This is a genomic window from Enterovibrio makurazakiensis (assembly GCF_050336585.1).
Classification (GTDB): domain Bacteria; phylum Pseudomonadota; class Gammaproteobacteria; order Enterobacterales; family Vibrionaceae; genus Enterovibrio; species Enterovibrio gelatinilyticus.
Genome location: NZ_JAKJSE010000014.1, coordinates 115,344 through 158,855, shown reverse-complemented (window position 1 = coordinate 158,855; position 43,512 = coordinate 115,344). Strand labels below are relative to the sequence as shown.

Below are 43,512 nucleotides of genomic sequence, written 5' to 3'. Positions count from 1 at the left end.
GATAAGCGCTGAAAGCATCTAAGCGCGAAGCGAGCCTCAAGATGAGTCATCCCTAGACCTTTAAGGTCTCTAAAGGGTTGTTGAAGACTACGACGTAGATAGGTCAGGTGTGTAAGCGCTGCGAGGCGTTGAGCTAACTGATACTAATTGCCCGTGAGGCTTAACCATACAACACCCAAGGGGTTTTAGCGGACTCAAAGTAAGAACATTGAATGTGTAAGAGAAGCTAGTCAGACATTTTCCCAGATTTAGTTTTTCGCGATGAGCGGGAAACACAACAAAATTTGCTTGGCGACCATAGCGTTATGGACCCACCTGACTCCATGCCGAACTCAGTAGTGAAACGTAACAGCGCCGATGGTAGTGTGGGGTCTCCCCATGTGAGAGTAGGACATCGCCAGGCTTCAAATTCGTTTTCGTCTTTTTAAGAAAAGATGAAGGCAAAAAGTTAGAAAAGCCCTGACCTTACGGTCAGGGCTTTTTTGCGTTTGCGTGAAAATAGATCACCATAAATGAATGGTTTGAATATCATGTATTCGCAAGGTCAATGCCACTAATTATTATTACTACTGTACTTCGTAAAGTTGCTTGCACTGTGATCATTCAGACAGTCTACTATTGAGTAGCGTGAAATGATATTGATGAAATTATTCTTGAGGGGGTTACATGAAGAAACTGTTTAGTATCTTGCTAGTTTCGCTTTTCGTAACTGCTTGCAGTTCATCACTACCACATCAGTATGCATGTGAAGGAGAGCAAACCTTTGATGCAATGGTGACGTCAGATTCGGCAGTTGTGCGTTTTAATGACGAAGAGTTATTTCTTCCGCGGATTCGATCTGCATCCGGTGCACAATGGGAGTCTGAAGATAAGCTGTTTGGGCTTTATACCAAAGCTGATGAAGCTATGTTGGTGTGGGGTGACAGTACGTTACGAGAGTGCGTATTGGTTAAATGAGTATTTTCATTAGCCCAAATAGTATTTTGGGGCGGTGAGCGGGAGTGATCACCGCGAAATATTAAACATTTAGAATGTATGCCTAGTTTTATTTTGGTTTAAAGCCCTAATCATATGACTAGGGCTTTATAAGCTCGATTGTTGCCTATTTGACCATCGATGCTCGGCTAGATCTTTCACCGGATACGGTGCGGATAAGCGCATTTGAGGTTGAAGGTGCTTGCGCAGCGTCATAAGCATGCCAGCTTTGACCATTGTCTACAGAGTATTCGATCGCAAGGCCAGGGAAGGCACTGTTTGCTTTCAGTACGCCAGCTTCAATGATCCCGCCAGGAACTGGCAGGTTAAAAGCAATGCCATTGGCTTCAAGGTTAGGCATGACGTTTTGAGCAACTAAGTTAGCAAACTTGTTATAGTCTGATGTTCGGGCTGCGTCATCAACTACCTTATCTCCTGTATCATGCGCTTCCCAAGATGCGGTGTGCCAAGCACGCTCAGCCAACGCAATAGCTCGTGGGAATGTCATTCCTTCAAATTGTGCTTCCGTTCGAATGGTTTCAGTCCATACCGAGCCTTGAAGGCCAAGTACGTTTTCAGGACGTTCTAGCGTTTTTACACCCGCGGCATTTAACACTTCTTCTTTGGTGATTGGCGCTCCTGCACGGGTAAAGTCTGCATTGGCGTACAGGTCATCAGGCATGAAGCCAAATGACTTACGTGTATCGGTAAAGCGGGGAGCCCAGTAGTAGCCACGCTCTTCTGGATCGGGCTCGTAAGGGTGGTCAAAGTAGAAATGCGTAGCTTGGTTGTAAATGACGCCATAGCCATTGTTCGCAAGGTTATAGGCTCGATCAGCTACGCCCCATTCCCAAATATTTTGCCACGCGTTGCCGCTGACTTTTGTATTGGCAACTTCGCCACGTGGGTAAACGACGTTGTTATGCATCAGGCCGTCTTCCCAGCCACCGAGGTCAAGGTTGTGATTGGCGGTGATGACAGAGATTCGCTCAACGAAGTACTGGCTGAGTTCATCGACCGTTTTAATACCGGCGCTATTGTTTGCTAGGAAAGCCTTACAAATCGGCGAGTCTGTCCATGCACCTGCAATTTCATCACCACCGAAATGAAATGTTTTTAGTGGCTGAATGTCTTGGTGTAGTTGAACCAGAGAGCTTACGACGGTATCAACAAAGTTGTAGGTTGAATCCATACAAACGTTCATTGCATTGTCCGTGAACATTTGCACTGACAGGTATTCTGTCGTGTCATCTGGATCGCTCAACAGGTATTCGTTGGCTGCAACCATATCGCCTTGTGCTGCGAGCTTTTCATATCGCGCTTCCATGGCTTTAATAGCGGCATGTGCATGACCGGGCATGTCCACTTCAGGGATCACTTCAATGTTCAGGGCATTTGCAGCTTCAAGAATCTCTTTGTAGTCAGCTTGGGTGTAGTAGCCGTTTGACTCAGTAGTGCCGTCAGGACCCGCACCGAGGAATGGTAATACACATGTTGTTTCGCTTAGATCATGACAACGCTGAGAGCCAATATCCGCCAATTCTGGCAAGGCCGGAATTTCGATACGCCATGCTTCATCGTCACTTAAGCGAAGGTGCAGTTTGTTGAGTTTGACGGTAGCCATTTGGTCAAGCAACTCAAGGATAGAGTCTTTCGTTCTGAAGTTTCTTGCTGCATCTATCGAAAGCCCACGATACGCAAAACGTGGTGCATCCGAGATGTTAACCTCAGGAATGACATTGCCGTCGGTTAGCTGAAGAAGCGATTGCGCAGCATACAAAGCACCGGCTGGGTCAGCGGCATTAATGTCTACTCTTTCTGCCGAAGGCGATACAGTCAGGCTGTATGCTTCGTCCCACTTTGGTTGACCATCAATGCTGACCTGTCCCCAACCTATATGAATGACTTTAGATTGGTTAGGCGCCCAAGGAACGGCAGTTAGCCCAAATTGGTTGGCGATAAACTCGGCCTGACTTTGGTAACCATTGTCAAAAACCACAACCCAAGATGAATCAATGGCAATGTCGCTGTCACCCAAGACAATAGAGGCTGGCGTAGGAATAACCCCCTTCGCGTTTGCTAATTCGCTTAAGTCGCTGTTTCTGGCATAGCGATCAGCTGCAGTAAACGGGTCATAAAAATCTGTAATACTACCGCCATAACGTTTCCATTTTAGCTCGCTGTCAAAATCTGCCACGAACGGGAGTTCTTCTCCGGGTTTTGTCGGCACTTTTCCATCGATGTTATTGCTAGTGCTCGCAATCAATGCAGTCTCACCTCTGTCAGACACTAGGTACCAGTTAGGCATGATGTCTGTTTTAGCGATTTGCCAGAACTCTGATTCGAACTCAATGGTCAGTGTCTTGCCTGGCTCCAGTGCGTTAAAGCTATCAGTAGGTTCAATTTTGAAGATATCTCCATTCACGTGAGAGACAGTCAGGCCGCTGTTTGTTAGTGGCTGCATCATGCGAATATGACTGAAGTAGATAGCCCACCCAGTGGCAGGTAATGCCGTTGAACTACCATTTTGAAGCGTGATTTCGCCTTTAAACGTTCGCCATTCATTTTGTTGGTTGTCTAAAACTGCGTACGTCAGATCGATTCCGTCACCCAACTGTGATAACGCTTGGGAGGAAATAGCATAGCTTGGTGACGCCAATGCACCTGAAATGGCTGTGGCGAGTAAAACGCGTTTTAACATCTGTAGCTCCTTAAATTCACTCTTCAAAATAAATCACTTGAAGCGTAGGATCTGAGGCTGCTGATAAGTTACGCATTGAAATATCGAGCTTAGTTAATGGGATGCAAATCTTGTGGGCTTGTGAAATCGTAGTGTTGTTAAGGCGATAACTTCGAGGTATCTATCGTTATTGGGTGCGTTGGTTTTGATGTGTAGGATGGATTAGGCTTACAAATCGCAGTGAAAAATTAATAAACAAAACTGAATGGATGCCTGAATAATTAGGCTGGTGACCACGGTGGATTTAATGCTTTTTGCTTGATTGTAGATACGTATCGCCGTTCTGGTTCTCATGCGGAATCTGATGACAAACAGTTCGAATTTTGTCGTCAATTCAATGAAGAGGTAGCTGGCCGAGAACAGATAACGAAAGTGCTTCTAGCCTAAACAAGTATTTGTCAGTAGCGGTCAATGAAAAAAGGGTAGCAACGCTACCCTTTTTGAACAGTAATGCCCAAATGGCTGAACTGTCATCTAATCCACTCTCATGGATTCAACTGTTCGATGTGATGGGTTATACGTATAGAAAATCTTTGATCTGTCTAACTAACGCTTCTGCGGTTTCTTTGTCTTCCCACTCTACGAAGATACGCAGGAGTGGTTCAGTGCCTGAGAATCGAGCTAGCGCCCAGCCACCGTTTTTAAAGTAGACTTTTAAGCCATCAGCGTAGCTTACTTTTTCTATTTCATAAGCAAACTCTGGTAACTCTTTGTCGACATAGATTCGGTTGTAAAGGCTATCGCGTTGAGATGCCTTGAACGTGCAATCACCCTCGGCGGTATAGGCATAGCCATATTTACCGTAGATCTCATCAAGCATTTCAGACAATTTCTTGCCAGTGACGCTGATCATCTCAACCAATAGGCTTGACGCGAATACGCCATCTTTGCCTTTGATATGACCGCGGATAGTTAGACCACCAGAGCTTTCACCGCCGATTAGAGAGTCATCTGCTTCCATCTGAGAACTGATGTGTTTGAAGCCAACAGGAACTTCAAAGCTATCCTCATCATGATCGGCAGCAACTTTATCAAGCAGGTGTGTAGTAGCGATGTTACGAACAACAGAGCCTTTTAAGCCCTTGTATTCCAACATGTAGTAATAGAGAAGCAGCAATACTTCGTTCGGATGAATGAAGTTGCCTTTTTCATCAATGATGCCCAGACGGTCAGCATCACCATCAGTACCGATACCGATGTCATAGCCTTCGTCAGCAACCATGTGCTTCAAGCGGTAAAGTGTTGCAGCATTTGGTGAAGGCATGGTGCCACCAAACCCTGGGTTTTCGCCATCGTTGATCACGTCAACATCGCAACGGCCAGAAATCAACACAGTTTGCAGAGCGTTTTTTGCAACACCGAACATTGGGTCGATCAGTACGCGAAGATTCGCTGCTTTAATCGCTTCCATATCAATGAAATCAATGATCGAATCTACGAATTCGTTCATAGGGTTGATGATTTTAACCAGCCCTTGATTTTGCGCGTCTTCGAAATCTATCGATTTCACATCAGTCGCTTTTAGCTTGCTGACTTGCTCTTCGATTTTTGCAGTAATGATCTCATCTGCGTCACGACCGCCTTGGATAAAGACTTTAATGCCGTTGTAATCCGCTGGGTTGTGGGAGGCAGTGATACACGCAGAGTAATGCGTTTCCATCTGCTTCGCTTTGAACATGACGATAGGCGTTGGCACGTATTTGTCGATGAAGCTGACGGTGATGCCATTTGCAGCTAGCACTTCTGCAAACCATGCAGCTGCTTTATCTGATAGAAAACGACGGTCGTAACCAATCACAAAGCCTGGCTCACAAGCGTTTTCGTTGATCATTATATTGGCAAGAGATTGTGCCACTAAGCGTACGTTGTCTTTGGTGAACTCTTCACCAATGAAGGCTCGCCATCCGCCAGTACCGAATTGAATCATGGTAGAGCTCCTTTCTAAACAGCAATAAAAAGGGAGGGCAAAGTGCCCTCCCTTTTTTTATTAACCCATTACAACGTTAACAACGTTCACTGAGCCTTCAGCTTGCGCTGGAATCGCACCAGTGATGACTTCACCGTTCAAGGTGATAGTTTTCACGCCTTTGCTTACGCTATTCGGGTTTTCTACCTTGATTTGGTAAGTCGCACCACGCCATTCGCGGTTCACTTCAAATCCTGGCCATTCAGTAGGAATACATGGGTTAACAGTCAGGCCATCGAAGCCCACTTGTACGCCTAGAATGAAGTTGGTTACTGCGAAGTAAGCCCAACCTGATGTACCTGTTAGCCAAGGGTGGTTTGCACGACCATGGTTTTCGTGGTCACGACCCATGATGAACTGAACGTATGAATAGGGTTCAGCGACACGCTTTTCGATCATGTCGTTTTGATTGTACGGGTTTAGTGCATCATAGAACTTCATTGCACGGTCACCGCGACCTAGTTTCGCTTCGGCAACCCAAGCCCATGGGTTTGGATGCGAGAAGATTGCGCCGTTTTCTTTCACGCCTTGGTAAACGCGGGTAACGAAACCGATGTCATCGTTTGGTGTTGAGAACGACGGCGAGTTTAGGTGCAATCCGTATTCAGAGAACAAGTTTTCATCAACTGCATCCATGGCTTTCTCGCCACGATCTTGCGATGCCATACCAGAAAGAACAGCCAGTGTGTTCGACTCAAGGTGAATACGACCTTCAGTTTGTTGAGCTGTACCGATCTTGTCGCCGTCTTTGGTTAGACCACGGATGTACCAGCCACCTTCGTCATCCCAAAGGTGTTTCTCACATGCTTCGCGTACGTTCGCTGCCATTTCAGTGTATGCCTGAACATCTGCATCTTGGCCTTTGTGCTTCGCTAGAGTAATGAATTCTTGCAGTGCCCAGAAGTGCAGGAATGAAACCATTGATGACTCACCGCCACCTAGGTTTAGACAGTCATTCCAGTCTGCGCGTAGACCTTTACAGATACCGGTTTGACCTACGTATTCTGCCGAGAAGTTCAATGCTGCTTTCATGTGCTCGTAAACGGTAGCGTTGCCGCCGTCAGCATATGGGATCACTTCATCGAGGAAGCTTTCTTCACCCGTTTCGGTCACATACTTGATGATGGTCGGCACGATCCATAGGTGATCATCTGAACAAGTGTCATCGATACCGTGGATTTTGTCTTCATCACTTGGCGTTGGAACAACGGTTGGCGATTTAGACGGTTTAACGTCAGCTTTAGCTGGATCAAACCAATCTGGATCGAATAGGTGTAGACCGTAACCCGCTTTCACTTGACCGCGCAGCAGGTCGACAAGACGTTTACGTGTCATTTCAGGGTTTGAGTGTGGAACAGAAATCGCATCTTGTGCCGTGTCACGGTAGCCAAGACCAGTACGACCACCCACTTCAATGAAAGAGGCAAAACGTGACCAAACCACACACGTTTCAGCTTGGTAAAGAGTCCAAGCATTGATCATGGTGTCTAGGCCTTCATTTGGTGACTTCACTTGGAACTTGTTACAACGCGATTCCCAGTGACCTTTGATGTCTGCAAATGCTGCATCAACGTTGGCGAAGTCTTGGTACTTAGTACGTAGGCGCTGACCTTCACCTTTACCGATACCTAGAATGAATACAAAGCGAACTTCTTCACCTGGTTGGATAACGAACTGTTTGTGCAAAGAACCACAATGGTTGTAGCAAGTTTGAACATGGTTAGAACAGCGACCCTTTTCAACAGCAATTGGGTTTGCTTCATCGCGGTACATACCAAGGAAGCTGTCGCGTTGACCATCAAAGCTATCAGGATCGAAGCTTGATGCCATGTAATAGAAACCTTCGTAATCATTGGTGTTGTAGTACAAGTCGTACTCAAGAACGCCATCATTGTATGATGTGCCCGCTGAGTAGAGGCTCATTTGGTGGTTCTGATTATCAGACTGAATATGGCTGAAAGAGAACTCAACGAACGAGAATGCACTGATGGTGCGAGGTTTGTCGCCATCGTTCTTTAGCTTCACATCCCAAACTTGGGCGTCTTCACCTTTTGGTACAAACAGTGTTTTCTCAGCAGTGATGCCATTGTACTCACACTTGAACTTAGAGTAAGACAGGCCATGACGAACTTCGTACGACGCTTCTTCAAGGCTTTTTGCCACAGGTTGCCAAGAGATTGACCAGTAATCACCTGTTTCATCGTCACGCAGATATACGTAGTGTCCAGGACGGTCAAATGTGCCGTTTGGACGGAATTTAGTGACACGATTGTATTCAGGACTGTTGTAGAACGAATAGCCACCTGCGTTATGTGAAATCACGGTACAGAATTTTTCTGTACCTAAGTAGTTCGTCCATGGCGCCGGTACGTCAGGGCGGGTAATGACATATTCTCGGTTATCATTATCAAAATAGCCGTATTTCATGGAATGTTTCCTCTACAAATCTCAAAAAATTAAAGTTATTACCGACGATAGTTGATACCTAGACGATCTAGGTATTGCAGTTGTCCGCTAAGACGGGCTTGAAAGTCTGCCCAATCTCTTTGTTCCTTGGCGCTCCAGCACACCTCTGCAATCGCTAGAAGGCGAGGGAAGATCATGTACTCAAAGCGGCTTTGGGTGTTGGTCACTTCGCACCAAAGTGCGCATTGAATGCCTTTGATTTTTTCAAACTCACTGGGAGTGACGTCTGAGTTTGCAAAGGGTTCGTAGTGATAGGCTTTTTCAAGTGGTACTTTGCACGCCCAATCTGTTCCCGGTTCATCCGTAGAAAAGTCTTGAGCCATATCGAGATACGTTTCTTGTCCTGGTTGTAGAACGACGTTGTAGCCATTGCGAATACATTCAATGCCTGACTGTTCACTAACCCAAGAGAAGATGACGGTGTCCTTGCTGACCTTGTCGCCAAATACCGCTTCTTCCCAACCAAACATTTGTTTCCCTTTGGTGCTTAAGAAGTTTTCGGCATGGCGCAATATGTGGCCTTGCAGTTCTTTGGTATCGGTGTAGCCACATGCTTTCATCAATGCTTGGCATGAAGGACTGTCCGTCCAGACATTTTCGGGAACTTCATCGGCACCGATATGAACAAATGGGCCAGGGAATAGCTCGCAAACTTCCGCTAATACGGTTTCTAGGAAGGTGTAAGTCCCTTTTAGCCCAGGGTTCAATACGTTATCTGTGTAGTTTTGAATACTGCGATAAGCTGAAGCATCTGCATCTTCTACCAACATATGAGGTAGCGATTTGATGGCAGCACGGCAGTGACCTGGAATATCGATTTCAGGGATCACTGTGATGCCACGCTGAGCGGCATACGCTACAACGTCTCGGATTTCATCTTTGGTGTAGAACCCACCATGGATTTTTGACAGCGATGTGTATTGCGGTTCCAATGTTTCAAAAGGTCCACGCCAAGCACCGATCTCCGTAAGCTCAGGAAATGCATCAATTTGGATACGCCAGCCTTCGTCATCGGTCAAGTGCCAATGGAAGTGGTTAAACTTGTAACGAGCCAATTGATTGATGAGATCTTTGACTCGGCGCACTGGGTGGAAGTGGCGAGCACAATCCAACATCATGCTGCGATAGCCAAAACGTGGGTGATCTTCAATCTCAACACACGGCAAGGTATAGGCCGCGTGGTGGCGATGGGACACTTGGGTTGGAATCAATTGCAGTACTGTTGCGACACCATGTGAAAAACCACACTCATCCGATGCACTGATAGTGATACCTTGTGGCTTCACACTTACTCTGTAGTGGGAGGGTGCTAGCTTTGTGTCCTGTTTAAGACGAATTTCCCCGTTCTTTTTCACGGTAACATCACTGCGTAAATGAGCAGAGAGCTCTTGAGCTAGCCATGTTGCGGCGAGCTGGCTGGCATCACTGTCACTAACAACAGCACACTCGTCGGTAAGCGCGAATTGTCCCTGCGTCACGACTAATGCTTTTGGCTGGGGGATCAAGTTGATCGCTTTTGGCTCTGGCAGTGTTAGCGGCGTGCGTTCTGGCGATTGCACCCCTAAGTTGATGAGTGTTGTTTCCACCGGTGTTGCTGTGATGCCTTGATCTGTGGTGATCATCAAACACGCGTCGCCAATCCCTTCATCGTGCATAGTAAAAGGTTTAGTGGTGTGGCTGAACTCGAGATACAAATGGTCATTCGCATTAAGTGGAGCGCCCGTTTCAAAGACGCATAGGCTACCCACCTGCTTCAATGTGCCATGAGAGACACTCGTAGGAATGACGTATCGGCTGACACTAAAAGTGAGTTGCCAATTTTCAATGTTATATTCAGACAAATTGTGCAGTACGAGAGCAAAGCGGCTCTCGTTTGGCTGAACGTCGATAACATTGAGATCTAAGCGAAAGTTCATGGCTTACCTCGGAAACGGATAAAGATTGTGGTCGCCGTAGGCCATCAAAATGGCTCCGGTCATGGCATCCGCCTTGGGTTGAACCAACAAAGCTTGGGTAGCAGGTGTTAACCAGGGAACGATACGTTCACCGATGCTGCCCATGAGTGCGACTTGTGAGGCGCCTTTTCGGTTTAGACCGAGAATCAAGCGTTCAACATCGTCGGCAGAGCCTTGCAGTAACTCCATGGCAAGTTCATCTCGCTGCATTGCCATTTCGAAAATGGTAGGGCAGAACTGTCCGTAGTCACGCGGTTTAGCTGTCTTAGACCAGCTAACAATGGCATCGAGATTGTGGTCAAAGTGAGCGAGCACATGCTGAGACAAAGCAGACGTTGGTCGCAGCCCATCATGCGCAAGCAATGTTTGTTGAATAAGGCGAAGACCCATGACGGCACCACCACCTTGATCGGAAATAGGAAACTCGCGGCCACCCAGAACATGCTGTTGACCGTTTTCAATATAGATTCCCACCGAGCCTGTACCAGCAATGACAATGGCACCGTTTTCACCGCTAAACGCACCCATACAAGCCCCGTAACCGTCAGTGTTCAGGGTCACGTGCTGATAAGGATGAGGGAGCGCCATAAAGGCCAGCCATGCAGACTTTTGCTCTGCAGCCGCCAACGCCATCCCAACTGATAGGGTTGATAAATCAGCAATGCCAGCTTGTTCAGCAGCCAAAGCTATCGCGGCTTGGATGTTTTCCATAGCAAGTTCAATACCCAAAAGGATGTTGGCAGAACCTGTTTTGGCCTCACCCAGAAGTTGACCATTTTCATCGACGATGCGGGCACGACAAGAAGTACCACCCCCATCGACACCACAGAAATACTTAGGCATCAACGAGGTCCTTCTTTTGCATAGCGATGGCGAGTAGGTACCAAGCGGCATGTGGGATCCACTGTTCTCCCCAACGCCAGTTTTGTAGCATGTCATCCTTTTGGCCTTGAGGATTGAACGCGATATCTCGCTCATTCTCGAAGCCTGCAGTAATGCCATTACAAACGCCGCCTTTTGCGTTGATGAAGCCAAGGTGAGGCAAATAGTCAGGGTTGTTTCGGCCGTGGCCATCAAGCATGCACATATCGTATGGGTTGAGACCCAAAATCCAGTTAAGTGCTTGCTGACCATACTGACGTAGTTGTTTTTTTAGTTCGGTATCAGAGACCACGTTAGTCGCCATATATGCCATGGTCGCAAGAGAGCCTAAACGGGCATTCTCTCCCTGCCACCAATAACCAGTTTCATTGCGCTGAGCGATGAAAAAGCTTGTTCGCTTATCAGCATCAATGTTCTTAATGTATTGGCGCGGATAGCCGAAAGGGTTGTTGACCTCATTGGTAATGCTTAATTCGAAATTAATTGCATTAACAAGCACTTGTTGAAATTTGTCTTTTAGAACGATATCCGACTCAATGGTCAAATATTGCATTAGCGCGATCGCAGGTAATCCGGCTTCTGCAGCATGAAAGTAAGGGCGAGAACCATCACCATTTGCAGACCAATAATTGGAAACTTGCTCATCACTCTGTTGCTGCTCGGATAGGCGAGCAGCCCAATAACGCGCTTCTTCAAGGTAGGTTGCGTTCTTGGTCAGCTTAAATAGCTCAGTCGCTGCGAGCAATGCGCAGTAGAAATCGATGGTGTTCTCACATCCATCATCCAAATAGGCTGCATTGTTTTCTTTAAGGTGCAGGTAACCTGCCTCTGCTGTTGATTGGTAGGTGGCAACATCAAAATCACCACTAATACCTAAACGTGCTGCTGCAGCTAGCGATGCGATAGCAACGCCCGCGCCTTGGCGAAAACCTGCTTGATACGCTGAAGTTTTGTTACCTAGCTGTGTTTCATAAGCGCAAATTTCGCGCTGTGCTGTGTCTTTGCTCCATTTGTCGAACACGGTGAGATAAAAATATCCGTCGGCATCGTGCATGCGAACAAGAAAATCTGCGCCGAATAAGGCTTCATCATGTAATCGTGTTTGAGTAAATGGGATTATTTCGGAAGACAATGTGTCGATAGATGTCAGCATATTCCAAACAACCATGGGAATTTGCTGCGGGTTTAGGTAGTTACCATATGAAAGGTGGCTGAAGTATTTACTGACGTCACCGGACGCATCATACCATCCGCCACGAACATCAACACGACGCTCAGAGCCTAAGATAGGAGCTTGACGATCGTATTGATCAAAAGTGCCTGTACAACGCTGGGATTTAAAGTAGTGGATCACATCGGAAAACGTACGATCGAAAAGAATACCGTCCGCGATCGTGAAGGCAGGAGATTGAGTATCTCCGACCTTGATGTGGAATTCACCGCTCTGTTCCAGAGCGGTAAAATCCAACTGATAAACGTCGCCGGTATGCCATTGGTCTACAGAACCACAAGCACAAACAGGCAGCTGCATCACGGATTGACCTGTTTGGTCATCCACAATATCGGCATGTGTCGTGATGACATCCTGCGTTGCAAGAATAAGCGCTACTTTATTGCCTAAGCGCTCATAGCCGATATGGTTGGTCAACAGCTGCATTTTACCTCCTAAAACGTGTACTCGAATAAATTATTCGTACAGATAACAGCGCACATAGTGGTTGTCTGCCAGCTTAGTAACGCTTGGCAATTTCTCACGGCATTTTTCTGTCGCATGTAGGCATCGACCTGCAAACGGACAGCCAGCGGAGTCAGGCGTCCAAAGTGGGATTTCCCCTTTGTTACCTTCCAGTTGCTGGTGGATCGACTTAGATGGATCTGGCACCGCTGAGACAAGAAGCCTTGTGTAAGGGTGTTGAGGACGGTGAATGATTTCTTCACAGTCGCCCCACTCAACCATGTGGCCCACGTACATAACAGCAAGATCTTCCGCGATGTAACGTGCGGTGGCGATGTCGTGTGTGATGTAAAGCAGTGCCATCTCTTTCTCGAACTTCATTTCTTCCATCAGGTTAAGTACACCTGCACGGATAGAAACGTCGAGCATGGAGGTTGGTTCGTCAGCCAATACCACTTCTGCGCCAACCGCTAGGTTACGTGCAAGGTTTACACGCTGACGCTGACCACCAGAAAGCTGGTGAGGGTATTTTTGTGCCGTTTCTTTTGGCGGTGTTAGACCAACTTGATTAAGCAGGTCATACACTTGTTCTTCTAGTTCTTTCGGATTGCTGCTCGCTTTTTTGTGGATCTTTAGCGGGCGTTCAATATGGTGAAAGATATTCTGCGTTGGGTTCAAAGAACCAAACGGGTCTTGCCAAACCATCTGGATGCCTTCGCGATAGGTCATCAGATCGCGGCTTTTTGTAATGGTGCTGATGTCGCGACCTTTGTACTCAATGCTTCCTGATGTTGGCGCATACATCTTCGCTATCATTTTTGCTGTGGTCGATTTACCGGAACCGGATTCACCAACCACAGATAGACCGCGGCTTTTATACAGTTTGAATGACACATCATTCAGTGCGCGCATCAAAGGCTTGTTTAGCGCGTTGCTGCTAATCGGGAAATCCTTTACAAGGTTTTTCCCTTCAACAATTGGTTGGCCTAATTCTTTAGTCATGCTCACTCCTACAAGTCGCAAATAGCCGAATTACTTACCTGTGAACAGGTGGCAGTTGGTGTAACGGGTCGGCTCGATTTGAGTCAAAGTGTTTGCTACGTTGAAACACTTGTCCGTCGCTTTGCTACAGCGAGCTTGGAAGCGACAACCTTGCGGTATTTCTAGCAGGTTCAATGGATTACCTGGAATACCTTTTAGGTGAGTTTTCGGACCGGTAAGTGCAGGGAAGGAGCTAGCCAGACCCTCGGTATATGGATGATATGGCGTTTTTAGGATCTCTTTTGACGGAGCCACTTCAATCAACTGACCGGCATACATGATGCCGATACGGTCGGTGAACTCGACCATCAATGATAAGTCATGCGTGATGAACAGAATCGAGAAGCCAAACTCTTCTTTCAGTGCGTGGATCTTTTGAAGGATCTCGCGCTGTACCACCACGTCTAGAGCTGTTGTTGGCTCATCCATGATGATCATTTTAGGGTTCAGTGCCAAAGCAATTGCTATAACCAAACGCTGGCGCATACCACCAGAGAATTGGTGTGGGTAATCGCTTAAACGGCTCGGGTGAATATCAACGATTTCCAGCAGACCCTCTGCGCGGTTTTTTGCTTGAGTGCGGGTCATGTTGGTGTGGCGCATAATCACGTCACAAAATTGCTCTTCCATTGTAAGAACAGGGTTCAAGGCATTCATTGCAGACTGGAACACCATTGATACTTCTTTCCAGCGGAAGCGGCTCATGCGCTCGTCGCTGTATTTCATGATGTCTTCGCCGTTGAAGTAGACCTGGCCACCGCTGATATAGGCAGGCGGCTTATGAAGGCGCATCAGAGAGAATGCTACGGTCGACTTACCACAGCCTGACTCACCAGCCAGACCAAATACTTCGCCTTTACCAATATCGAAACTTACATCGTTTACCGCGCGGACATCGCCCGCATCGGTAATATAGTCAACACAAAGGTTGCGGATTGATAGTTGTGCATCACTCATTATTTTTCTCCGCTCAATACTGCAGTTTGTGGAACAACGTCAGCCTGTTCGCGGGCTTTCTTTTCGTCTTCCTGCACTTTCTTCCAACGCTTCATGCCTTTTTGTGCACGTAGCTGTGGGTTGGCAATTTCATCAACCGCGAAGTTAACCAAAGCCAGTGACAATGAAAGTAGTGTTAGAGCAATACATGGTGCTAATACTTCCCACCAAATACCGAGCTGCATGGCTGATGAAGTACGTACGTTGTAGAGCATGCTGCCCCAGCTGACGGTACTAGCACTACCCATACCAATGAAAGACAGTACGGATTCGGCAAGGATTGCATACATCACTGAGCCGATGAAGCTTGCGCCTACAAGTGGAATCAGGTTTGGTAAAATCTCAACAAACAGGATACGTAGCTTGGATTCGCCAAGTACTTCTGCTGCTTTCACAAATTCTTTTTCACGAATGGCTAAGGTTTGGGAGCGGATTACCCTGGCGCCCCATGCCCAGGAGGTAAACGCGATGACCAAGGCGATGGTCAGTGGGCCTGCCTGTCCCACAAATGCTGCGATAACCATGATGACGGGGAGCTGTGGTACAACGAGCATGACGTTCATCGCACCTGACAAGATGTTGTCGACTCTGCCGCCAAAGTAGCCTGCCGAGATACCCATGATGGTTGCAACGACACAGACGAAAATACCTGCAGTGAAGCCAACCATTAGAGAAGTACGTGCACCATATGCAACTTGTGCCCAGATATCACGGCCTAAACGTGTAGTACCCAGTACGTGGTCCGCATCTTTTGAGATACGAAGACGACGTGCGTTGTCAGTGACGTTTTCAGCAATCCAGCCATCTGGGCTAGCTTGTGCCATTTTCACAAGCGCTGATGGATACTCATGCGGGTTACCTGTTCTTTTTTGAGGTTCATGTTTCGAAAGAACAGGAGCAAAGAGTGCCATTAGAATGAAAGTCACAATCAGGATGACACCAAAGAGTGCTTTCGTGTTTCCGCGAATAATTTTGAAGATATCTTTCATGATTATTTGCCTCCCTTACGCAGACGTGGGTCAAGCAAAACAATGAGAATGTCAGCCAAGAAGTTAAAGAACAGCATGACTAGGGTCAGGATGATCAATAGCCCTTGAAGAACTTGGTAGTCACGTCCGTTTACGGCATTTAGCATCGTTGTGCCAAGGCCTGGATACTGGAAAATCATTTCTACAACTAGCTGACCACCAACGGCCATACCTAGCGCCATTGAAAGTGCAGTAACGGTTGGCAGCATTGCGTTGCGAGCTGCGTAGTTGAAGACAACACGGTTTTCTGAGAGGCCTTTGCCTTTTGCCATAGTGATGTAGTCTTCACTTAGCAAGTTGATCATGTTGTTACGCATGTTGATAAGGAAACCACCGATTTGAGCGACGGTTGCACAAATCAATGGGAGCACGGCATGGTAAAGAATGCCGGTGTATGTATCCCAGCTTGTCCAATCTAGAATTGCGCCTTCTGGCATACCGTATGATGTTGGGAACCATTTAAGGCTGATACCAAAAATAAACAGAACCATCATACCGATAACTACAGGGGGGACTGCTTGGAGTGCCATGAACCCTGGAGATACGAATGAATCGAATCGGCTGCCACGTCGCCAAGCTGCAAAGATACCGAGCACTGAGCCGATACAGAAAGCAAGAACAACAGAACTACCTGCCAAAAAGAGTGTCCAACCAAGAGATTTGGCGATCAGCTCGTTGACTGTCATGGGATAGAACGTGGTAGAAATCCCTAGTTCCCATGTGAAGATACTTTTCACATAAGTCAGGAACTGTATGTACATTGGACCGTCAACAAAGCCCAGTAGTTCGCGCATTGCGGCAATACGCTCTGGTGTTACTTGGACGCTCGCATTTGCGAACATCATGGTCACTGGGTCGCCAGGCATCGCTCGCGGTAAAATAAAGTTCAGCGTAATTGCGATAAGCAATGCGCCAAAATAAAACATTAATCTATTAAGAAAAAATCCCATAACTCACACCTTAAGTGGCACGACAAAGCCGTGACCAAAGAAATAGAAACTCCGAGGTCAAAAGTACTGATAGCCTATCTTTGGAAAGAGGCGGTGCGAACGCACCGCCAGATTTTGAATGTTATTACTTAGTTTCTAGGTCAAGGATATGCAGCAGACGCTCAGGGATACCTTGCCAAACCATTGGACGACCTTTAGCGTTGTCCGCACTCCACCAACCAGTAAAGCGGGTTTCGTTGAACTGGTACATTGACGCTGCAGACAGAACTGGGATTACCACTTGATTGTCAGAAAGGATCTTTTCAATCTTGTGTGCAACTTCCAATTGCTCTGACTTGTCAGCCGTTGCGTAGAAGCTTTCTAGCAACTGGTCAACTTCAGCACTTTGGAAACGGTGCATCGCGAAACGTGGGTTACCTTGTTTACCCATGAAACGTGAGTGGAAACCAGTGTCCCAAGTTTGGTGTGGATCTGGACCAGTGAAGTAGTTCGTTAGAGCTACATCAAAAGTACCACCAGCCATTTGCTCGTTGTATACAGAGAAGTCTGGAGTAACAGCTTTCACTTTGATACCAGCATCAGCCAAGTTCTCTGCTGCTAGTTGTGCTGTGTTGTTCCAGTCAGTCCAACCAGAAGGAGTTTGAACTTCTAGCTCAAAGCTCTTACCTGATGGAGTCTCAACGAAGCCGTCGCCGTTGGTATCTTTAAAGCCAGCTTTTTTCAGCAATGCTTTTGATTTTTCAACGCTGTAAGTGTTGTAAACTTTAGCGTTAGCGAAAGTGTCAACATCTGACCAGCTTTGGTAAAGCGCAGCAATACCAGCCGCTGAATGGTTAGGGCTACCTGCACCATAGAACGCGATATCGATGATTGATTGACGGTCGATAGCAGCAGACATTGCACGACGGAAGTCGATGTTAGTCAGAGCTTCGTTTTTCGCTGCATCTGGGTGTTCAAAGTTAACCAAAAGGTTTACTGAACTACCTACTGGCGCAGGCCAGTATTTGTGGTTCTTGTTTACAGAAGCATAAACAGCGTCGATGTCAGGAATGAACGATGAAGTCCAATCTAGCTCTGAAGCAACAATTTTAGACAGAAGACCGTCATTGTTAGTGATCAGAGGCATACGTAGACAGTCAATTTCTAGGTTTGCTGCATCCCAGTAGTTAGGGTTTTGGCACTGCACGTACAAGTTGCTAGTGAACGTATCAACTTCAGTGAAAGGACCAGTACCTACAGGGTTTTCGTTTGCAAACGCTTCTGGCTTATCAATCTTGCTCCAGATGTGTTTAGCAACGATTGGCGTTTGAACCAGTTTGAAAGGAGCTGAAGAGTTAGCTTCATTCAACGTGATTGCTACGCTGTTGCCTTTAACTGCAACGTCAGCGATTAGTGCTGCGTTACCTGCAAGGTCAATTGCTGCGTTTTCACGGATAAGGTTGTAAGTAAATGCAACATCTTGAGCAGTGAAAGGCGTGCCGTCAGACCACTTAACACCTTCACGGATATCAAAAGTAACCGTTTTCAGGTCATCCGAAATGGAGTAGTCCTTCGCTAGACGCATCACTGGAGTGTTACCGTCTAATTGGTTAAAGATAACCAATGGCTCGTACACGAAATCAAGAGTGGTCTTCAAGTTGTTCTGTAGGAACGGGTTGAAGTTACGAGTAAGTTGTTGGTAGAAGTCAGGTACGATAGTCAGTTCCGTTCTGTCAGCAGCGCTGACAGTTGGTACTGTCAATACAGACGCTGCGGCCGCGACGATGGCAACTGCTAGATGTTTCTTCTTTAGATTGGCAAGCATAGCTGTTCCTTACTAGTTGCTTTGTTTCACTTTATTCTGACCCTTTCAGTGTGGTCAGGCCGGACCCCGCTATGAATAACCAAACAAGTGAACTTAGTTATTCACATGGCCGTGCAGGCTCAGTGCAACGTTAGGAAACTCCGGTTCCAGTTTTGGGTCAATCGCAATGCCCGTTAAAAACGTTAAAAGACAAAGGTGGCGCGTCAAAAACGTTAAAATTAACGTTTTTGACGGCGAGAATTTACGTTTGACGCAGGTCAATTAATATCCTTTCTGCCCCATTTTATTATTCAACTGTTAGTGTTTACCAACCATGTGTGGCTTGTTTAATAAGGGGTGTTCCGTCTGTTTGGATTGGCGTGATCCCGATCTCCATTTCTTTGGTAGGTTAATTTTTTGCTGAAATTTTCATTGCTTGGTTTGTTGTGATTATGTTCTCAGAAACAGAAATTACGTGGTTGCCTTTTTTGTTGCGACCGAATAATGACCACTTGCATGCGTCATTAATGGGGCGAGTGACAGATTTTTAAGTCCGTCATATTTGTGAATTTCGCGTCATGAAATAAGTAAATGAAGAGCATGTTGTAAGGTTATGGCGAAGGGAGGGAGTACCTAATCAACCTGAAAGGCGACTAACATGGGTATATCGACGTTTGATGTGAATAACGGTATTTGACTGCGATATTGGAGTGCAGTGACACTGGCTACAGAGCAGAGCAGAGCAGAGCAGAGCAGAGCAGAGCAGAGCAGAGCAGAGCAGAGCAGAGCAGAGCAGAGCAGAGCAGAGCAGAGCAGAGCAGAGCAGAGCAGAGCAGAGCAGACAAGGTATGAACGTCGGTCGAGAAGAAAGGTGTAAAGAGACTACTGAGACGGTGCCTTTACAGTATCCGGAGAAGGTACGATATAGCCATAGGACAAATGATGAAAAAAGCCTCGTTTCCGAGGCTTTCTTAGGGGTTAGCGCGTGATAAGTGATTGCAACCTATCTCGTAACTGTATGACCTCATGCCTTTCTTTTGTTTCATCACCACAGCGTTCAAGCACAAAGTCGATAGTATTAATTACCGTACGCCAACGTGGTGACTTGGGTACGGTTTCTGCGTGTAGATATTTGTCTAACGTTCGTGTTTGCAACGTGCTGCGGTCTAGATATACGCGCCAGAGTCCACTTTCTTCCGCAAGGTCAAATTTGGTTTTTCCTGTCACGTTGTTCCAGTAGTTGAGCGTGACAAGCATGACTTTCACTAACGTGTCACGCAGTACATCACTTTTGTCAGGTTTATCGCCAGAGAACTTGTCCGCCATTCTAGTGAACTCGCCACCTAATTCACGAAGCTGCTGTAATTGGTTTTGGTCGCCGTCAAAAGCATACTCAGACAAAGCTTCAACCGCACTTTCTAGCAATTGAACGCGATGAGAGGAGGCCTTCTCTCCCGAGTTCAAAATGAGCATCATTTGCAACCCAGATGTTTCGGGTAAGGTGAACACATCGGTATCAATGCTTACCAAATTGCCATCAATGTTAAACCGAAGCTGCCCACTGTAATGACCGCGACCTGTTTCAACGTCAGGTAACGCCATGGCTAGGAAATCGTCGAGATGGTGGCGCTCAAGTTGTTCCGCACTAAGTTTGAAAACGGAGCTGCAAGCATCATTGGCATAGCTAATCTTGCCGTTCTCTTGCACGCAAACAATGGCTTCTTGCGCAGAATCGAGCAAGCCTAACAAACGGTTTTGAACTTCACGTAACCCTGCTTCGACTTGCTCTCGGAAGTGGATTTCAGAGACCAACTTCCGATTGTTTTCACGCTCTTGCTCTGTGAGAGATGCGTTAATATAGGCACGGATACGCGCGCTGAGTTCGTCTTTGTTAAATGGTTTTGTTAGGTAGTCATTCGCACCTGCATCAAACCCCTTCACTTTGTCTTGAACCTGACCTAAGGCCGATAACATGATGATAGGAAGGTCTGCTCGTGAATAGCGTTCACGAAGGTGAGTACACACTTCGTAGCCACTGAGTTCGGGCATCATTACATCGAGTAGCATGAGAACAGGTTTTTCTTGTGTAACAGATTCAATGGCTTGACGCCCATTCTCGACAGCTTTAACGCGATACCCTTCAAGGCGTAGGAAGTTTTTTAATACCTGCAGGTTAACGGGTTCATCATCGACAACAAGTACCAATGGACCATTCGGGTTTTCGGGAGCTTGTGCCAACTCGTTGTGCACCAATTCCACGTTAGGTACTGCAAAATGGACGCTATTAGACAGGCGAGTCTTTGCTTTGTCTTCTTCTGTTGCAATTGGAAGTGTAAAGCTAAAGGTTGTACCTACCATTGGCTGGCTGCTGACGTAGAGTTGCCCACCCATAATGTCAATGAGCTGGCGGCTGATTGATAAGCCTAGGCCAGCACCTTGTCGATAGACAGCCGTTCCTGATCTCGCTTGTGTTAATGGTTCAAAGATATATTCCAGTTGATCTGAGGGGATACCTTGCCCGGTATCAACCACCTGGATGCGCAACTGTCCCTCTAAGACTGTTGCTGAGATGATGATTTTCCCTTCATCTGTATACTTGATGGCATTACCAATTAAGTTATATAGCACCTGCTCTAGGCGCTGCTCGTCTGCGCGAACCAATGGCAAGTCGATAGGTACCTGATTGATGATTCGCACGGGTTTACCGCCAAGAAGATGGCTTGAAAGTTCAATAACTAAACGCAGCGCGTTTGCGGTGTCAACTGCTTGAGGGGATATCTCAAGGCTGCCATAACGCATTTTGTGGTAGTCGAGAAGGTCGTCCACCAAATTTGAAAGACGTTCTCCACTGTTGATAATCATCTCGAGCTGATGCTTTTGGCGATCAGGGATAGGGCCTTCAGCACCTGCCAGCATTGATTCAGCAAGGCCAACCATTCCGTGAAGCGGCGTACGGAGCTCGTGAGATGTTGTAGCCAAAAAGTCATCTTTCATGCGATCGGCTTGTTGAAGCTCTTCGTTCTTTTGCTGAATCAACTTAATGTTTTGTTCTAATTCTTTGTTCTGCTCTCGAATCAGTGCCAACTTGTCACGGACAGATCGTTGCATTCGCGCGAAACTGACTGCAAGGCGCCCAATTTCGTCTTCGCGATCTGTGCTGTTTATCTTCTGATCTAAATCGCCGGCAGAAACTTGTTCTGCTGCCCAGGTAAGGCGCAGAAGCGGAGCTGTAATGGAGTTTGAGAGTAAATGTGAGGCGAGCACAACTAAGAGTATGGCCACGACCATCACTACGATGAATATCTTCTCTAGCTGATAAATGCGTGCGAATGCTTCCTCTTCAGGCAACTCTAAAATAATGGCCCAAGTTTTATCCTGAATATGAACGGGTGCGTATGCACCAAGGACGCGTTGTTGGCTTGTACCAATAAAGTTCCCTACATCTCGTGCACCAGAAAGCGCCGTTTCTATTGCTGGGCTATTAATTGCAATAAGCGGTTCGCTGGACTCAATATTACGTGCGATATGGTCTGGGCCAACGAGTAGGGTACTGATATATCCCTTCTCATTGGGCGCTTTGGTAAGCATATCGACCAAGGCTTTGTTAGGCAGCTTCATCAACACATAGCTATGTAAATAGCCTTGCTGGGTGATGGGAGCTGCAAACCATGCGGCGATTTCACCATTGGATTGCTGGCTAAAGTCGGTAAATACGACAGGGTTTTTGTCTGTGTCAGCGATGGATGCTGTGACCTGACTTTTGATGTCTGAAAACGTCTTCCCCACAGGTGTATCGTGCCAGTGCTCTTCGAGTAAGTTGGCGCCAAAGGCTTCATCTTTTAACGCGGAATAGACGACGTTTCCGTCAATATCGACAAGAAGCAGGTCGGAAAAATCTGATCGTTTAAGGTGTTCTTTGTAAGCCCAATCATAACGTTTATGGAGTAACCGGTAGCGCTCACTGCCCACAAAATTACTGTCATCAACGCCTGAGGATGAAGACTTGTCGAGGGTGTCGACGTAGCGCAGCCGTGCGGTTTCGCGCGCTTCCTCTTTGGTTTTCCCTAGCTGGTGGAATGCGGCGACTAAGCCGTAAAATCGTCCACCACTAGCGGTGGCAAGTTCGGACCGTGAGAAGGAGTTAACTTCAGAGTAACGTGCATCAAAGTAACTGATGATTTGCTCTTTCTTGTTATCTCTAAGAAACGAAAGGTGAGTTGTGCTTTGCTGTTCTAAATCGCTGCTGTGTGATTCAAGAAAGAACATCGCCAGTAGGGTGAGAGGCGTAATACTTAGCACAAGAAAAGCTAACATCAGCGTATGCTGAAGCCGCTTGAACTTCTGTTTTTTTTGCATGTCTCTGCCTGACAAAATAGAAAATCAAAAAATGCTATATGACCTCGGTTTTGTCGAAATTGACGTTGTTTCACCCGAGTGCATATTAGTAAGTTCTACTGTTAGCCCTTATACGGACTTAATTATCGTTGGCAAGTAAGTTATCAATGAAGTTCGTGTTAAGACACAAATTTAACGTTTTTAACGAGGGGTTGAGAGCCAACCCCTAACAGAATTAAGCGGTTTTGACAGCGTGGTAAATGGCGAATTTGTTGTTTTTTGCCGGCGTGTCACAGTGACCAAAAGCGGTCTCAATAAATGGGGGGTAACGTAAGAAACTATTCGCCACGACGGTCAATTGACCTTGGCGATTCAAAAACTCGGGTGCGCGTTGTAAGAAGGTTTCCGTCGCGGCATAGTGCGTTTTTAGCCCAGCATGAAATGGAGGGTTACTCACAATGTGGTCGAACTTGGATGTCACTTCGCTATAAACATCAGAGGCATATACATTCCCTTCTAACTGGTTAAAGCGCAACGTCTCTCGAGCTGAAGCAACTGCCAAGGCACTAATATCGACCATGGTGATGCTTGCTTTTGGATATAGAAGCTTAATTGCCGCACCAATAACCCCTGCGCCACAGCCAAAATCGAATATTTCGCCGTTTAGGGAGGGCAGTGTTTCTAATAACAACTTACTGCCAACATCTAGCTCACCATGGCTAAATACGCCGGGCAATGAGCGGATAGTCAGTGTGTGCTCACCAAGGTGTAGAGGGTAACTTTTGTACCAGTCATCGAGAGTAAATGGTGCGGGCTCGTTGATACATTGACCCCAGTAGAATCCGCATCTTCTTGCTGAATCAAACTTTGTCACTTTGCCATAAGGGGTAAACATCTTCTCGATGCTTCTAACACCGCTTCGGTTTTCGCCAACCACAACAATTTCAGTGCCTTGACCGAGTGAGGCCATGAGCATTGATAGTAAAAACTCAGCTTCTGCTTTGGCTTTTGGCCAGTACAGCAGAACCATGTCGACGTTAGGCATAGCAGTATAACTTTCGCCAAACTGCACTGTGATTGAGTCATAACGGCGCATTTGATTGGCGTAAGCAAGGTTTGTGGTAAAGATGCTGACGCTCTTAGCTGTGCCTAACAGTTCTGTTGCGAAGGTGTCTTCTAGCTCTCCAGCAAGCAAAATATGTTTGCCTTCGAAGTAGGCAAGTTGACGAGCCACTACTTGGCTTGGGGTGCTGTATGACATGGCAGCCTCAGGGGTTACAACAAAATAGAGCGCGGATTCTCCCACAAAGCGCGGCTCGTGAAAATAACCGCGCAATATGGTGATGTTTAAATGTCTTAAGCCTGTGCCTCATTGTGCCCAAATGAGTTGCAAACTAGGCGAGCAGGTGTCCACAACCATTGCATAGCCAAAGCTATGAGTTATCCTGCTTTTCGAGAAAATTGTGAAATTCTGCTTCGTACATGCGAAATAGTACCAATGTCAGAGAGAAAATGATTGGGCCATAAACAAGTCCCATTAAACCGTAAACTTGTAGACCACCGATGAGCGAGAAGAAGATGAGAAGGGTATTCATCCCAGAGTTACCTTGCATCAACAACGGTCGAAGTATGTTATCGACAGAGCCTACTACGATAACGCCCCAACCGACGAGAAATGCTGCCCACTCCCATTGCCCAATAATAAGCAGATAGCCGGCTGCGGGTAGCCATATCAGAGCGGTGCCTACCACCGGGATGAACGACGCAAAGCCCATCATTGTGCCCCAAAATAGACCCGCAAATCCGGCCATCCACATGGCAAAACCACCGACTAAGCCTTGCGCTAGTGCGGTGAGAAACGAGCCCATTACGGCAGACTTGGCCACTTTTTCGACTTCATCAAGCAAGGTGTCTTCTTGGCTACGAGAAAGAGGGCTGACATGGCGAAGCAATTGTATGATTTTGTCGTGGTCGCGTAATAAGAAAAACAGCACGAACAACATCAATAAGAAATTAACAAACATACCAGTAACATCGCCAAGAATTTGCGAGCTCATGCCAATCATCTCGGAACTCAACGTGGAGACGGTCGACGCGACACGAGAAATGATGTCTTGTGGGTCGATGGAATCAAACGGTAGCCATTTATCCACGGATTGCAGACTTGTTTGCACGATTGGCATTGAAAGTATGTCTTTTGCTCCGCCTGCACTTAGCCATTCATAGGCACCCGTAAAGAAGGTAATGCCTTGGCGTAAGATCGCGCCAATAACAAAGATCATTGGAATGATGATCATTACCGTAAGAATGGTGCAAGACAGCGCTGCTGAAAGGTTTGGGTAAGATTTGAGCTTGTGATCAATGCGGTCATGCAAGGGGAAAAAAAGAAGCGATACAATGAAGGCGAGAACGATTGAGCCAATATAAGGAGCGATGAGTACGTAACACGCATACGCGGCAAGAGCCAGTGCGCCAATGAGTGTCCAATGTCTAGGTTCTATCTTGAAAGATGATGCCACTTGTAGGCTCCTTTGTATCGCGCCAGTCTGTCTGGTGAACAGTGTAGTGTGAACCCTATGATACGTTGTGACTAATTAACGAAAAAGCGTTAAATATTAATTAGGCATATTGTTAAGATTTTTGCGATAAATCGGTGTTTTCGACGGGAATGAGTTGCAACGTTAAAATGCGTATATAGACGAAGAAAGGAGACGGTATGGGGTGCTGTGACCAGCAAAAACAATCAAAAAAGAAGCGAAAGGTTATTCTTCCTATGATTTGTTGTGTTTTGCTCGTGCTATTGGTCTTTGTGTATTGGCAATAAAAAAGCGAAGCACTGAAGCTTCGCTTTTGAGCGGTTAATTGCTTGGCTGATTATTCAGTGGCAAGTTTTGCAAACGCGCGATCTGCTGCTTCTAAAGTTGCTTCGAGCTCTTTCTCGCCATGTGCCAAAGAAGTAAAGCTAGCTTCAAATGCTGATGGTGCCAAATAGATACCTTCTTCTAGCATCAGATGGAAGAAGCGCTTAAATTTCTCAATATCACATTGCTGAACGTCAGCGAAACAAGTGATACTTTCCTGCTCAGTAAAGAAGAAACCGAACATACCACCGACTTGGTTGGTGGTAAGAGCAACACCATGTTTTTGTGCTGCTGCTTTGAAGCCTTCCGCTAGACGTTGAGTGACGTCAGCCAGTTGTGCTTCATTGCCTTCTTGGCGCAATGCTGACAATGCCGCTTCACCTGCGGCCATCGCCACTGGATTACCTGAAAGTGTACCTGCTTGATACACAGGGCCTGTTGGCGCTATGTATTCCATCACGTCACGACGACCACCGAATGCGCCCACTGGCATACCACCACCAATCACTTTACCTAGGGTTGTTAGGTCAGGTTTGATGTTGTAATGCGCTTGCGCACCGCCAAGTGCAACACGGAATCCTGTCATCACTTCATCAAAAATCAACAATGCGCCAAATTCATCACATAAAGTGCGAAGGCCTTCTAGGAAACCAGCTTGCGGCGGAATGCAGTTCATATTCCCAGCCACAGGCTCGACAATGATGCAGGAAATATCTTCAGGATATTGCTCGAACGCCGCGCGTACTGAGTCAAGATCGTTAAATGTACAAGTCAGTGTGTGTTTGGCGAAATCAGCTGGAACACCGGGTGATGTTGGCTCACCCAGTGTCAGTGCACCTGAGCCAGCTTTAACGAGTAAGCAGTCAGCATGGCCATGGTAGCAGCCTTCGAATTTGATGAATTTGTCACGACGGGTGAAACCGCGCGCTAGACGAATAGCGCTCATGGTGGCTTCAGTTCCCGAGCTCACCATACGCACCATTTCCATAGAAGGAACGAGTTGGCTGACCAGTTCAGCAAGCGTAATTTCTCGCGCTGTAGGGGCACCAAAACTCAGGCCGTATTGCGCCGCTTCAATCACAGCGTCGCGAATGGCAGGGTGGTTGTGGCCTAAGATCATAGGGCCCCATGAGCCGACATAATCGATATATGCTTTGCCATCAGCATCATAGATATACGCACCGTCAGCGCGTTCGATGAAAATGGGGTCACCGCCCACGCCTGCGAATGCGCGTACAGGTGAATTGACACCACCAGGAATGGTTTTACGTGCTTGTTGGAACAACTCGGCTGATTTGGTCATGGGTTCTTTCCTAGGCCATATGATCGTTTGGTTTTACTTGCGCCGTATTGTAAGGGATGTGTGAAAAACTGGCGAGCCTGATGATGAGGTAAGCATCACATACAGATTAAACTTGGTGTATATTGCTGCATATAGGTTATCGCTGCGACGAATACTTGAACGAATTAGTCAGGTATTAGATAATGCGTTCAATATAAAAGAAGTAATGTGAGGTCGAAATGAGCGATACCAATTTGCCGCTGCAATTTACTGACACAGCGGCGACTAAGGTAAAGACGCTGATTCAGGAAGAAGAAAACCCGAACCTGAAACTGCGTGTGTATATTACTGGCGGCGGTTGTAGCGGCTTCCAGTACGGTTTCACGTTTGATGAAAACGTCAATGATGGCGACATGACGATTGAAAAATGTGGCGTTACTTTGGTAGTTGATCCCATGAGTTTGCAATATCTTATTGGTGGAGAAGTCGATTACACAGAAGGGTTAGAGGGATCACGTTTCTTCATCAACAACCCGAATGCCACTACAACATGTGGTTGCGGTGCCTCGTTCAGTGTATAAACTATGAGACACTCTCAGGGCTCGGGTTCTACTTAGCTAGAGAGACGACAAATCATTAGTTCAAAGACAGCCTGCACTTCCAGGCTGTTTTTGTCTTCGGACCGGAAGGATCAGTGTCCGATTTCTTTTACTGCAGTAACCACGTCGGGAAGGACTATTATGGCGAATGCAGGCGTAAAAGCGTCTTACTTATCACAGCGACCTTGGATCATCTCTTTGGTTCTTCTTATCGCATTAGTGTTCTGGGTCGGCAGTGGCTCAAGCAGTGCGACTCCCTCTCCTGAACAAAGTGAACAACCCAAAGCGCCGCTGACTAAAGTGGCGGTAGATACGTATTATTCTGAGCCTGTTACCCGCTCGATTTCTTTGTACGGTCGCACTGCACCAGATCGCGATGCAACGATTTCGGCAGAAGCTGATGGTCGAGTGACCAAAGTGAACGTCAGAAAAGGCGCGGCGGTTAAGAAAGGTGATCTGCTTGTCTTTATTGATAAAGGCGATCGCGAAGCTCAGCTTAACCGTTCTAAGTCGTTGCTGCTTGTTCGTCAAAAAGAATTCAATGCGGCTAAATCACTGAAGAAAAAAGGCCTACAAGGCGAAGTCGCTTTTTCATTGGCAGAAGCCAATCTCGTTGAAGCAAAAGCCAATGTGGAAAATATTGAGTTGGCGCTATCACATACGCAAGTGAGAGCACCATTTGACGGCATTGTTGATGACGTCATGGTGGAAGTCGGGGATTATTTAGGGATTGGCGATCCAATGGCTACCCTGATTGATCTTGATCCGCTTATTGTCACTGCTGATGTGTCTGAAAAGCACATTAGCCATATTGATGCCTCTTTGCCAGCGAGTGTGTTGCTCGTCAATGGTGAAAAGAAAGAAGGAAGGCTGCGTTATCAATCTAGCCTCGCTTCTCCAACTACCAATACTTTCGCGATCGAACTAGAAATTTTAAACCCTCAACAAGCGCTTCCTGCAGGGATCAGTGCTGAGGTGGATCTTGCTTTGGACTTGCAGCGCGCAGTGAAACTGAGTCCATCTGTGTTGGCTTTGGATGAGCAAGGTAATCTTGGCGTCAAAACGCTTCAGGGTAACAAAGTGGCGTTCGTTGCCGCTCGCATTGTGAAAGCAGAAAAAGACGGTGTTTGGTTGTCTGGGCTCGGTGAGCAAGTGGATGTGATCACCAAAGGTCAAGGTTTTGTGCGTGACGGTGATGTGGTTGATGCTGTGCGTCAAACACAACCTCAATAAGGAGAGCGCCGCATGAAAACCTTGATTGATGCGTCGCTAGCGCGAACGCGTACCATGGTCACACTGCTACTTTTTCTCTTTGTAGCAGGTGTTTATACCTATCAAACGATTCCTAAAGAATCTGATCCTGACATCACCATACCTGTCATCTACGTGTCCGTCAGTCATGAAGGGATCTCGCCAGAAGATGCAGAGCGTCTTCTTGTTCGCCCAATAGAGCAAGAGTTACGCTCTATTGAAGGCATTAAAGAGATGACTGCAATTGCATCCGAAGGCCATGCGTCAGTGACGATGGAGTTCAATGTCGGTGTCGATCTTGATTTGGCAATGACGGATGTGCGTGAAGCGGTTGATTTGGTCAAACCTCGCTTGCCTGATGACAGTGATGAACCCACAGTGAACGAAGTCACGTTCGCTAATCAGCAACCTGTTTTATCTGTTGCCTTATATGGTGATGTCTCTGAACGTGCCATCGTTAAGATAGCGCGTGAATTGCAAGAAACGCTTGAAGGCTTTAAACAAGTCCTTGAAGTGGATGTGGCAGGCGATCGTGATGATGTGGTGGAGATCATCGTCGAACCTTTGCTGCTAGAAAGCTATGGTCTTGATCAGGCGGATATTTTCGACTTGGTTACTAAAAGTAACCGAGTGGTAGCGGCAGGCTATGTTGATGCGGGTTATGGACGTTTTTCGGTGAAAGTGCCGTCAGTCTTTGAATCGGTACAAGATGTGTTGCAACTCCCTATCAAGATTGATGGCTCTCAGGTGGTTACTGTCGCTGACGTCGCAACGGTACGTCGCAGTTTTAAAGACCCAGAAAGCTTTGCCCGTCTCGATGGCAAGCCCGCTGTTGTACTGGATGTCAAAAAGCGCGCTGGCGAGAACATTATTGAAACTGTGGAGCTGGTGAAAGCTGTGCTTGCTCAGGCACAAACCTCTTCTCAGTGGCCCGCTGCATTACAAGTCAAATATACATGGGACGGATCTGAAGATGTCCGTTCAATGCTTACCGACCTGCAAAATAACATCCTTTCTGCGGTTTTGCTGGTGGTGATTGTGATTATCGCCATTCTCGGTGCGCGTACCGCTTTCTTGGTAGGTGTCTCCATCCCTGGTTCGTTTTTGACTGGGCTAGTCGTGCTTGCTCTGAGTGGCTTGACCATCAACATTGTTGTGCTTTTTGCCTTGATTATGGCAGTTGGTTTATTGGTGGATGGTGCGATTGTTGTAACCGAATATGCCGATCGACGTATGCGTGAAGGCATTAGCCGCAAGCAAGCATATCGTGAAGCAGCTCATCGTATGGCATGGCCGATTATTGCATCAACAGCCACGACGTTGGCGGCGTTTGCACCTCTCTTATTCTGGCCGGGTATCACGGGCGAGTTTATGAAGTTCATGCCATTAACCTTGATTGCGACGCTATCCGCTTCGCTCGTGATGGCATTGCTGTTTGTTCCTGTTCTTGGCAGTTTGATGGGCAAACCGTTGCCTCTGACGACCGAACAGAAAGACAGAATGCAGTCACTCGAAAATGGTGACTTCTCGAAAGCGAGAGGGTTAACTCGTGCCTATATTTCCACGCTCTCTGTTGCTATTAAGCATCCGATAAAGATTTTATGTGCGGCATTTGTTGTCGCGTTTGCTGTTGGTTTTGCCTACAACAAGTCTGGACTCGGAACAGAATTCTTCCCTGATGTGGATCCTGCTTTCTTCAATATCAAAGTGCGGTCACACGGTGATTTGTCGATTTATGAGCAAGATGCGTTGATGAAAGAAGTCGAGCAACGCGTGCTTGGCATGGATGAAATAGACAGCGTCTACACTCGAACCGGTGGGCAAGACGAAATAGGCATCATTCAGATGAAGCCTGTGGAATGGCAAAACCGTCGCAAAGTAAAAGAGATCATTGAAGAGTTACGCGAGAAGACAGACGATTTGTCTGGCTTGGAGCTTGAGTTCAAAAAGCCAGACGCAGGGCCGCCGAGTGAACACGATCTTTCGATTGAGGTGACGGCCACTAACAGTGCTGATATCGAATCTGCAGCAAAGCAGGTTAGAGATTTACTGGCACAAAACACCGCGTTCACCAACTTTAGCGATACTCTGACGAAGCCAGGTATTGATTGGTCAATAGATATCAATCGAACGGATGCGGCGCGCTTTGGCGCAGATGCCACTGTGGTAGGGAACACGGTTCAGTTTGTTACTAATGGTTTGAAAATTGGTGATTATTTACCCGATGATTCGACCGATGAAGTGGATATATTGGTGCGCTACCCAGAAGACAAACGGGATATTGGCCGCTTCGATGAGCTAAGAGTTAAAACGCCGTATGGCTTAGTGCCTATTACTAACTTCGCAAGAATTACACCGGAGCAAAAGCAAGGCAATATCGATCGGGTGGATGGCAAGCGGGTGATTAAAGTGATGGCTGACATGGCTGAAGGTTATAACCTCAGTTTGGAATTGCCTGGTTTGACGGAACAACTCGATGCCATGACTTTGCCTGATGGTGTGAGCGTTTCATTGCGTGGACAAAACGAAGAGCAAGATGAAAGCCAAGCGTTTTTGATGATGGCGTTTCTCGCAGCGCTTGGCGCAATGGCCATTATTCTTATCACGCAGTTCAATAGCTTCTATCAAGCATTTTTGATTTTAAGTGCAGTGCTGTTTTCAACTGTCGGTGTTTTCCTTGGGTTGCTTATTTTCCAGCGACCGTTCGGCATTATTATGTCGGGTGTAGGGGTGATCACCTTGGCGGGTATTGTGGTGAACAACAATATTGTATTGATTGATACTTACAACGTCCTCCGTCGACGCGGGTTGGCGAAAGTGGATGCCATCTTACAAACGGGTGCGCAACGCTTACGTCCTGTCATGCTAACCACGGTGACGACCATTCTTGGCTTGATGCCGATGGTGTTAGAAATGAATGTGGACTTGGTGAATCAGGGTGTCGAGTTTGGGGCGCCGAGTACTCAGTGGTGGTCTCAATTGGCAACGGCTGTTGCTGGTGGCTTGGCGTTTTCGACCCTACTGACGTTGGTACTAACACCGTGCTTATTGATGTTGGCGCGTGAGCCGAAGGTGGCAAAGTTAGCGTTGGATTTTGATAATCAACTAGCTGAAGAGCAACAAAAGGAGGAAGCTACCCCCCTCCCAAAGCCACAATCTAGTGTTGAACCTCAATCTCTATATTGACGTTTTATCTCGCAAAGAAAAAGCAGCGCCTTGGCGCTGCTTTTTTTATGTCTCACAGACTGTGGTAGTGAACCACTAAGAGGCGTTATTGCGCTCCAGGGTACCTATTGATGCTAGCAGTTGGCTGAACTTGTTGAGTTGAGCTAATCGTTGCTGAGCCAGAGAAATAAACTCAGTCTTTGCTTTACCTGAGAGTGATTTCGCTTGTGGCAGTTTTACAGTACGTGGGTTTTTGTGTACGCCATGTACCAAAAATTCATAGTGCAGGTGCGGGCCCGTAACTCGACCAGTTCCGCCCAATGTACCTATGGTTTGCCCTTGTTTGACGCGTTGCCCTGTTTTGACCCTACGCTTTGTGAGGTGCAGATACTTGGTGATGTAAGTAGAGCTGTGCTTGATGAAGACATAGTTACCATTGAACTGGTTGTATGCCGACTTCATGACGATGCCATCACCAGCGGCCCATATTGGCGTACCCACGGGGGCAACGTAGTCGGTCCCTCGATGAGATTTTACTTTTCCTGTTACGGGGTGCAGACGACGCGGATTGAAATTAGAGCTGACGTAGCGGAAGTTTACTGGCGAGCGCAAGAATGCTTTTTTCATTGCGCGTCCTTTTTCGTCGTAGTACTTCCCAGTCTTCGAGCGAATGGCTGTGAATGTTTCACCGCGGTTGGTAAAGGTTGCCGCAAGAATGTCGCCACGGCCTATCATCTCACCTTCGACAAGCTGTTCTTCATACAACACAGAGAAGTGATCGCCTTGGCGAATATCTAACGCGAAGTCGATATCCCAGCCAAAAAGACCAGCAAGTTCCATGATTTGATTGGGAGTGAGTCCGCCGCTTACACCCGCATTCCAGAAACTGGATGTGATGGTTGCCGATGCATAATTGATTTGTGTGTCGATTTGCTTCGCTTCTACCTTGGAAACGAAATCATTTCCGATGCGATTAACGATAAGCGTTTCATTTGCATTTTTAGGCTGAACCAACTGTGTAAACAGGCCATTCTCATCAAAACCCAAGCGAATCTCATCCCCCACTTTGAGTGAGGCGAGGGACTTGGTGCCTTTGTCGCTGTTTATGAGTCGGTAAAGTGTGGTTGGGCTGATACCCACACGGTCAAAAATTCCTGCTAGGCTATCACCAGCCTGAACGCTGAATTTGTGCCATTCGAGTGGAACAAATGACAGGTTCGGTTGCGGTTCACCTTCAGGGGGTAATAAAGAGGAGGTTTCAAGAGGGATAGGATAGAGTTTACCCACCTCAAACTTGGCATCGGGATGTTGAGCCGGTGATTCTGAAGGAATCGCAACCAGTAGCACAATGAAGGCACTGAGAGCCATGATCAACAATTGATGAAACTTTGGTAACGCAGCAATTTTATTAACAGGCATTAAGAAACAATCATAAGAAAAAGGGATTTATTCGAATACACCATGTTTATGCCAAATCCCTTTGTGAATACAGAATGGCCAGTGAATCCGTTTTAGCGTGCTTTAAGTTTAACTGGTTTCAAAAACCATCGCTATTCAAGTAGTATGTCGGCTGACGAAAAAATGCCGATTCTGTGGGAGCGATAAAATATGGCGAGCATTGAAGCCGCGCTAGCCGAAATTAAGCGTGGTGTTGAGGAATTAATTCCTGAAGCGGAACTGATTGCGAAACTAAAAGAAAACCGTCCTCTTCGTATCAAGTTGGGTGCGGATCCAACGGCACCAGATATTCACCTTGGTCACACTGTGATCATGAATAAATTGCGTGCGTTTCAAGAGCTGGGCCATGAAGTTATCTTCTTGATCGGTGATTATACCGCGATGGTGGGTGATCCGAGTGGCAAGAATGCAACGCGTCCGCCGCTGACTCGTGAGCAAGTGCTTAGCAATGCTGAAACGTACAAAGAGCAGATCTTCAAAATTTTGGATCCAGCTAAAACTCGCATTGAGTTTAACTCAAGCTGGTTGAGTGAGCTGGGTACAGACGGAATGATCCGTTTGGCTGCAAGTTCGACCGTTGCGCGCATGCTTGAGCGTGATGATTTTAAAAAGCGTTACACCAACAACCAACCTATCGCTATCCATGAATTCATTTACCCGCTTCTGCAAGGTTATGACTCTGTAGCGCTTGAGGCGGATGTTGAGCTGGGTGGTACGGATCAGAAATTCAACCTGTTGATGGGTCGTGAGCTACAAAAGCAAAATGGTCAGTCTCAACAAGTTGTGATCACTATGCCTTTGCTAGTGGGTCTGGACGGCGTGAAGAAGATGTCAAAGTCTGCTCACAACTACATTGGTATCAGCGATGTGCCAAATGAGATGTTCGGCAAAATCATGTCTATCTCTGATGATTTGATGTGGAGCTACTTCGAATTGCTGTCATTCCGTCCATTGGAAGAAATTGCACAATTTAAAGCGGATATTGACGGCGGCAAGAACCCACGTGATGTGAAGATCTTGCTAGCAAAAGAAATTATTGCTCGCTTCCACTCTGAAGCGGATGCAGAATCTGCTGAAGCTGAATTCATCAATCGTTTCCAAAAAGGTGCGATGCCAGAAGAAATGGACGAATTTTCTTTTGAGCAAGGCGTAGCCATTGCGAATCTTTTAAAAGACGCTGACTTGGTAGGTTCTACCTCAGATGCTATGCGTATGATACGCCAAGGTGCAGTAAAGATTGACGGCGAAAAGGTCGAAGATACTAAACTGGTCCCTGCGGCTGGCACAGCGGTTTACCAAGTGGGTAAACGTAAATTCGCGCGTATCACGTTAGCGTAATTTATCTCTGAACTTTACCGATGAGTCATCCAAAATAAAAAGGCGCTGAAAAGCGCCTTTTTTACGTTCTCTGAACCAGTTCTGCCACACGAGTACCAAGACGCATCGCCGTTTTTATATCGATACCATCTAACTGCCCTTCGTCGTCTACCATGCCGATGACACCAAGCGATGAATTTAGGCGATTAAACGTTTTGGATGAGGTGCCCTCTGGCGCATCAATGCCAACCCACAGCATACTGTGCTGCGTGGCGAGTATGTAAAAGTTCTCGATTGTGCTTTGCACTTCACCGCACGGACTGCCGCCTACTGTAAACCCTGCCGCTAGTTTGTTGTGCCACAACTGCTTCGACCATGTCTCGCTACTCGCATCGACAAAGGCTTTAAACTGTGCCGCAGGGCCGCCCATATAGGTTGGTGATCCAAAGATAATGGCATCCATATTTTCGAGTTTTTCAAACAAGGCATCGTTTTTAAAGCGCCCTTCAATGATCTCTGTCCCGGCAATCGCATGGGTCAACACCTTTGCGCCGTGTTGTTTTGCTCCTTCAGCAATGGCCAGCGCCATGTTCTCTGTACTTCCTGTTTTGGAAAAATAGACGATAGCAATGTTTTTCATGATGAGGTCTCCAGTCGGTATTTTATGGCGGATATGGCTTCAGGGAGGCGCAGATGATCATATAGGCAAGCGCAGCTGTAAGTGAGTTTGATGGTGTGGTCATCTTCAGTTTCTAACGCGCGTTCGAACCAATATGACCAATCAAGAATATCTCTGGGTGCGTGTTCCTGAATTTGGTGCTGAAAGGGTTTTCGGTACGCAGCAGTACATGATGCAGCGACATATGCTTGCCAGAAATAGTGAAGCGCAAGATCGTGATTTTCAATAAAAGGAAAAAGAGAGACGAGCGCTTGGAAACCCGTGACACCGTGTAGCAAGGTAAAATCGTTGCTCGCGGAATATTGCGATAACACGATACGTGCAACCTCCTTTAGTGACAGCGAATCGGGCTGGCTAGCAATGGTTGAATAGGTCGGTAAAGTGATCAGTTCTTCGACATGATCGATGATGATCCCTTCGCGGTAAGTTTGATCATGAAATATCGAAAGCGCTTGGTTTAAATCCTCTTCCGTGCTGAGATTTTGTTGAAACGAAAGGTCGCCTAACGGCGTGTAGCCTGAAGACCAGTAGGCAAGCGCGTGACTAGTTTCGTCAATATCTCCTAGCTCAACGGCATAGGCGAGGCGGATGACACCATGAAAGGCGCCTGCAGAAATTCCTGGCAGCAAAGTGGGGAGTACTGTCTTTAGGGTTTGTTCCGTACCGATCTCACTTAGCATAGTGCGATAATATTCTACGAAATCAGCATTGTGTGCTTTTTCCCCTAGCATGGGATGCTCGATTCCCAATGCGTCTCCGAGAGGAGACAAGTGACCGGATGCCCGCAGATATTCTGCGTTTAATTGATCCGTGGACGCGCCCAGTCTTTGCATTGCCGACAGAGCCATCGGTAGATGGTTAGATAGACGCGCGCCAAAAGTAGGCCCGAAGCGATGACTTCTCTTTATCAGCTCAAAGCCTATTGATGTGAATGATTGGTACATGGCGGCATTCCTTTGCATTTGTCGTTACAAGACGTAGTCGTTTCTGCTTCCAAAATCTTCGGTGAGGTATTCAATGAATTCCCATTCAATACCATCGTTATCGTAGAAATAAGCGCGTTTTCGACTAGGGTGGCTTTTATCGAAAGAGACCTGTTCAAAGCCTGCGGTTTTCAGGTTCTCGGCTACTCGTGTCGCATCTTCAACGACAAAACCGATGTGATTAACGCCCAAATGATAATTCGGAATGCGTTCAATTGGCTTATCAATCCCCTCTTGCTGAAGTGCAATATAGGAGATGTCTGTTCCAATATGACACCAAGCTCTATCCTCGTCTTTTCCTTCGCCACGTACAGAAAAATCCGGCATTGCTGTTTGTAAGAAGGCGATGGTGCGACTGATATCATTGACCGTGATGTTGGCATGTTCGACATAGCTACTCATGATTTTCTCCTGCTGCTTCTTTCTTTAAGTAAAGTTATTTGTTTATATAATAGCTGGCAAGAGAGTTAAGTAAAGTTTTAACCTTACTTAATTGCGAGTGATGTAAAAAAACGCACGTCGGTTAACGTGCGTTTTTTGAACGTTTCTTTGTGTTTAGAGCGGATGATTTATTTGCTGATGGCGAACGTCGGCAGTGATAGGTGCCAGCGAATGGCGGCAAGGCGGATCAGTAACGTGGTCATCATGCCGGATATGGAGGCCACCTCAACATCGGCATTGGCGGCTAATGCGACGGTATGGATAAATCCGCCTGCAATACATGCGGTTGCGTAGACTTCAGTTCGCAACACCATGGGGACTTCTCTCGCTAATACGTCGCGGATAATGCCGCCACCACAACCTGTGATCACGCCCATGATCACGGCGACTAAAGGAGATGCACCGTAACTTAATGCTTTATCGACACCAATCGCGACAAAAACCGCAAGACCAATGGCATCGGCGACGGGTAAAAAATACCAAGGAAGACGACGAGGATGACGGATCAACAATAACGACAAAATACAGGTGACTAGGATGATCCAAAGATATTCGGGGCTATTGACCCAAAACACGGGTGTTGCGCCTAATGCCATGTCTCGAATGGTGCCACCACCAATGGCTGTCACCATGGCGAGTACCACCACGCCAAAGGGGTCCATTCGAAGCTTGCCTGCCAATAGTACGCCAGAAATCGCAAACACTGCGGTTCCAAACATGTCCAAGATATATAAAAGCATGGTACGCAGTTCCATTCCCAAAAAGAGGCACATCGCATTGCGCGATTTGCCTGTTATTTATGGCGTCTAGCCAACAAAGCGTGCGCGATTGTACGTGAAATCCGTTATCGAGCAATCCGATGTTTATAGGGCTTGGCAGCCATCTTTGAATTAGTGATCGAGATCGCTTCTTACTTTATCAAAGGCAGCGCAAATCTGTTTTACTGCTTTCAAAGCGCGTGGTGTTGGCCGATTTAGCCAATCGCCACTTATCGCAAAAATATCTTTGTTTTTAACCGCAGGAATAAACTCAGCCCACTTAGCCCATTCCTTGGACGGTGTCGCTTTTGTTGAAGGATAGAAGATAGCCTGAGGCGCTCTTACGATCACTTGCTCCATGCTCACTTGTGGATAGGGCGCGACACTATTAGAAAAAATATTTTCTCCCCCACACAATGAAAATAGCGGTTGAGGCCAATGTTCGCCGTTATTTGTCATCAGTGGTGATTCACTCAACTGATAGAAATAGGGGATTCGGTTTTTGCCATCTTGCGCCGTTTCAATGGCGGCTAACTCCTGACGAACTGCATCGGCGCGTGCTTTGGCTCTGGCGGGGTCGGCTGACCATTGGCCGAGCTTTTCGATGTTATCAGCAGCGTCATAGAGCGAGTGTGGGTTGGAATAAAATATCTCTATGCCTAAACGCTCAAGCTTTGCCAGTTCGCGATCGGGGTTGCCGCCTTTCCATGCAAGCACGAGATCGGGCTTTAGCGTGACAACACGTTCGATGTTAATGCCTCTAAAGTTCGCGACTTGTTCTAGTGCTAACGCTTCTGGCGGGTAGTCACTGTGCGCGCTGACGGCGATAAGATTGTCACCAAGGCCAGCTTCAAAGGCTAGCTCTGTGGTATGAGGCGACAGGCTGATAACACGAAGAGGCTCCGCAAGCACCATGCTTGGTAGGCAGACAAAAACAAGTAGGTGTAGATACTTCATAGTAATCCGTGTGCAAACCACATTAAGAAGCTTTGGATCAGGATCCAAAGTAAGGCTTTTTGCCGCAATTGTTGATTGAGTAGAGCGAGGTGCAAGGGTGATGGCGAAATTTCACCGCCAATACGTGGACGGGAGATTTTTCTATCATCGTAGAGGGCCGGGCCACCCAAAGCGAGTTGAAATTTAGCGCCTGACGCAGCGAGTATCCACCCTGCGCCGTTGAAAGACCACTCACGGCCTTGTTCCCTGATGGCACTAAGGGCGGGTTCAAAGCGGTGTCCAGTTGCGATAAGTAGGGCAAACAATCGCGAGGGTAGGGCGTCAACAATGCTCAATAGAACAGATGTGGGGCGGCCAAATTCTACGAACTCTTCACGCCGTGTTGGCCAGCAGCGCGACAGCTGAACAATAAGGGTGTAGAGGAAGGCTGCGATGCCACCACCAATCGCGTACCAGAAAAGAATGCTTATCAGACCGCGGGCATACCCTATTAAGAGTGTTTCGCATCCCGCTTTCGCTATGCCAACAGGCGAGAGGGAGTAAGTATCGCGATTGAGTGATTGTGCCAAAAGAGTTCGCGCTGCAGGTTTGTCTTCACGCAGTAAGAAAGCTTCTAGAGCCAGCATGCTTTGCGTTAGCGGTTTCCAGCTTAATGAGAACCAAAGCAGTAGAAGATCAAATAGCCAGGGAACCCAAACTATTTGGCTGAGAGCGATAAGCAATACGGCTAAAGTTAGCCACATAACGCTCAGTGCGAGGCCTCCAGCTAAACGTTGCTGGGAAGGTGCATCTTCCACATGATTGACTTTTTCTGCGATGGCGTAAGCGACTTGACGCCATAAGGAGAGCGGATTGAGCTCGCTTGGAATGGGGAAGAACCAGTGCAATAGCAAAGCCCCCCACATCGCGAGCAAGGTAGAATAGCCTAGCAATGCGTCTAGTGGTGTGAGGAGCTCGTTCATTATGCTTTCAGCAGTTCGACCATTTTCTCAACCATGGCGCTAGAGCTTTTTGCTGCCAGTGGAAGGAACTCGTCAAACGTCATCGGTGATTCTTTGTCTGCAACATCAGAGATGGCGCGAACAACAACGAATGGCACATTGAACTGATGGCATGCTTGAGCAATCGCAGCCGCTTCCATTTCTACTGCAATCACGTTCGGGAAATGTTCACGGATGTAGTTTTGGCGTTCAGCGGTACAAACAAATGCGTCACCGGTACAAATCAGACCGCGAACTGCATGAGGTGCAGGATCCATCGCTGCTAGCGCTTGCTCTGCAACATCCATCAGTTTTTCATTTGATGTAAAAGTTGCAGGCTGGCCTGCCATCTGGCCCATGGCGTAACCAAATGCCGTTACGTCAGCATCGTGGTATGCCACATCAGTAGAAATGATCACATCACCAAGGTTTAGCGAAGGGTCAAAACCGCCCGCAGAGCCAGTATTAATGACTTCAGTGACCTTAAAGCGATCAAGCAAGATAGATGTGCTCAGTGCTGCAGCCACTTTACCAATGCCTGATTGAAGAAGAACAACGTCAACACCGTTCATGTCGCCCGTGTAGAATTTGCTGCCTGCAATTTCTTGTAATTGGCAGTTATTGATCTTGTTTTTGAGCAGGGCAACTTCCTGCTCCATCGCACCGATAATACCGATTTTCATGTTAGTTCTCATACGATTTTCGTTAATGAAAATAAGTGTATCATGGTGGAAAATTCGAGCGAAAAAAAAGTGCCCTTGCGGGCACTTAATTTCGTGATGCTTGAAGTATGCAGAGTGGTTTACACCTCGAGGTAATCCATAATGCCTTCCGCCGCTTTTCGGCCTTCATCGATGGCGGTCACCACCAAGTCCGAGCCTCGTACCGCATCACCGCCGGCGAAGATTTTGGCATTGGTGGTTTGAAATGCGAACGCACCTTGTTCTGGCGCTTGGATGCGTCCCCATTGGTCCAAATCTACACCAAAGGGTTCAAGCCATGCCATTTGATGCGGTTGGAAACCAAAGGCCATGATCACGGCGTCTGCTGGCAAGACATGTTCACTGCCTTTGACGGGCTCAGGACGGCGACGACCCGCTTCGTCAGGTTCACCCAACTGGGTTTTCACCACAGTGACGCCTGTGACGTTGCCGTTGCTGTCTACTTCAAGGCCAAGAGGTTGAAGGTTGAACATGAAGTTCACGCCTTCCTCTTTGGCATTTTTTACCTCACGGCGAGAGCCTGGCATGTTGGCTTCATCGCGACGGTAAGCACACACAACGTTTTTCGCACTATGGCGAATCGAGGTGCGAACACAGTCCATCGCGGTATCACCACCGCCCAAGACAACAACTTGCTTGCCTGCCATATCGATAAACTCAGGGGCATCGCCTTCCAGTTCCATCACACGGTAGGTGTTGGCAATCAAAAACGGCAAGGCGTCGTAAACACCTGGCGAGTCTTCGTTATCAAGACCTGCACGCATGGACTTGTACGTGCCGACGCCAAGGAAGACAGCATCATAATCCTTGATAAGCGTTTCCAAGGTGATGTCTGAACCGACCTCTGTATTCAACTGGAATTCCACGCCCATCTCGGTAAAGACGCGCTGACGATTGCGCATGATGTCTTTTTCCAACTTGAAGGATGGAATACCAAAGGTCAGTAAGCCGCCAATTTCAGGGTAGCGATCGAACACAACGGGTTTAACGCCGTTGCGGACAAGCACGTCAGCGCAGGCGAGACCTGCAGGGCCTGCACCAATGATGGCGACTTTCTTATCGGTCCATTCCACGCCAGACATGTCTGGCTTCCAGCCCATTTCAAAGGCTTTGTCGGTGATGTATTTCTCGACATTACCAATGGTCACGGCGCCGAAATCTTCGTTTAGCGTGCATGACCCTTCGCAGAGGCGGTCTTGTGGGCAGACGCGACCACAGACTTCAGGCAGGCTGTTGGTTTGGTGAGAAAGCTCCACTGCTTCAATGATGCGCCCTTCATTCGCCAGCTTTAGCCACTGAGGAATATAGTTGTGAACGGGACATTTCCACTCACAGTAAGGGTTGCCACAGTCCAAGCAGCGATCAGATTGTGCAGATGCTTGCGTGCCCGTGAAGGGTTCGTAGATTTCAACGAACTCTGTTTTACGTGTTTTGATCGGCTTCTTACGTGGGTCGATACGTTGCACGTCGATAAATTGGTATACGTTCTGGCTCATAAGATCCTCCGTTACTGTGCCTGAACACGCAGCTCTGCTGCGCTTCGGCTTTGGTGACCAAGCAGAGAGCGAACGTCTGCGGCTTTAGGTTTCACCAGATAGAATTTACTGATCCATTGTTCAAAGTCGGCGAGGATTTCCTGCGCTCGGCTGGAACCTGTGAGTTCCAAATGTTGATCAATGAGACCACGGAGGTGTTCTTGATGAATCGTTAAGTTATCGAGTGACAGCGCTTCAACCAATTCAGGGTTTACACGACCCGCAAAATCGCCCGTTTCATCCAGCACGTACGCAAAACCACCGGTCATGCCTGCACCGAAGTTGACGCCGCAATGCCCGAGGATAGCCACAATACCGCCGGTCATGTATTCACACGCATTGTCGCCAGCGCCTTCCACCACGGCTAAAGAGCCTGAGTTACGTACGGCAAAGCGTTCACCTGCTGTACCAGCAGCAAACAATTTACCGCCGGTGGCACCATACAAACAGGTGTTACCGATGATGGTCGATTCGTGGGAGCGGAACGCAGAGCCGACAGGTGGCTTGATAATGATCTTGCCGCCCGCCATGCCTTTACCGACATAGTCATTGGCATCGCCGGTGAGCGTGATATGCACGCCACCCGCATTCCAAACGCCCAGAGATTGTCCTGCTGTACCTTGCAATTGGATATTGAGCGGTGTGCCCGCCATTCCTTGGTTGCCATAACGTTTCGCGATGGCACCCGACAAGGTCGCGCCGATAGAGCGGTCGGTGTTTTTCACGTTGAGGTAGGTGCTCGCTGGCTGACGCTTTTCGATGGAATCAGCAAACGTGCCCATGAGCGTTTGGTTCAGCAAGGCTTTATCAAACGGTGGGTTTGGCTCTGTCCAATACACGGATTTGCCTGCCACAGGTGTCGGGGATTCCAGGATGCTGCTCAAATCGAGTTTAAGCTGCTTGGCTGTGAACCCATCAACCGCTTCAAGCAAGTCTGTGCGACCAATCAAATCGGTGAGTTTCTCAACGCCAAGCTCTGCCATAAGCTCACGCACTTCTTCGGCAAGACCTTTAAAGAAGTTCATGACTTGCTCTGGCAAGCCTTTGAAGTAGTCGCGGCGCAGGGTGTCATCTTGCGTTGCAACACCGGTTGCGCAGTTGTTTAAGTGACAGATACGCAGGTATTTACAGCCCAGAGCGACCATTGGCGCAGTACCAAAGCCGAAGCTTTCAGCACCCAATATGGTGGCTTTAATAATATCTAAGCCGGTTTTCAACCCGCCATCCACTTGAAGGCGGATCTTATGACGAAGGCCGTTAGCCACCAAGGCTTGTTGGGTTTCTGCAAGGCCAAGTTCCCACGGGCTACCGGCGTATTTGACGGAGGTCAGTGGGCTTGCGCCTGTGCCGCCGTCATAACCGGAAATGGTGATGAGATCGGCATAGGCTTTCGCCACACCCACCGCGATGGTGCCAACGCCAGGTTCAGACACCAATTTTACAGATACCAGCGCCTCAGGGTTCACTTGTTTGAGATCGAAAATCAGCTGCGCCAAATCTTCAATCGAGTAAATGTCATGGTGTGGTGGCGGTGAAATCAGTGTTACGCCCTGTACTGAGTGACGAAGACGCGCAATTTCTGCCGTGACTTTGTGGCCTGGTAGTTGTCCACCTTCACCCGGTTTTGCACCTTGCGCCACTTTGATTTGCAACACATCAGCGTTGGTCAGGTAATGCGGCGTTACGCCAAATCGACCTGAAGCAATCTGCTTGATTCGCGAGTTGCGCTCAG

General features: G+C 47.4%; 30 protein-coding genes and 2 rRNA genes (1 of these 32 cut by a window edge). 7 read left to right on the top strand and 25 right to left on the bottom strand.

All coding sequences use genetic code 11. The features are described from left to right. The 3 genes from L4D06_RS12025 to L4D06_RS12015 all read left to right on the top strand — a co-directional run. A 23S ribosomal RNA gene (locus L4D06_RS12025) occupies positions 1-168 on the top strand; the annotation flags it as partial. Between the two features lie 119 nt (positions 169-287). Beyond that, positions 288-403 (top strand): 5S ribosomal RNA (gene rrf / locus L4D06_RS12020). Positions 404-666: 263 nt separating this feature from the next. Beyond that, positions 667-957 carry an MliC family protein gene (locus tag L4D06_RS12015; protein ID WP_274165030.1) on the top strand — a complete coding sequence of 97 codons (291 nt, stop codon included), beginning with the start codon at positions 667-669 and terminating at the stop codon, positions 955-957. A gap of 145 nt (positions 958-1,102) precedes the next feature. Here the strand turns inward: L4D06_RS12015 and L4D06_RS12010 are convergent, their stop codons facing one another. The 15 genes from L4D06_RS12010 to hemL all read right to left on the bottom strand — a co-directional run bounded on the left by L4D06_RS12010 (position 1,103) and on the right by hemL (position 26,956). Continuing rightward, positions 1,103-3,676 carry a beta-N-acetylhexosaminidase gene (locus L4D06_RS12010; protein ID WP_429739610.1) on the bottom strand — a complete coding sequence of 858 codons (2,574 nt, stop codon included), beginning with the start codon at positions 3,674-3,676 and terminating at the stop codon, positions 1,103-1,105. Positions 3,677-4,229: 553 nt separating this feature from the next. Beyond that, on the bottom strand, positions 4,230-5,642 hold the full coding sequence (locus L4D06_RS12005) for a phosphoglucomutase/phosphomannomutase family protein (RefSeq protein ID WP_274165028.1): 1,413 nt from the start codon (positions 5,640-5,642) through the stop codon (positions 4,230-4,232). Between the two features lie 60 nt (positions 5,643-5,702). After that, positions 5,703-8,108, bottom strand: coding sequence for a glycoside hydrolase family 94 protein (locus L4D06_RS12000; RefSeq protein ID WP_274165027.1), 2,406 nt, complete (start codon positions 8,106-8,108; stop codon positions 5,703-5,705). 38 nt (positions 8,109-8,146) lie between these two features. Then, positions 8,147-10,063 carry a beta-N-acetylhexosaminidase gene (locus tag L4D06_RS11995; RefSeq protein ID WP_274165026.1) on the bottom strand — a complete coding sequence of 639 codons (1,917 nt, stop codon included), beginning with the start codon at positions 10,061-10,063 and terminating at the stop codon, positions 8,147-8,149. Between the two features lie 3 nt (positions 10,064-10,066). Beyond that, positions 10,067-10,945: a glucosamine kinase nucleotide-binding domain-containing protein gene (locus L4D06_RS11990; RefSeq protein WP_429739607.1), complete on the bottom strand. Its 879-nt coding sequence runs from the start codon at positions 10,943-10,945 to the stop codon at positions 10,067-10,069. Next, entirely contained in the window at positions 10,938-12,641 is a 1,704-nt protein-coding gene (locus L4D06_RS11985; protein ID WP_274165024.1) for a glycoside hydrolase family 9 protein, read from the bottom strand. The genes L4D06_RS11990 and L4D06_RS11985 overlap by 8 nt, the downstream gene beginning before the upstream one ends. Before the next feature lie 30 nt (positions 12,642-12,671). After that, the gene (locus L4D06_RS11980) at positions 12,672-13,661 is read right to left on the bottom strand and encodes an ABC transporter ATP-binding protein (protein WP_274165023.1); all 990 of its coding nucleotides are present in this window, start codon (positions 13,659-13,661) and stop codon (positions 12,672-12,674) included. Between the two features lie 30 nt (positions 13,662-13,691). Beyond that, on the bottom strand, positions 13,692-14,657 hold the full coding sequence (locus tag L4D06_RS11975; protein ID WP_274165022.1) for an ABC transporter ATP-binding protein: 966 nt from the start codon (positions 14,655-14,657) through the stop codon (positions 13,692-13,694). After that, positions 14,657-15,685 carry an ABC transporter permease gene (locus L4D06_RS11970; protein WP_274165021.1) on the bottom strand — a complete coding sequence of 343 codons (1,029 nt, stop codon included), beginning with the start codon at positions 15,683-15,685 and terminating at the stop codon, positions 14,657-14,659. Before L4D06_RS11970 ends, L4D06_RS11975 begins: the two co-directional genes overlap by 1 nt. A gap of 2 nt (positions 15,686-15,687) precedes the next feature. Further along, positions 15,688-16,674 carry an ABC transporter permease gene (locus L4D06_RS11965; RefSeq protein WP_274165020.1) on the bottom strand — a complete coding sequence of 329 codons (987 nt, stop codon included), beginning with the start codon at positions 16,672-16,674 and terminating at the stop codon, positions 15,688-15,690. 124 nt (positions 16,675-16,798) lie between these two features. Then, positions 16,799-18,478, bottom strand: coding sequence for an ABC transporter substrate-binding protein (locus tag L4D06_RS11960; RefSeq protein WP_274165019.1), 1,680 nt, complete (start codon positions 18,476-18,478; stop codon positions 16,799-16,801). A gap of 957 nt (positions 18,479-19,435) precedes the next feature. Further along, complete coding sequence (locus tag L4D06_RS11955; protein WP_429739603.1) at positions 19,436-22,813, bottom strand: response regulator; 3,378 nt, start codon at positions 22,811-22,813, stop codon at positions 19,436-19,438. Between the two features lie 214 nt (positions 22,814-23,027). Further along, a complete protein-coding gene (gene rsmC / locus L4D06_RS11950; RefSeq protein WP_274165017.1) occupies positions 23,028-24,053 on the bottom strand; it encodes a 16S rRNA (guanine(1207)-N(2))-methyltransferase RsmC in 1,026 nt (341 codons plus the stop codon). Between the two features lie 172 nt (positions 24,054-24,225). Further along, positions 24,226-25,311, bottom strand: coding sequence for an AI-2E family transporter (locus L4D06_RS11945; protein ID WP_274165016.1), 1,086 nt, complete (start codon positions 25,309-25,311; stop codon positions 24,226-24,228). A gap of 355 nt (positions 25,312-25,666) precedes the next feature. Beyond that, positions 25,667-26,956, bottom strand: a complete 1,290-nt coding sequence (gene hemL, locus L4D06_RS11940) for a glutamate-1-semialdehyde 2,1-aminomutase (RefSeq protein ID WP_429739600.1) — start codon at positions 26,954-26,956, stop codon at positions 25,667-25,669. Positions 26,957-27,174: 218 nt separating this feature from the next. Between hemL and erpA the strand changes: the two genes are divergently transcribed. The 3 genes from erpA (at position 27,175) to L4D06_RS11925 (ending at position 31,971) form a co-directional block, all read left to right on the top strand. Next, positions 27,175-27,516, top strand: coding sequence for an iron-sulfur cluster insertion protein ErpA (gene erpA, locus L4D06_RS11935; protein WP_028023904.1), 342 nt, complete (start codon positions 27,175-27,177; stop codon positions 27,514-27,516). Between the two features lie 159 nt (positions 27,517-27,675). Continuing rightward, a complete protein-coding gene (locus tag L4D06_RS11930; protein WP_429739598.1) occupies positions 27,676-28,767 on the top strand; it encodes an efflux RND transporter periplasmic adaptor subunit in 1,092 nt (363 codons plus the stop codon). A gap of 12 nt (positions 28,768-28,779) precedes the next feature. After that, positions 28,780-31,971: an efflux RND transporter permease subunit gene (locus tag L4D06_RS11925; RefSeq protein ID WP_429739596.1), complete on the top strand. Its 3,192-nt coding sequence runs from the start codon at positions 28,780-28,782 to the stop codon at positions 31,969-31,971. 75 nt (positions 31,972-32,046) lie between these two features. Here the strand turns inward: L4D06_RS11925 and shyC are convergent, their stop codons facing one another. Beyond that, on the bottom strand, positions 32,047-33,369 hold the full coding sequence (gene shyC, locus L4D06_RS11920) for a peptidoglycan DD-endopeptidase ShyC (RefSeq protein WP_274165012.1): 1,323 nt from the start codon (positions 33,367-33,369) through the stop codon (positions 32,047-32,049). A 189-nt stretch (positions 33,370-33,558) separates the two neighbouring features. On the opposite strand from shyC, the gene tyrS reads away from it, so the two are divergent. After that, positions 33,559-34,746, top strand: coding sequence for a tyrosine--tRNA ligase (tyrS, locus tag L4D06_RS11915; RefSeq protein WP_274165011.1), 1,188 nt, complete (start codon positions 33,559-33,561; stop codon positions 34,744-34,746). A 61-nt stretch (positions 34,747-34,807) separates the two neighbouring features. On the opposite strand, the gene L4D06_RS11910 is transcribed toward tyrS, so the two are convergent. The 9 genes from L4D06_RS11910 to gltB form a co-directional block, all read right to left on the bottom strand. Next, positions 34,808-35,365, bottom strand: a complete 558-nt coding sequence (locus L4D06_RS11910) for a flavodoxin family protein (RefSeq protein WP_274165010.1) — start codon at positions 35,363-35,365, stop codon at positions 34,808-34,810. Further along, positions 35,362-36,348 carry a questin oxidase family protein gene (locus tag L4D06_RS11905; protein ID WP_429739593.1) on the bottom strand — a complete coding sequence of 329 codons (987 nt, stop codon included), beginning with the start codon at positions 36,346-36,348 and terminating at the stop codon, positions 35,362-35,364. Before L4D06_RS11905 ends, L4D06_RS11910 begins: the two co-directional genes overlap by 4 nt. Positions 36,349-36,372: 24 nt before the next feature. Continuing rightward, positions 36,373-36,789, bottom strand: coding sequence for a VOC family protein (locus tag L4D06_RS11900; protein WP_274165008.1), 417 nt, complete (start codon positions 36,787-36,789; stop codon positions 36,373-36,375). 167 nt (positions 36,790-36,956) lie between these two features. Continuing rightward, positions 36,957-37,568, bottom strand: a complete 612-nt coding sequence (locus L4D06_RS11895; protein ID WP_274165007.1) for a TRIC cation channel family protein — start codon at positions 37,566-37,568, stop codon at positions 36,957-36,959. A gap of 150 nt (positions 37,569-37,718) precedes the next feature. After that, entirely contained in the window at positions 37,719-38,543 is an 825-nt protein-coding gene (gene btuF, locus L4D06_RS11890; protein ID WP_429739590.1) for a vitamin B12 ABC transporter substrate-binding protein BtuF, read from the bottom strand. After that, complete coding sequence (locus L4D06_RS11885) at positions 38,540-39,505, bottom strand: cobalamin biosynthesis family protein (protein WP_429739588.1); 966 nt, start codon at positions 39,503-39,505, stop codon at positions 38,540-38,542. Before L4D06_RS11885 ends, btuF begins: the two co-directional genes overlap by 4 nt. Beyond that, the gene (mtnN, locus tag L4D06_RS11880; protein WP_274165035.1) at positions 39,505-40,206 is read right to left on the bottom strand and encodes a 5'-methylthioadenosine/S-adenosylhomocysteine nucleosidase; all 702 of its coding nucleotides are present in this window, start codon (positions 40,204-40,206) and stop codon (positions 39,505-39,507) included. The genes L4D06_RS11885 and mtnN overlap by 1 nt, the downstream gene beginning before the upstream one ends. 119 nt (positions 40,207-40,325) lie before the next feature. Next, on the bottom strand, positions 40,326-41,741 hold the full coding sequence (locus L4D06_RS11875) for an FAD-dependent oxidoreductase (RefSeq protein ID WP_429739586.1): 1,416 nt from the start codon (positions 41,739-41,741) through the stop codon (positions 40,326-40,328). A gap of 11 nt (positions 41,742-41,752) precedes the next feature. Further along, positions 41,753-43,512: the end of a glutamate synthase large subunit gene (gene gltB, locus L4D06_RS11870; RefSeq protein ID WP_429739584.1), read on the bottom strand. The gene runs 2,707 nt beyond the window's last position; 1,760 of the gene's 4,467 nt are visible here — the last part of the coding sequence; its start codon lies beyond the right edge, outside the window — the gene reads right to left on this strand; its stop codon occupies positions 41,753-41,755.

Bases quoted from the DNA above. Each gene is read 5' to 3' on its own strand.
- L4D06_RS12015 (WP_274165030.1), top strand. From the start codon at position 667: ATGAAGAAACTGTTTAGTATCTTGCTAGTTTCGCTTTTCGTAACTGCT.
- L4D06_RS12010 (WP_429739610.1), bottom strand. From the start codon at position 3,676: ATGTTAAAACGCGTTTTACTCGCCACAGCCATTTCAGGTGCATTGGCG.
- L4D06_RS12005 (WP_274165028.1), bottom strand. From the start codon at position 5,642: ATGATTCAATTCGGTACTGGCGGATGGCGAGCCTTCATTGGTGAAGAG.
- L4D06_RS12000 (WP_274165027.1), bottom strand. From the start codon at position 8,108: ATGAAATACGGCTATTTTGATAATGATAACCGAGAATATGTCATTACC.
- L4D06_RS11995 (WP_274165026.1), bottom strand. From the start codon at position 10,063: ATGAACTTTCGCTTAGATCTCAATGTTATCGACGTTCAGCCAAACGAG.
- L4D06_RS11990 (WP_429739607.1), bottom strand. From the start codon at position 10,945: ATGCCTAAGTATTTCTGTGGTGTCGATGGGGGTGGTACTTCTTGTCGT.
- L4D06_RS11985 (WP_274165024.1), bottom strand. From the start codon at position 12,641: ATGCAGCTGTTGACCAACCATATCGGCTATGAGCGCTTAGGCAATAAA.
- L4D06_RS11980 (WP_274165023.1), bottom strand. From the start codon at position 13,661: ATGACTAAAGAATTAGGCCAACCAATTGTTGAAGGGAAAAACCTTGTA.
- L4D06_RS11975 (WP_274165022.1), bottom strand. From the start codon at position 14,657: ATGAGTGATGCACAACTATCAATCCGCAACCTTTGTGTTGACTATATT.
- L4D06_RS11970 (WP_274165021.1), bottom strand. From the start codon at position 15,685: ATGAAAGATATCTTCAAAATTATTCGCGGAAACACGAAAGCACTCTTT.
- L4D06_RS11965 (WP_274165020.1), bottom strand. From the start codon at position 16,674: ATGGGATTTTTTCTTAATAGATTAATGTTTTATTTTGGCGCATTGCTT.
- L4D06_RS11960 (WP_274165019.1), bottom strand. From the start codon at position 18,478: ATGCTTGCCAATCTAAAGAAGAAACATCTAGCAGTTGCCATCGTCGCG.
- L4D06_RS11955 (WP_429739603.1), bottom strand. From the start codon at position 22,813: ATGCAAAAAAAACAGAAGTTCAAGCGGCTTCAGCATACGCTGATGTTA.
- rsmC (WP_274165017.1), bottom strand. From the start codon at position 24,053: ATGTCATACAGCACCCCAAGCCAAGTAGTGGCTCGTCAACTTGCCTAC.
- hemL (WP_429739600.1), bottom strand. From the start codon at position 26,956: ATGACCAAATCAGCCGAGTTGTTCCAACAAGCACGTAAAACCATTCCT.
- erpA (WP_028023904.1), top strand. From the start codon at position 27,175: ATGAGCGATACCAATTTGCCGCTGCAATTTACTGACACAGCGGCGACT.
- L4D06_RS11930 (WP_429739598.1), top strand. From the start codon at position 27,676: ATGGCGAATGCAGGCGTAAAAGCGTCTTACTTATCACAGCGACCTTGG.
- L4D06_RS11925 (WP_429739596.1), top strand. From the start codon at position 28,780: ATGAAAACCTTGATTGATGCGTCGCTAGCGCGAACGCGTACCATGGTC.
- shyC (WP_274165012.1), bottom strand. From the start codon at position 33,369: ATGCCTGTTAATAAAATTGCTGCGTTACCAAAGTTTCATCAATTGTTG.
- tyrS (WP_274165011.1), top strand. From the start codon at position 33,559: ATGGCGAGCATTGAAGCCGCGCTAGCCGAAATTAAGCGTGGTGTTGAG.
- L4D06_RS11910 (WP_274165010.1), bottom strand. From the start codon at position 35,365: ATGAAAAACATTGCTATCGTCTATTTTTCCAAAACAGGAAGTACAGAG.
- L4D06_RS11905 (WP_429739593.1), bottom strand. From the start codon at position 36,348: ATGTACCAATCATTCACATCAATAGGCTTTGAGCTGATAAAGAGAAGT.
- L4D06_RS11900 (WP_274165008.1), bottom strand. From the start codon at position 36,789: ATGAGTAGCTATGTCGAACATGCCAACATCACGGTCAATGATATCAGT.
- L4D06_RS11895 (WP_274165007.1), bottom strand. From the start codon at position 37,568: ATGCTTTTATATATCTTGGACATGTTTGGAACCGCAGTGTTTGCGATT.
- btuF (WP_429739590.1), bottom strand. From the start codon at position 38,543: ATGAAGTATCTACACCTACTTGTTTTTGTCTGCCTACCAAGCATGGTG.
- L4D06_RS11885 (WP_429739588.1), bottom strand. From the start codon at position 39,505: ATGAACGAGCTCCTCACACCACTAGACGCATTGCTAGGCTATTCTACC.
- mtnN (WP_274165035.1), bottom strand. From the start codon at position 40,206: ATGAAAATCGGTATTATCGGTGCGATGGAGCAGGAAGTTGCCCTGCTC.
- L4D06_RS11875 (WP_429739586.1), bottom strand. From the start codon at position 41,741: ATGAGCCAGAACGTATACCAATTTATCGACGTGCAACGTATCGACCCA.